Below are 57,671 nucleotides of genomic sequence, written 5' to 3' on the forward strand. Positions count from 1 at the left end.
CTCCCGATCGCCGTGGTCGACCTCGGCGATGCGGAGGTGACGGGAGTCGACGATGGTGCCCAAGGCATGGTCCTTTCGGGATGAGTCGGCCCGCCGGACGCCGTTGTCCGGCGGGCCGATCCAGTTGGTCGGTGAAGCGGCGGGTCTCAGCCGTTGAGGTGGGCGAGCTGCGGGGCGACCTTCGCGCCGAGGAGTTCGAAGCTGCGTCGGTAGGGTTCCGGGTTGTCGGTGTACTCGTGGACGAAGCTGACCAGGGTGCCGAAACCGCCGACGGCGTTGTACAGCTCCTCGATGCGGGCGGCGACCGTGTCCGGCGAACCGATGATGAAGAAGTTGTCGATCATCCAGTCGAGATCCAGATCGTCCTCGCTGATCTCGCCGCCGGTGAGCAGCGGCCCGAGGCCCAGACCCTTGAAGGTCGGGATGTTGTACTTGCCCCACAGGGTGCCCATGGCACCGTTGCGGACCAGGTCCAGAGCCTGTTCGTCGGTGTCGGCGACGAAGATGTCGCGGCAGACGCGCCAGTCGGCCTTGGACGGGTTGTATCCCGCTTCCTTCGCCGCGGTGGAGTAGGTCTCCCAGTGGTTGATCCAGGTCTTCTCGTGCACCTGCTGGCTCAGCAGGTAGGCGCCACGCGAACCGGCGAACTTGATGGTCGAGGAGTTCTCCGACATGCCGGTGATCATGATCGGGATCTGAGCCTGAGCCGGCTTGAGGTGCGGGCCGGCGATCTCCTCGTCGTAGGCGGGCATGTCGACCGAGAAGTACTCACCCTCGATCTTGAAGGCGCCCTCGCGCTTGAAGATCGCCTCGAGGATGTCGAGTGCCTCCACCATCATCTTCGAGTTGTTGGCACCACCCCCGGTGCCGAACAGCTGTGCGTCGGAAGCGTATGCGCCCGGAGCGATTCCGGCGATGTACCGGCCTCCGGTCATGTGGTCGAGCCACATCATCCGGTGCGCCAGCGCGATCGGGTTGTGGTACGGCAGCAGGTGTGCGGCTGCGCCCAGGGTGAGCCGCTCGGTCACCTGGGACGCGGCGGCGATCATGGCGTCGGGGGCGGGCGACGGCTCACCGCCGAGGGTGTAGTGCTCGGCGAAAAAGGCCTCGTCCCAACCGTATTCCTCGGCCCATTTCACGAGCTGGAGGTCCCAGTCGATGACCTCTTTGGCGGTGCGCTTGCCGTGGGCGTAGTCGTGCGAGTAAGGCGCGCTGAAGGTTCCGAATCTCATTGATCTCCTCTTTCTCGATGGACCGGCGGGCGCCGGGTGGGTAGGGCGGGATGGCCGGCCGGCGCGGTGCGCCGTCGGTTGAGTTCTGGTGGCTGGGGCCTGGGGGAAGGAAGGGGGCGTCGCCGTGACCGACGGCCGCCCTAGGCGGGCGTCGGCTCGGCGAGTCGGCGGAATCCGCTGCGATGGAAGATGATCGGCTCGCGCGGCGTGGACTCCTCCGCCTGCCCGAGTTCGAGGACCTCACCGAGCACGATCACGTGGTCGCCGCCGTCGAGAATGTCCGCGATCCGGCAGTCGAACCAGGTCACCGTCTCACCGAGGATCGGATTGCCGGTGGAAGTCGTTGTGTAGTCGAGGGATTCGAATCGGTCACCGCCGCTCGAGGCGAACTTGCGGGCCAGCTCCGAGTGCTGCTCCGACAGGATGTTGACCGCGAACGATCCGGTTTCGGCGATCACCGGCCAGGTCGTCGAGGTCCGGGCAGGAGCGATGGCGATCAGCGCCGGCTCGAGCGAGAGCGACATGAACGACTGGAGCGTCATGCCGTGCGGACGGCCGTCGTCGACACCGGTGACGATCGTGAGGCCGCTGGGGAACTGGCCGACGGCCTTCTTGAACGCGTCATGGTCGAACGCTTGGGTTGGCATGAACCACCCCTTCCGAGGTTCTGAACATTTGTTGAAACTTTGTTGGACGTAAACCTAAAGGCGGGCATCCTCGCTGTCAACGGGTAGTTCCCAAGTTTTCCGCGCTGTAACAAGCGAACTCGGTGTTACACGGGTGTTAACCGGGGGCTGGATTCTAGCCAGTTCCCGACCCGCACATGTCGTCAAAATTGAGACATAACTGAACGTTTGTTGTAGCTTTGCGGTGAGCAGAGAGCGGACACGCATCCGGTAAGACAATTCAGACCCCGGCCTTCAGCTCGGCGAGCAGGGCGTGTCAGCCCGACCACACCGAGCTGAAATCCGCCCCCAAGAACCGCCCCCGAAATCGGCCCTCCAGCAGGACGCCGGCGACATATCGCCCGTGCCGGACTTTCAGAGGGCTCATCTCAGGGGCGCATTTCGGTGGATGGCTACGGGGGGCGTCGTCGATCGGGATCAGGCTTTCGCACCCGCGGAACGGGTCTTCACCTGCGGGTATTCGCGCGACTCGTCGGTGCGGATGATCGCGAGCACGACCTCACGGAGCTCTGCGTCCGACAAGGACGCGTCACCGACGTTGCGCTGGACCGCCGATCCGTCCCAGACCGCTTCGAGGATGGTGGCCACTTGCGCCGAGCAGTACGTCTCGACACCCGATTTGGCACGCTTGGACCACTTTCGGATGAGCTGCCGGTAGGCCTTCTCGCGAACACCCTGCGCGTACATCTCCCACATGAGAACGACGGATTGGGTGTCCTCCGAGAGCTTTCGCGTCATGTCGACGACTGCGTCGGCGAGATCTTCGTCGTTCCGGACGAACGTGAATCCGCTCTCGTACTTCTCGGAGATGCGGTCCACGTAGTAGGCGAACGCGTCGAGGAGCAGTTCATCGAGATCGGCGTAGTGATAGTTCACGGTGCCCAGCGCGAGATTTGCCGCGCTGCACACCTTTCGGTGGGTCACACTCTTGACGCCGCTCTCGGTGATCACCTGCAGAGCTGCTTCCATGAGAGCGGCACGGGTCGCCTCGGACCGCGCATTCTTCGCTTTCATGAGCCCTTCCCCGACATCGACCGAACTGCGATTATCGCACTCCGGAGTCGCGCACTGCAGTGGCACCCTGGGCATCGATGGCGCCGGCCGGCGCGACACTCTCGACACCACTGCCTCGGCGGGTCCGCGGCAGCAGCCGACGGGCGATCGCCACCCCGCCGATGCACAGCACGCCGCCGATGATGCCGATGCCCGTCGGGAGTTCGTCGAGTATCGCCCAGGACATCACGATGACGATCGCGGGAACCACGAGCGTCGTCGCCGCCATCGCGCCCGCATCGGTGCGCGCAAGCGCGTAGGCCCAGGTCGAGAAGGCGATCGCGGTGGGACCGATGCCGAGATAGATCACCGCGGCGACCGCCGGCGCGTCCGCGTCGGCGAGTTCGGCGATCGCGGTCGGCGCGAACGGGAGCGTCGCGACCAGGCCGGCGAGCGCACCGAGCCAGGTCGCGGTCAGCGCGCCGACCGTGCGGAGCGCGGACTTCTGGATGAGCACACCCGTCGCGTAGAGGCCCGCGGCACCGAGGCCCAACACGATGCCGAGCCAATCGGCGTGTGCGTCGGCGGTGGCCGAACCACCGACCGCGATGAGCACGACCCCGGCGAAGGCGATCGCCATCCCGATCACCAGGTGTCGCGGAAATCCCTCTCCCAGAAAGGCTCCCGCCGCCAGCGCGACGAGGATCGGGGCGAGGTTCACCAGCAGGGACGCGGTACCGGCGTCCAGATGTTGCTCGGCCCAGTTCAACAGCACGGTGTAACCCGCGAACCAGGCGACACCGTAGGCGATCACGAGACCCAGTGCCCGTCCGCGGGGAAACCACGCGGGGACCGGACGGTCGTCGTCGACGGCAGTGCCCCGTCTCCGCAAACGCACCACCAGCATGATGGCCGTCAGCGGGACGACCGCCGCGAGCAATCGCACGAACGCCATCGACCCCGGCGAGAACGAATCCCCCAGCGCACGAATGCCGATGAACGCCGACGCCCACAACACCACGGTGACCACCGCAGCGAGCGCAGGCAGAGAGACGACGCGGATGCGTGGCGGGAGCAGGGGCACGGTCCCAGCGTCGCGTATCGCACCCTGAAGGACAAGCGATTTCATGGGCTTCGACAAGCTCAGCCAGCGGGGGGGCAGCTCAGCCAGCGGGGGGCAGCCCAGCCAGCAAGGGCAGCCCAGCCAGCGAGGGCAGCCCAGCCAGCGAGGGCAGCCCAGCCGGCGGGGGCAGCCCAGCCGGCGGGGGCAGCCCAGCCAGCGAGGGCAGCCCAGCCAGCAGGGGCGGCCCAGCCGGCGGAGCGGGGCTAGCCGAGCTTGCGCAGGCGCGGTTCCAGATCGCGCTGGAAGTTCTCCAGGAACCGACGCTGGTCGTGGCCCGGGGCGTGGAAGACGAGGTGGTTGAGCCCCGCGTCGGTGTAGAACTTGACCTTCTCCACGGCCTCGTCGGGGTCGGACGCAACGATCCAGCGCTTGGCGACCTGCTCGATGGGCAGTTCGTCGGCGAGACGTTCCATCTCGGTGGAGCTGTTGACGCTGTGCTTCTGCTCCGGCGTCAGTGACAGCGGCGCCCAGAAGCGCGTGTTCTCCAGTGCCAGTTCGGGATCGGGATCGTAGGAGATCTTGATCTCGATCATCTTGTCGATGGCGTCGAAGTCCCGTTCGGCCTTCTCCGCACCTTCCTTCACCGCCGGCAGCAGCTTCTCGGTGTAGAGCTCGGCGCCCTTGCCCGAGGTGCAGATGAAGCCGTCCCCGGCGCGACCCGCATACCGGGCGACGACCGGACCACCGGCGGCAACGTACACCGGGATCGGTTGTTCCGGAACGTCATACATGTACGCACCCTGCGTGTGGTAATACTCGCCGTCGAAGTTGACCTCGTCGCCGGTCCACAGTTCACGCATGAGAGTGATCGCCTCGCGCAGGCGGGCGAAGCGCTCCTTGAACTCGGGCCACTCGCCCTGGAAGCCGGTGGCGTATTCGTTGAGCGCCTCGCCGGTGCCGACACCGAGCATGATGCGGCCCGGGTACATGCAGCCCATCGACGCGAAGGCCTGGGCGATGACGGCCGGGTTGTAGCGGAAGGTCGGGGTCATGACCGATGTGCCGATCTGAACGCGCTTGGTGCGCTCGCCGACGGCCGCCATCCACGCGAGCGAGAAGGGAGCGTGGCCGCCGTTGTGCCGCCACGGCTGGAAGTGGTCGCTCACCGCGACCGAGTCCAGTCCGTGTTCCTCGGCCGCGACCGCGATCTCCACCAGCTCGCGCGGATCGAACTGCTCCGCCGATGCCTTGAAACCGAGCTTGAGTTCTGCCATGAGCCTCGCCCCTAACCGTCGGCCGTGCCGACCTGACATTCCCTGGTCGATCCGCTGATCGTGATCGCCGTCTGTGACCTCAGTTACCAACCTAGAGCATGGGTGGCGGGACGCCTCTCCAGCTCCCGGCGTGCACCTCCACCCGCATCCGGAAGGGACGAATGGACCTCAAGTTGACTTGAAGTCCTACCCTGGGCGACATGAGCATGGAGTCGGTCGCGTGGGACATGATGTACAAGTCGTCGACCTCGCCGGACGGTAAGCGGTTGCGGGGGGATCGGCGTACGACGCTGCGTCGGATCAGCGGGTTCGCCGGACCCCATCGCCGCCGGATAGCGCTGTTCCTCGTGCTGTCCGTGTTCACCGCGGTCCTGACGGTGGTCACGCCGCTCCTCGCCGGACGCGTCGTCAACCTCATCACCGACAGCGGGTCCGAGGCGATGATCGTCGGTCTCGCGGTGACGATCGCCCTGATCGCCGTCGCCGAGGCGGCGGCCGGAATCGGGGTGCGGTGGCTGTCGTCGAACATCGGCGAGGGCCTCATCCTCGACCTGCGACGCGCAGTCTTCGACCATGTCCAGCGGATGCCGGTCGCCTTCTTCACCCGCACCCGGACCGGCGCCCTGGTGAGCCGGCTCAACAACGACGTCATCGGCGCGCAACGCGCCTTCAGCGACACGCTCTCGGGCGTCGTGTCGAACATCGTGACGCTCACGCTGACGCTGGGCGTGATGATCTACATCAGCTGGCAGATCACGCTGCTCGCCCTCGTGCTGCTGCCGATCTTCGTGGTCCCGGCGCGCCGGATGGGACGCCGGATGGCCGCCCTGTCGCGTGAGGCCGCCGAGCACAACGCCCGGATGTCCACCCAGATGACGGAACGGTTCTCCGCACCCGGAGCCACCCTGGTCAAGCTGTTCGGACGTCCCGACCTGGAATCACGCGAGTTCGCCGACCGTGCGGATCGCGTGCGCGACATCGGTGTTCGACGCGCGATGCTGCAGGCCTACTTCTTCACCGCGTTGACGCTGGTCTCGGCGCTCGCGCTCGCCCTGGTCTACGGGCTCGGGGGATGGCTTGCGGTGAACGAACATCTGTCGGCGGGTGCGGTCGTCTCGCTCGCCCTGCTCCTCACCCGCATGTACGCCCCGCTCACCGCGCTGGCGAACGCACGGGTCGAGATCATGAGCGCGCTGGTCAGTTTCGAGCGCGTCTTCGAGGTCCTCGACCTGACACCGCTGATCACCGACGCCCCGGACGCACGCCCGGTCCCCGGCACCGAAAGCGGCCGGCCGGTCCCGGTGTCGGTGCGCTTCGACGACGTCTCCTTCGCCTACCCCGCCGCCGACAAGGTCTCGCTGGCATCACTGGAAGAGGTTGCACAGCTGGACAACCGGGCGGGTACGACGGTTCTGCACCACGTCGACCTCGATGTTCCCGCGGGCAGCATGGTGGCTCTTGTCGGCAGTTCGGGTGCGGGCAAGTCGACGATCGCGAGTCTCGCGACCCGGCTGTACGACGTCGACGAGGGCTCGGTGCAGCTCTCCGGCGTCGACATCCGCGACCTGCAGACCGCGTCGGTGCATCGCACCGTCGGCCTGGTCACCCAGGACGGCCACCTCTTCCACGACACCATCCGCGCCAACCTCGTCCTCGCTCGACCCGACACCTCCGACGAGGAGATCTGGGACGCGCTGCGCCGGGCGCGTCTCGACGAGCTGGTGGCGTCGTTGCCCGACGGACTCGACACCATCGTCGGCGAACGCGGATACCGCCTCTCCGGCGGTGAGCGCCAGCGGATGACGATCGCGCGGCTACTGCTCGCGCAGCCGTCGGTGGTGATCCTCGACGAGGCGACCGCACATCTGGATTCGACCTCGGAGGCGGCCGTTCAGGAAGCATTGGGCGAAGCCCTCGAAGGCCGGACCTCGATCGTGATCGCACACCGCTTGTCGACGATCCGCGCGGCGGACCAGATCGTGGTGCTCGAAGCAGGACGCGTCGTCGAACGTGGCGATCATCCGACGCTGCTGGCGCGCAACGGACGCTACGCCGAGCTCTACCGCACGCAGTTCGCCGACGACGGCGACGAGGGCGAGGACGACGGCGGGACGCTGAGCGCCTGACTCCGGCTTTCCCGGAGGGGGCTCACCAGAACCTTCGGATCAGGCAGCAGGGGGAGGGTTGTCGTCGAGGTCGTCGAAGTTGTCGATCAGCGGACGCCGGGGGCGCTTCGGGTCCTTGGCGCGCTCTGCGCGGCGGCGGCGGATCTGCAGCACGATCAGCACGATGTTGACCACGATGATGGCGATCCCGACGGCCACCCAGAACCAGCGGCCGTCGCGCCACCAGTCGACGGTCAACCAGCCCAGGCAGACGATGAGGATGGCCGCGCCGACGCTGGTCATCGTCGTCGACAGCGTCTGCGCGCCGCGGGAGAAGTCGGGGCCGGTACTCACGGGAACTCCTGGGTAGAACAGGTCGGGATGGCGATCAGGTCTGGATCACGACGACAACCGCGATCAGGATGGCCACCACCACTATCGCAGTGACGACGAACAGGATCTGGGCCGGGCCCGGCATCTGTCCACCCTGCTGGAGCACTCGCATCGTCCGCCGCCAGCGCCACGCACCGATCACGGCGAGGGAGCAACCCAGGGCGACGAGGACGAGACCGAGGACCAGTTCGAGCACCGGATCGTCGATGTCGGGGGCGAGGTAGACGATCGCCATACCTGCCGCCATGAACCCCATCGCGGTCCGCACCCACGCGAGGAGCGTGCGTTCGGCGGCGAGGGTGAAGCGCGCGTCGACCGCACCGGGCGGGGCGTCGGTGGGTGGCGCGGCGGTGGGGACGGCACCTGCTTCGGTGCCGGGGCGGCTTTCGTCAGCCGACCCGTTGGTCCTCTCGGTCGTCAGTGCTCTTGCCCTCTCGTATCGCCTGTTTCGCGAAGGCCGCGGTCACCTCGATCGCGTGGATGGTCTCCGGGTGATGCGAGGCCAGCACCGGGAACGCGTGCACCTGCCAAGCGTAGCTGTGCGCGAGGGCCTCGATCCCCGCCTGGTCGAGAATCTCGACCAGGTCGATGACGTCGGGCTCCAGCATCTCGCCCTGGGCGGTGACCATGACCGTCGGCGGGAACTCGTCCGGATCGAGATCGGAGATCCGGCGCACCCCCGTCAGCGGCACGGGACCGCGATCGAACTTGGGGGCCAGCTTGGCCATCTTCGACTTCGGCAGATAGGCGTCGGAGCGACTGGACCGGTCCGGGTTGGTACCCAGGTCCACGTCGAGCAGCGGAGAGAAGCCGATGAGCGCCGCCGGGGCCGGTAGTCCGCGCTCGGCGACGGCCTCGACGACCTTGGCCGCGAGGAACCCGCCCGCCGAATCACCGGCGACGATGACCCGCCGATAGTGGCGTTCGTTGATCAGTTCGGCGTACGCGTCGATCGTGTCGGCCACCGATGCGCCCACCCCCGCCTTCGGCAGCTGCCGGTACTCGAGTGAGAACACCGGGATCTCGCAGGCGCGCGCCAGCCGCGCGGCGATCGAACGGTGGGTACCGAGACCGCACACGACGAAGGCGCCGCCATGCAGGTACAGCATCGCCGTGTCGCTGTCCCGGCGCGACGGACCGGCGGGCATGATCAGCTCCGTGGAACGACCCGCGAGGGTCAACTGCTCGCGGACGACCCCGCGGGGTTTGGGTCCGACCGCCATCAGCCGGTCGATCAGGAACAGACCGGCGAGGCCCGCACTGTTGACCGGCCACAGGGTGAGCATCGGCTTCAGGAACAGGCGTGATCCGAGCCAGAGAGGATATGACAGGAGACTCGGCCGCCGGTGATGGACGATGGGCATGGAATTCCTCCTGGTCTGAGCCGAAGCTACACCCTCGGCACCCCTCCTGTATCCGGTAAACGCCGGGGAAAAACATTCACCGGGCCGAGCCCTGCTGGTCACCTGGGTCGGCTATATTCTCGAACTCGTGACTAGACGGTGGCTGTGACGCAGGTACAGATCTCTCCTCAGTTCCTGCTGTCCGCGCAGGCAGACGATCCGCGGACCCTGTGTGACGTCCTCACCGAGACCGCGCGGGCGAACCCCGACGCCGCCGCGATCGACGACGGCGACGTCACCCTCACCTACGGCCAGCTGCTGGCGCTGATCCGACGCACCGTCGCTCGTCTCGCCGAGGTGGGCGTCGGGCACGGCAGCCGCGTCGGCATCCGGATGCCGTCCGGTTCACGCGATCTGTACGTCGCCATCCTGGCCACGCTGTACGCCGGTGCCGCCTACGTGCCCGTGGACGCGGACGATCCCGATGAGCGCGCCGAACTCGTCTTCGGCGAGGCCGACGTGGATGCCATCGTCGACGCCGACGGCCCGCACGCGACGAAACCCGCCGGCACCGCGGTCGCACCGGCGCGTCCGACACCCGACGACGACGCGTGGATCATCTTCACCTCCGGTTCCACCGGCACCCCGAAGGGTGTCGCGGTCACCCACCGCAACGCGGCCGCCTTCGTCGATGCCGAGGCACACATGTTCCTCGCCGACGCGCCGATCGGACCCGGTGACCGTGTGCTCGCCGGGCTCTCGGTCGCTTTCGACGCGTCGTGCGAGGAGATGTGGCTGGCCTGGCGCAACGGCGCCTGCCTCGTTCCGGCACCACGATCGCTGGTGCGCAGCGGCATGGACCTGGGGCCCTGGCTGGTCGCGCGGGACGTCACCATTGTCTCGACCGTGCCGACACTGGCGTCGTTGTGGCCACCGGAGGCCCTGGAGGCGGTGCGACTGTTGATCTTCGGCGGCGAGGCCTGCCCGCCGGAACTCGCCGATCGCCTCGCCGTGCCCGGGCGGGAGGTGTGGAACACCTACGGCCCCACCGAGGCGACCGTGGTCGCGTGCGCCGCCCCGCTCGGCGGACCCGGTCCGGTGCGCATCGGATTGCCTCTGCGCGGATGGGATCTCGCGGTCGTCGACGCCGACGGCCGGCCGGTCGCCGAGGGCGAGGTCGGCGAACTGGTCATCGGCGGCGTCGGACTGGCCCGCTACCTCGACCCGGCCAAGGACGCCGAGAAGTATGCCCCGATGCCGACCCTGGGCTGGGAACGCGCCTACCGCAGTGGCGATCTCGTGCGACTCGAGTCCGCGGGCCTGATCTTCATGGGTCGGGCCGACGACCAGGTGAAGGTCGGCGGGCGACGCATCGAACTCGGCGAGATCGACAATGCCCTACAGCACCTGCCCGGTGTGAGTGGCGCCGCCGCCGCGGTCCGCAAGTCCGCGGCGGGCAACAGCCTGCTCGTCGGCTACCTGGTCTCCGCTGATCCCGACTTCGACGTCTCGGCCGCGCACGCCGAACTCACCCGCCACCTGCCCACCGCGATGGTCCCGACCCTCGCCCTCGTCGACGAATTGCCCACGCGCACTTCGGGAAAGGTTGATCGCGATGCGCTGCCCTGGCCCCTGCCGGGCAGCAGCAGACCAGTGGATGAGGATGTGGAACTCGGTGAGACCGAGTTGTGGCTGGCCCAGTTGTGGACCGATGTGCTCGGCATCCGGGTCAGCAGCCCCGATGTCGACTTCTTCGCCGAGGGCGGTGGTTCGCTCGCCGCCGCACAGCTGGTGACCGCGATCCGCGGACGCCACCCGGACATCTCGGTCGCCGACCTCTACGACCATCCCCGTCTCGGCTCGATGGCCGAGATGCTGGACGCGCGCAGACCGACGACGAACATCGTCGAACGTCATGTGAGACCGACACCGCGCGCCACGGGCGTCGCCCAGGTCGCGCTGACCGTTCCCCTGACCACCCTGACCGGTCTCCAGTGGGCGACCTGGCTCGGCGTCGTGAACAACCTGGCCGCCGTCGTCGCCGACCGGATGAACCGCTCGGTCCCGTGGCTGGTCGAGGTGAACTGGTGGGTTCTGCTCGTCGCGTTCCTGGTCTTCATCACGCCGCCCGGCCGGATGTTCATCGCGGCGTCGGGTTCCCGTCTGCTCCTCGCCGGCGTCACCCCGGGTGAGTACCCCCGCGGCGGCGGCGTGCACGTGCGGCTGTGGGTGGCCGAACGACTCCTGGACGCGAGCGGTGCGGCGAACCTCTCCGGCGCGCCGTGGATGATCTACCTCGCCCGCGCTCTCGGCGCACAGGTCGGGCGGGGCGTCGACCTGCACACGATCCCGCCGGTCACCGGACTGCTGACGGTCGGGGAAGGCGCCTCGGTCGAACCCGAGGTCGACCTCGCCGGTTGGTGGATAGACGGCGACGTCGTCCACATCGGGGAGATCGCGATCAAACGCGGGGCGACGATCGGCGCACGGTCGACGCTCATGCCGGGAGCCGTCGTCGGACGTGACGCCGTCGTCGCGCCGGGTTCCGCGGTGTTCGGTCGGGTGAAGGCGCGCCAGCACTGGGCCGGCTCACCCGCGATCAAGGTGGGCAAGGCCGCACACCCCTGGCCCGATCACCGGCCACCGCGCGCCAGTGGCTGGGTGCCGGCGTACGGCCTGTCCTCGCTGGTCCTGGCCGCGATCCCGCTGGTCTCGCTGGCCGCGGGACTCGCCGTCATCGGCAGCTGGGCCCTCTCTGCGGACCGGTTGCGCGACGCCGCGGTCCGTGCGCTCATCCTCCTGCCGGCCGCGACCCTCACCAGCCTCGTCGTCTTCGCCGCGATCACCGCAGGACTGGTACGCCTGGCATCGCTGGGGTTGAGCACCGGCTACCACCCGGTGCGATCCCGGGTCGGTTGGCAGGTCTGGCTCACCGAACGGCTCCTCGACGCCGCCCGCACCTATCTGTTCCCGCTCTACGCCAGCCTGCTGACACCGATCTGGTTCCGCGTGCTGGGCGCCAAGGTCGGCAAGAGCACCGAGATCTCGACGGCACTCGTGCTGCCGCGCTTCACCACCATCGGCGACGGCGCCTTCCTGGCCGACGACACGATGGTCGCGTCGTATGAGCTGGGCGGCGGCTGGCTGCACATCGACGAGGCGAAGATCGGCAAGCGCTCGTTCCTCGGGAATTCCGGGATGACCGGGCCGGGCCGCAAGGTGCCCAAGAACGGCCTGGTCGCGGTGCTGTCGGCGACGCCGGACCGCGCGAAGTCAGGGTCGAGCTGGCTGGGCAGCCCACCGGTCCGCCTGCGCCGCACCGCCGCCGAGATCGACACGTCGCGCACCTTCGACCCGCCGACAAAGCTGAAGGTCGCGCGTGCCGCCATCGAAACCCTGCGTCTCATCCCGGTGATGGTGTCGTTCGGGCTCGGTGTCGGCATGTTGTTCGCGCTGCAGTACGTCGCCGTTCACCTGCACTACGGCATGGCCGCGCTGGTGAGCGGACTGTTGCTGCTCGGGGTCGGCGCCATTGCCTGTGGCACCGCGGCCGCCGCCAAATGGCTCGTCGTCGGACGCATCACGGTGAGCGAGCACCCGCTGTGGAGTTCGTTCGTCTGGCGCAACGAGCTGTCGGACGCGTTCGTCGAGACCGTGGCCGCGCCGTGGTTCGCCAATGCCGCCACCGGGACACCGATTCTCAACCTGTGGCTTCGTCTGCTCGGCGCCCGGATCGGGCGTGGCGTGTGGTGTGAGACGTACTGGCTACCCGAGGCCGATCTGGTCAGCCTCGGCGACGGCGCGACCGTGCAGCGAGGCTGCGTCGTCCAGACGCATCTGTTCCACGACCGCGTGATGGCCATCGACCGCGTCACCCTCGACGCCGGCGCGACCCTCGGACCGCACTGCGTCGCCCTTCCGGCGTCGGGGCTGGGCGAATCGGCAACGGTCGGACCGGCTTCGCTGGTCATGCGCGGCGACGTCGTGCCCGCGCACACCCGTTGGCAGGGCAATCCCATCGCCCCGTGGCCGACGGCGAAGTAGGTTCCGACCAGCCCGACCAGCAGGGCGGTCCTGCCGGCCGAGCCGCGTCGAACGAGCGCAGCGAGGACGCCGCGTGTCGAGGTCAGACCGCAGGCTCGACCGGGGCCTCGACCTTCTTGGGGAGCGTCAGGAGCGTCGCGATGGACAGTGCGACCAGCATGATGCCACCGACCCAGGCCAGGACCTGGAGCGAGAAGACCGGCAGGATGATCATCACGATTCCGGCGATCACCGCGACGATGCCCGAGAGGATCAGGAACCAGGTCGGGCTGTGACCGGACTTCGTGACCGCCGCATAGAGGTCGGCGACACCCTGGAAGATCCAGCCGATGCCGATGAAGACCGCGAGCAGCCATATCGCGTCGCCGGGGCTGAAGAGCGCGATGATTCCGGCGAGCAGCACGATCACGCCGACCACGCCGAGCAGTACGCGCACTCCCGTACTCAGGAACGACGCCGCGAACGCCTGGTAGATGCGGAAGATCCCGGCGATGATCAGCGAGATCGCGAACAGGATCGCCACCACGACGATGGTGGGTCCCGGCCACACGATCACCACGACACCGAGAACGATGCCGACGATCGAGGTGACGATCAGCGCGGTGCGGACGGCGCCGATCAGTTCGTCGGGGAAATGTTTCGTGTACGCCGTCGCAAATGTCATGGTCGAAGGTTATCGGGAGACGGACCCCGGCACATGCTGATCGCGGGGCCCTGGCACAAACCTGACTGCGGCTACCGGTAATAAGTAGCGGATGACCATCATCGCCTTTTTCGAGGCTGTCGAGACCTCCTCGGCGTCGGAGCTGCGCTACCGGCCCACGCAGTTCGCCTCCAGCCTGTGGGCGCCGGGGACGTTGAGCGGGCCTGCGGTGTGTGCGCTCGCCGCGCGCGCGGTCGAGGTGGAGTACGGCGACGATCAGTTCCTGCCGGCCCGATGCACGATCGACCTGTTCAAGGCCGCCCGCGACGTCATCACCTCCACACGGACGCGGCTGACACGCTCCGGTGGACGTATCCGGGTCGTCGACGTCGAGATCGTGCAACACCCGGAGGACAGCGAGGAGGTCGTCGTGGCACGAGGGACGACCGTGTTCCTGCGGACCTCGGCCAACCCGCCGGGAGAGCGATGGCAACGGCCGCCGGAGGCGGTGACGTTCCGTCCGCCGAGATCGACGCCCGCGGACGACGACCTCATCCCGCGATGGGCGTCCGACGCGCCGGGCCGTGCACCCAGGGAATGGGAGTACGAGATGCCCGATCACCAGAACGCCTATCGCAAACGAGTCTGGACTCGCGCGGCCCCGATCGTGCCCGGCGAGGAGCCGACGCCGTTCCAGCGCGCCGTGATCAGCGCGGAGTCGGCGAGTGTCATCTCGAACTGGGGTACCACCGGCATCGGTTTCATCAACTGCGACCTCACCGTGGCGATCAGTCGTCTACCCCGTGGTGAACGCATCGGCGTCGAGGCCGACCTCCATGTCGAGGACGACGGCGTCTCGGTCAGCAACGCGGGACTGTACGACGCCGACGGGATGTTCGGGACGGCGCTGGTGACCGCGGTGAACAACGCTGCGGCACAGATCGACTTCACCACCGTCGACACCACCGCACGCTATCGTCCACTCTGACCGTTTTCAGCGTTTCGCCAGGATAACGACCTATTCTTCTGGCCCCCAGCACCTCTCAGGTCTTGATAAGGTCTCGCCCATGACACGACGCCTTCATCGGCTTCTCCTGGGTCTCGTCGTCTCGACGCTCGCAGTTGCTCTGACGACGACACTGACCGCCTCGCCCGCACAGGCCGGGAATGCCGCAGGTCCGGCGACGATCGTCAATCGCCTGACGGGCCCGTTCGCGATGAACGACACCATCGGACGCTTCAACATCGTCGGCACCGATCTGGGCGTCATGTGGGACAACGGTCGCGGCGAGATCCTCACCGCATTCGGTGACACCCAGTCGTTCAACGGCTGGTCCCTCCTGTACGGCGAGCTGTACTACTGGCGGTCCAACGTCCTGCTGCGCAGCGCGGACCGCAATCTGGCCGACGGCATGACCTTCACCTCGCACGCCGGCCGCCCCGGCCACGCGAAGCGACTGCTGAAGCCCAATGTCCGTCGCGAGGTCACCATCATCCCGACCGCGGGCGTCGCCGCCAATGGCAAGCAGTACATGACCGTCATGTCGGTCAAGCGGTGGGATCAGCCGGGGATCTGGACGACCAACTGGTCGGGCCTGGTCGTCTCGAACGACAACGGCGAGAACTGGCGGGCCCTGAACGCCTTCCGGCCGAACGGAGGCGGCAACAAGAAGTTCCAGATGGGCGCCTTCCTGAAGGTCGGCAAGACCATCTACTACTACGGCACCCCGGACGGCCGGTGGGGCGGCGTCTATCTCGCCCGCGTCGACGAGAAGGACATCGAGAACCTCGGCAAATGGGACTACTTCTCCTACGGCCGTTGGGTCCGCAACGACCCCGGCGCCGCGACCCCGGTGATGGGCGCCCCGACCGGCGAGCTGTCCGTGGCCTGGAACGATTACCTCGGCAAGTACATCTCGCTGGCGAGCCAGGACATCGGCGTCACCCTCCGCACCGCCGATAACCCATGGGGCCCTTGGACTTCCGGTGAGATCGTCGCACCGTCCGCCGACCCGTACACCGGCTACGCGCCGTACATCCACCCGTGGTCGAAGGGCAGCACGCTCTACTTCACGTACTCGATCTCGATCGGCTATCAGGTCTATCTGATGCGGTTGCCCCTGAAGAGATGACACTGAAGAGGTGACGCTGACGAGATGACGCTGCAGCGCTGAGGTCGGCATAACAGGGGTGTGGGGCGGTTCCGGATCTTCTCCGAACCGCCCCACACCGCGTTCTTCGGGTGGTTCAGCCCTGGCCCAGCATCGCCCGCATCTGGTCGATCTCGGCCTGTTGCGTCTTCTTCACGTTGGTGGCAAGGGCTTTCGTGGCCGGGTCGGTGCCGTTGGCCAGCACCTTGTCGGCCATCGCGATGGCGCCTTCGTGGTGGCGGATCATGCCCTCGAGCCAGAGTCGGTCGAACTCGGCGCCACTGGCGTTCCGGAGTGCCGCCATCTGCGCCGCAGACATCATCCCCGGCATGTCCCCGTGGCCCATCCCGCCACCTCCGGGCCCCATGTTCCCGGGCCCCATGTCCCCGTCGTCCATGTGTCCGTCGTCCATGTTTCCGTGACCCATGTCCCCGTCGTCCATGTGTGCCCCCATCGGGACGCCCCATGACCTCAGACGGGCTGTCATCTGGTCGATCTCGTTCTCCTGCGCGTCCTCGATCGTGTTCGCGAGGGTGATCAGTTCGCGATTCTGCGTCCGGCCCTCGACGAGTTCGGCCATCATCACCGCCTGGCGGTGATGCGCGATCATCTCGGTGGTGAACTCGACGTCGGCGTCGTTGTGGGCCGACGCGGGCGACTGGCCGGGCGCGGACGAGCCCGCCGGGGACGATGTCGCCGGGCGGTCGGCGGAGGTTGCGCCGGAGGGAGATTCGTCGGACGAACATCCGGCGAGAGTGAGTGCGACGGCGGCGCCCAGGGCGGTCCCGATCGCGGCGCGGCGTCGAACAGTTGCATTGCGGTGTACAGACATCGGTTTTCCTTGCTGCTGAGGGTTTTCGGGTATGACGACATGGCGGACCCACGGGTCCGCGGACGTCTCCTCAGCAGCGGATCACCTGCAACTGCAGGTGCGAGCGGATGGCCCACGGGGGCGGACGTCCGAGGACGACGCCGCGACGAGCCGGGCGATACCGCGCTGCCGCCGACAGGGACAGGAAGGCCCAGACGAGCAGGACGAGAGCGGCAGTCGGAAGATCGATGTCGGCGGCCCGGGTGAACACGCACCCGTGGTCGTGATCGCCGCAGTCCGCACCGGACATCGACGGGGCCTCACCCATCACCGCGGCATGCGTCATCCCGGGCGCCGACGACGCTGCCGCCGTCTGATGACCGGCGTGGGAGTGGGAGCCGGCACGGCCTTCCGTTCCGGCACTGCGTTCCGCCCCGGCCGGACCCGCGACCACGGTGTGCATGAGCATCACCGCGAGCGCGAGCGGAAGGATCAGCCCCCGATACCGTCGTACGGTCCGGGCCCTGTGCCGGGTCATCTGTCCCAGGCTAGCGGGGTCACGACGCGGGCGTCGACACCTTCTCGGCGTCCGGGTCCTCACGGTCGGATTCGGTCCCGGCGGATTCGGTCCCGGCAGCTTCGGCCTCGGCGGCCAACCGTTTCTGTCGCGGGATCAGATACTTGCGATCGACGATCTGGTACGCCGCGATCACCGCTGCGGCGAGTGCCCACCCGAGCACGATGTCGAAGACGTAGTGCTCGGCGGAATAGACGAGGGCGAACGCCATCGCGAACGCGTAGCCCATGAAGAGCGTCTTGCCGAGCGCCTTCACCCGTGGCCACATGAAGAGCGCCAGCAGCATGGTGAGACCGGCGTGCAGCGACGGGATGGCCGCGACGAGGTTGGACTTGCCCTGGCCGAGGGTGACCAGGTTCGACGCGGCGTGGATGTTCAGGAAGTTCCAGCCACGCGCCGAGATGCGTTCCACGTACGGTTCCGCGTCGGGATGGGCGTTGTCCAAGGGCCCGAGCAGGCCGCCCGGTTCCTTGGCCACGGGCTCGTACATGCAGATCGGGTCACGCGGATAGTCCTGGACCTCGGCCGCGGTGCATCGTGCGGCAGCCCACGGCGGGGCACCCGGGACGAGGGTGTATCCGATGAGGGCGAGGAATGTCGTCGCGACGAAACAGGCTGCGTATCGACGCCAGGCCGCACGGTCCTTGAGCCACAGCCACGCGGCCACCGCATACGGGATGATGAAGTACGACATGTAGACGACGCTGACGATGACCTCCCACCAGGGTGGGCTCGCCTGCTTGAGGTTCTCCTGCAGCCACGCCGTGGGCGTGATGCCGCCGAAGAGGAACGCGTCGAAGTCGATCGCGAGATTCCAGTGCGTCGGCATGCCGACGACCTGCGCGATGTTGCGCGTCCAGTCGTAGAGGATCAGGATCAGGGCGAACGGCGCCCAGTCGAGGATGATCGTGATGAACCTGCGGCGCCCGATGCTGGCCGCCGCCAGTCCGAGGCACATCAGGATGATCAGCCGCGTGCGGTCGAAGGCCAGGCCCTCGAGGGCGATGTGCACCCCCATCAGCACGAACCAGGCGGTGACGGCGATGCGTCGGACCATGGTCAGGTCGCGACGGTTCTCGGGTTCGGCCTCCATCTCCGCGGCGGCGGCCAGGTCTTCGAGAACCGGCGCCATCTCCGGCGGGTCGACCTGGGACGTCTCAGGGGCGGATTCGGGTCCGGAGGGCGGTTGGTCGGGCTTCGACAGCGTCCCATCCGCCGAGTTCGTGTCATCAGGCTTCTGGCCCTCACCGCGTTCCGTGGACCTGCCCGGCCGCGGGAAGCCCACCGACTCGTCAACACTCACCCGACACAATCCCGCCCGTCACGCCCCTCAGGGCACCCACGCTCGTAACCTGCCGTCAGTGTAATGGCCATGTTCCATTGGTGAGCCATCGCAGCACGGCGCGTATCGCCGGTCGTCACGACGGCCCGATCACCCACCCGGCGACTGGTTTCGGCTGAAATACACCCCGTCGGGGTGTCGTGGATCACACTGGAGTCCGGCAATCCCCACTCCAGAGGAGGTCTCGGTGCCCAATCGCTACCTGCGCTACGGCGACCAGCGCTACATCATCACCAAGGAGGCGGAGGCTCGGCTGAACCGCACCCTCGATGCGGTGTATTCCGACGGGACTCGCGGCCATGAGTGGCTGAATCTGTATCACGACAGTGCGGCCCCGTGCCGCCTGCTGATCGCGGCCGGGGTACCGATCACGATCGAGACGGAGCCGGCACCCGGCGAGTGACGAGTCGTCGAATGACCGACCGCGGTGGCCCGTCCCTCGGGACACGGGCACCGGCATTGCCGCCCGGATGCGGGCACTATCGTTGACGCATGCGCATCGGAGCACACCTTCGCGAGGACACCGACCCGTTGGTCACCGCCACCGAACTCGGCATCGACGTCTTCCAGATGTTCGTCACCGATCCGCAGAGCTGGAAGAAGCCGCAACCGAATCCGCACGCGGCGGCGATCCGCGAATCCGATGTCGACGTCGTCGTGCACTCCAGCTATCAGATCAACGTCGCGAGCCTCAACAACCGGCTGCGCATGCCGTCGCGCAAAGCCGTCGAACAGCAGGCCGACGCAGCCGCCGAACTCGGGGCCTTCGGTCTCGTCGTGCACGGTGGGCATCTCCGTGACGGTGAGGAGTCGGCAGAGGGATTCGCCAACTGGCGCAAGCTCTTCGACCGCCAGGTCGACAAGGGCGGCTTCGGGGTGCCGATCCTGATCGAGAACACCGCAGGCGGCGATCACGCGATGGCACGGACGCTGGAGTCGATCGATCGGCTGTGGGAAGCGGTCGGCGACTTCGAACAGGCCGGCTTCTGCCTCGACACCTGCCACGCCTGGGCCGGCGGTGAGGATCTCGTCGGACTGGTCGAGCGCGTCAAGGAGATCACCGGACGCATCGACCTGGTGCACCTCAACAACTCTCGCGACGAGTTCGACTCCGGTCGCGACCGTCACGCCAACCTCGCCTCGGGGCACATCGATCCAGAGGTGCTCGTCGCCGTGGCCGCGGCCGCCGACGCGCCGGTGATCCTGGAGACGCCGGCCGAGGGCATCCCCGCCGACCTCGAATACCTTCGTTCAGCGCTCTAGCCGGTCACGACAGATTCCAGCCCGGAGCCGGAGGTCTCACGGGATACGCGGCCACGTTCATGACGACCGTTCCGTCACAGGGTCCGCCGTCGATCGTGGTGCGCCATACGCCTCCGGCCCTGCCGCCGCCAAGCGCATGACCGATTGGACCGCACGTCCCCGTCACCTGCAGCCATTGCCGGAATTGTCGTGCGGCATCGCCGGCCCGGCGGTCGGTGTAGATCACATCGAGCAGCGATTGATCCCCCGGCGATATGGGTCTATATTGGCGGTTACCGGCGAGTAACTTAGCTCGAACCGAGACTGCTCCACCGTGCCCGGCCGGTACCCACTTCACCGAGTGGGATCGGACCGGGACCTGGAACAACCCGCCATCACGCATACGGCCGCACCAGAGAAGGAATTCATCATGGGCCATTACAAGAGCAACATGCGCGACCTGCAGTTCAACCTGTTCGAGCTGTTCGAGCTCGACAAGGTGCTGGAGTCGGGCGACTTCGGCGACCTCGACCACGAGACCGCCGTCGACATGCTCCGCGAGGTCAAGGCACTCGCCGAGGGCCCGATCGCCGAATCCTTCGCCGACGTGGACCGCAACCCGCCGGTCTTCGACCCCGAGACCCACAGCGTCACCATCCCCGAGGGCTTCAAGAAGTCCTACAACGCCCTCGTCGAAGGTGGCTGGGACAAGATCGGCATCGCCGAGGAGCTCGGCGGCCTGCCCGCCCCGCGTTCGCTGTACTGGGCGATCGGCGAGATGATCCTCGGCGCCAACCCCCCGGTGTTCATGTACGCCGCAGGTGCCGGCTTCGCCAACATCTTCTACAACAACGGCACCGACGAGCAGAAGAAGTGGGCCGCGATCTGCGCCGAGCGCGGCTGGGGCGCCACCATGGTGCTGACCGAGCCCGACGCCGGTTCGGACGTGGGCGCCGGCCGCACCAAGGCCACCCAGCAGGAGGACGGCTCCTGGCACATCGACGGTGTGAAGCGCTTCATCACCTCGGCCGACCAGGACATGACCGAGAACATCTTCCACCTCGTGCTCGCGCGCCCCGAGGGCGCCGGCCCCGGCACGAAGGGTCTGTCGCTGTTCTTCGTGCCGAAGTTCCACTTCGACTTCGAGACCGGTGAGCTCGGCGAGCGCAACGGCGTGTTCGTCACCAACGTCGAGCACAAGATGGGCATCAAGGCCTCGGCCACCTGTGAGGTCACCTTCGGGCAGCACGGCACCCCGGCCAAGGGCTGGCTCGTGGGCGAGGTCCACAAGGGTATCGCGCAGATGTTCGAGGTCATCGAGCACGCTCGGATGATGGTGGGCACCAAGGCAATCTCGACGCTGTCGACCGGCTACCTGAACGCTCTGGACTACGCCAAGGAGCGCATCCAGGGTGCCGACATGACCCAGATGACCGACAAGGCCGCTCCGCGCGTGTCGATCACCCACCACCCGGACGTGCGTCGTTCGCTGATGACCCAGAAGGCCTACGCCGAGGGTCTGCGCGCGGTCTACCTCTACACCGCATCGCACCAGGACGTCGCCGCCGCCAAGATCGTCTCCGGCGCCGACGCGGAGATGGCGCACCGCGTCAACGACCTGCTCCTGCCGATCGTCAAGGGCGTCGGTTCCGAGCGCGCCTACGCCACCCTCGGTCACGAGTCCCTGCAGACCCTCGGCGGTTCGGGCTTCCTGCAGGACTACCCGATCGAGCAGTACATCCGCGATTCGAAGATCGACTCGCTCTACGAGGGCACCACCGCCATCCAGGCGCAGGACTTCTTCTTCCGCAAGATCATCCGCGACAAGGGCCAGGCCCTCGCGCACGTCGCCGGCCAGATCCAGAGCTTCATCGACTCCGAGGCCGGCAACGGTCGGCTGAAGGCCGAGCGCGCTCTGCTGAAGACCGCCCTCGAGGACGTCCAGGCGATGGCCGCCTCCCTGACCGGCAGCTTGATGGCCGCACAGGAGAACTCGGCCGAGCTGTACAAGGTCGGCCTCGGTTCGGTCCGCTTCCTGATGTCCGTCGGCGACCTGATGATCGGCTGGCTGCTGCTGCGTCAGGCCCAGATCGCCCTCGCCGCGCTCGACAACGGCGCATCCGACAACGACAAGGCCTTCTACGAAGGCAAGGTCGCCGTGGCCAGCTTCTTCGCCAAGAACATGCTGCCGCTGCTCACCTCCGTCCGCGTCACCGTCGAGAACGTCGACAACGACATCATGGAGCTCGACGAAGCTGCCTTCTGATCTAGCAGCCGAACCTTCTAAGAACTCCCACATCTCGGTACCGAGATGTGGGAGTTCTTTCCTTAGTGCCAGGCTTGAACCCAACCGGGCCAGATAGCAACTAGCATGTAGCCCAAGGTTTGCTACACGACGCGACCCTCGCGCGTCCCGACAGATACAGCGCGGCACCGCGCTAGCGGACCACGACGAAACGTAGGAGTCGAGACTCATGTGGATATCCCGAATCCGGGTGACCGGCGGATTTCTGAGCGGGCTCGACGTCTCTCTCAGTCGCGGCCTGAATGTAGTCATTGGCCCGCGTGGATCAGGGAAAACGACTTTCCTAGAGCTCCTGCGGCATGCGGTGGGCGCACAGCACGCCGAACAGAGTCCCCAGCTCGCCCGCCAACGAAAGGCGTTCCTGGATGCGGTCCTCGGTGCGGGCGACGTCGTCGTTGATATTGAGTCCGACGATGGCGGTAGACATCTCGTTGTCGATGCGCAGGGCGCTGGCCAGCGGCCGGACCTCTCGAGTTCAGTACTGGTACTTGGTCAGAACGAGCTAGAAGAAATCGCTTCTGACGCTCCTAGTCGCCTGAAGCTTCTAGATCTGCGGGCAGCAGCGAACGTTTCTGTTCCAAGTCGCGATGACGCCGCCACTATGACCTCCGACATCTACGACATCAGAAGCGAACTGGAGGACCGGCGAGAGGAAGCCAAGAAGCGGGTTCGGCTACTCGCCGATCGCGAACTTCTCGCCTCGCAGGAGAAGTCGCTTCTCGGAGACAGTGCGGGTCGCCTGACCGACCAGAGAAGCGCCCTGCACCAAGCCGAAGATCGCGTACTGAGCACTGGCCGCACCCTCGAACGAATCAAAGAAGTACAGAAAGAACTAGGGGATATACTCCGACTTCACGCGGGACAGACAGAACGGTTGTCAACCGCAGCAGAAATGTCCGCTAAATTCCTTGATCGGGAGAGCGTCTCAATTGCCTTTACACAGGCAATAAGATCTGCGCGACAACTGGAAAACGATCTCAACATCGCCCAGGACGCACTGTCCTCGAGTCAGATCGTCACGCAGGACGAAAATGAGGCCGCCAGAGCAATGGCCGCGCCCATCAGAGAGCAACTCGAGCAAGCCGAGGCCGGGCTCGGCCAGATTACAGCACAACTGCGAAACATCGACGCCGAACTTAAGGCACTCGAGGACAATGATGAAGCACTCGACGCGTTGGAGATCCGACTCCGAGACCTCTTGCGCAAGCGCGCTGATGAACTAGATAAAGTCGAGCGAACCGAAGAAGAGTTTTATAGGGCACGCTTCGAAATCGCTTCGTTGACGACCAAGCAAATTGCCTCAAACGTCGTCGTGGTGGTGAACCATCTAGCCGACTCCGCCGAGTTCGCTGAGTTTCTTCAGCGCGAACTCAAAGGCACTAGCACTCGCGCTCGCGCTTCACTAATCGATTCAGTGTGTGAAAGCGTACTTCCAAGACAGCTTCTCGAAATGGTCGAGAATAACGATGTAGCAACATTTTCGGCAATCACAGGGATCAGCGTCGATCGCGCACAGAAACTGCTCGATAATCTGAATAAGAAACCGATTCTTAAAGGACTCACTCAAATCAACCTCTCAGACGAAGTGGACTTTCGCCTGCGAGACGGCGCGGTCGATAAGAGCGTCGATGAGCTCTCGACTGGCCAGAAATGCGCCGTTACACTGCCTATAGTTTTATCCGAGCGAGAACGGACCTTAATCCTCGACCAACCCGAAGACCATCTCGACAACGCGTTCCTCGTGGCAAACATTGTTACGGGACTTCGCACCCGTAGCAAACAGGGCGCCCAAACGATCGTAGCGACACACAATGCCAACATTCCCGTGTTAGGTTCAGCAGATAATGTCATTGTCTTAACAAGCGATGGAAAGAATGGAAGCGTAGAGGCTCAGGAGCAGTTCGACGACGAACAGATCGTTGATAGCATTACTCGACTAATGGAGGGTGGCCGCGACGCTTTTTCAAGACGCTCTGCCTTTTATAGCCAATACGGGACAGTCTGATGAGCGAGCACGAGGATCTAAGCCGCGTCTTACCAACCCTGACCTCGAACTCACCATCTGACCGAGCCAAGGCAGCTAGTTGGCTAGTCCAGCATCCACATGAGATCAGTGTCACGGAACTGATAAGGGCACTCCAATCTGAGAGCGTTCCGCAAGTACGACGGAATTTGCTGAAAGTACTGGAGACACGGCAGAAGCCTTCCTCTACTAATCGAGATGGAGCCGCCCGGCCGCTCGAAGCATCGCACTCGAACGTGGCGCGCCAACAGAGTGATGTGGATCTCGCAGCTCTGATTCGACACGAACTATCGCCCGCGGTTGGTTGGATCAGACTCGCGGCGGATGAGGAAATCACCAGCTTCGCCGATAGTAAAACCAATGACGCCGTCAAGAAACTACAGCGCAGAATTGACGGTCTCGTAGCCCTGATTAAGTCGAATGAAGACTTGAATCTGCGAAGAGTTCATATCTCCGGACTTCTATTTGATAACTGGCCCGACACACTGACGGCACCAGCAATCGAGCCCGCTGACGGATGCAAAGATATCGAGATCGAGACGGACGAGGGACTTTTTGGCCTACTTCTGTCAAATGTCTTTCAAAACGCGATCGATGCCTCCTTTTCAGTGTCCGAATCACCACAGGTGCAGATCAGGTGGGGCCACACTGAGCGCGACTACTGGATTAGAGTCACCAACCCATTCGGAGGCAACACGTTCCACCTTGATGACGTCTTGTCGGTCGGCAATTCTTCCAAACGGGCACACCAAGGGCAGGGTTTAGCACTGGTCGATGACATAGCTGCGACACTCGGCCTCACAATTTCACTTGAAGGAGTTGGAGGTATCGCTTCCTTCTCGATTACAGGAGAACGCCCCCATGATTAAGCCCATCGCGGTCCTGGTTGAGGATGATCCCGAACAGGCCGAAATTTCGCGAGCCGTGCTCGAATCCGCAGGGTTTGAGATTCAGTATTTCGAGGACCTCGCGACAGTCCTGAAATTCCTTGGCTCCGCCGCTGAGAACATCGATATGTTTGTTCTTGATCGTCGACTACCGCTCAACATAGGCGAGCCCGCATCCGATGAACTCGGTGACGAACTGCTAGCACGTGTACGGGAAGGCTACCCGGACGCACGTCTTCTTGTCTTTACAGGGTATGCAACCGTTAGGCACGTACAGGACGCTCTGAGTGGCGGAGGACAGTTGCCATCGCAGTCAGAGGTCGCTATAGATCGTATTACAGTCCTCGAGAAGGACCAGTCGTTGGAGTTCAAGCAACATGTTGCGGAATTTCGTCAACTAATACAACGTCTTGACGATATCGAGCTGACAACACCGGACGGCACTAAGCTCCCCCCGATCGACCAACGAGTACTGCGTCGCCTAGCGTTTGAATACCGTGCGGTCTCAGTGTCGGTCATTCCTCTGACAGGCGGACTCACGACCGCCGAGGTTTGGAAATGTGAACTGATGACTATGGAAGGCCACGTATCCACGGTCGTGGCGAAGAAAGTTGAAAGCACACGAACTCGAGGGGGACTTCCAGAGCTACTGCCGAGGGTAAGCACCACTGCTACGTTGGACAGCCTTTCAGGGCTGATGGCAGGAAGTAAGCTCAACCTTCTGCAAGTAGCCGGTGAGGATCCACGCGCTTTGATGGACCTGATTGGCTCGAACCCCGAGCACGCAGTCGAACTCGTTAGGCCTATTTGGAACTCGCTGTCCGCGGTCGCTGACCAGCGGCGGAGTTTGCCCATCGCCGACATTTGCGGACCACTCATTGAATGGAATGAGCTAGAAGGTCGACTTGTCGGACGTGAGGTTCAGGTCCCGCCAGGAAGCCTGACTGCCACGATAAGATTCGGTGTGCGCCACGGTGACCTGCACCCCGGAAACATCCTAGTCGACGAGAATCAAGCTGTCTTGATCGACTTTGACAGCACAACTTTCGGCGCTGGCGTCTTAGACCCTGTCACCATGCTGCTGTCGACGCTCGTCCACCCCTCATCTCCGATCCGCGGATGTAACTGGCCTGATGAGAACGAAATTTCTACCAAGTTCGGAACATCCGATTTTGGAGTTGGTCACCAATCTGAAGCGTGGTTCAAGGGCTTGTTCGGTTGGTTGACTGACTGTCGGACTAGTGATCGCGAATTCTGGGCAGTCGTATTGGCATACTCTTCGCGCCAACTCGAGTACCCCGATGTGGAGGCCGATTCACCTACTGTTGATCGACTGCTCGCTCTGTGCCGCCTAGCCGTTCAGAAGCTACTGGACACATAACACCCTTAAGGCTGGAGAAGGGACAGGCAATACCCCGTCGGCTTGGTTGCGTCCACATAGTACTTGCCCTGTCCCACCGGACAATTCGGCTCTCGGAACTCCTTGGTCTCGACCTTGAAGTTGGTCGCCTCGCCGGGCGGAACCGGCCCGCCACAGTCGATCTCGCGGGCCTGAGCAAGGGACGTCGTATCGGCGCCCGAGGATTCGGGCAAGTGGTAGCACTTGCCGGCCTGGAAGACCTGGGCGAGACACAGGACCTCCTTTTCGTTGCCGGCGAATCAGAACGTCGAGTAGCTTGAGCCCGCAACCGAATCGGGTGAACGACTTACTGGCGACGAGGTATGGAAGTCGGTGGTGTCACACGAGATCTTCTCGGCCTTCAGCGAGTCCGACCCCGAGGTCATCTCGAGACACTGCCCGACCTCGACGTCGTCGGCGTTGTGGACGATCGAACCGTCGGAGTTCCCGACCAGCGCCACCGCACCGGCGATCACCGCGCCCACGACGAGGAACGCAAGGACGCCGAGCGTGATCCAGAGCCCCTTGTGACTCTTCTTCGGCGGTGGCGGTCCCCAGGGTCCCTGCGGATACTGGCCTACCGGCGGTTGTCCCGGATACGGCGGTTGACCGGGATACCCGGGCTGCCCTGGGAATCCCGGTTGCCCGGGTGCACCCCGGTGCGGATGGCCCACGTTCAGCGGGTACGGCCCGGACTGTCCCGGTTGGCCCTGGTACCCGTAGCCGGGATACCCGGGTCCTGGCGGCGGAATGGTCACCCGGCGAGCCTAACCCGATGCCCGGCTCACCGACCTCGACAACTCCACACACCCACCCCTTTTCGGGAAACCCACCAACCGGCCGGGTGCCGGATTAGCGGAAAAAGGGTGGGTTTGCCGTTGCGGTCGCGTCTCAATCCGAGAAGGTCCGGGTGTGTCACCCGGGACCTGCCTAGCCTCGGAAGTGAGACCACCGACAGTCGGGGACAACTCGAGGGAGAGCCCATGAAGGCACTCGTCTTCCACGGTCCAGGCGAGAAGAGCTGGGACGACGTACCCGATCCGACGATCCTCCACCCCACCGACGTCATCGTGAAGATGGACACGACCACCATCTGCGGCACCGATCTACACATCCTCAAAGGTGACGTCCCCGCGGTCGAACAAGGCCGCATCCTCGGCCACGAAGGCGTCGGGACGATCACCGAGATCGGCTCTGCGGTAACCACTCTCGCAGTCGGCGACCAGGTGATCCTGTCGTGCATCTCCGCCTGCGGCAAATGTGACTTCTGCAAGCACGGCGTGCATTCGCACTGTCTCGGCGAGGAGGGGGCGTCGGGTATCGGCTGGATCTTCGGGCATCTCATCGACGGCACACAAGCCGAGTACGTACGTGTCCCCTACGCGGAGACATCGGTCTACAAGCTGCCGTCGGGGGTCACGCCGGAGCAGGGCGTCGTCCTCAGTGACATCCTGCCCACCGGTCATGAGATCGGTGTCCGCTACGGCAGCGTCAAACCCGGCGATGTGGTGGCCGTGGTCGGCGCCGGACCGGTGGGCCTCGCGACGATCGCGACCTCGGGACTGTACGGGCCGAGCCGGGTGATCGCCGTCGACGTCGATGCCAACCGCGTCGAACAGGCCAAGGCCTTCGGCGCGACCGACGGCGTGGTGTCATCGGATGCCGATTGGAAGGACCAGGTCCTCGCGATGACCGACGGTCTCGGCGTCGACGTCGCGATCGAGGCGGTCGGCATCCCGCAGACCTTCCAGATGTGTCTGGATGTCGTGCGCCCGGCGGGCCATGTCGCCAACGTCGGCGTGCACGGCGCGCCGGTCGAGTTCGCACTCCAGGACCTGTGGATCTCGAACATCAACGTCTCGATGGGTCTGGTGAACACCGACACCCTCGGCGTCCTGCTCAAGCTCGTCGCGCAGCGCCGGATCGACCCGGACCTGTTCATCAGCCACCGATTCGCCCTGGGCGACATCATCGAGGCCTACGACGTCTTCGGGCGGGCCGCGGAGACCAAGGCACTCAAGGTGGTCCTGCAGGCCTGAGCCATCTGCACACCCTCCGGGAACGGCCGAACCCACCACCCCGGAGGGCAGTGGGTTCGGCGACAGTGATGGGTTGTGCAGGCTACTTCGGAGGCATCCGGATACCGCCGTCGACGCGGATCACCTCGGCGTTCATGTAGCTGTTGGTGACCAGCTCGACGACCATCGAGGCCAGCTCGTCGGGAGCGCCCAGGCGGTGCGGGAACAGGACCGACTCGCCCAGCTTCGCCTTGAACGCCTCGGCGGCCTCGCCCTCGCCGTAGATCGGGGTGTCGATGAGGCCCGGGGCGATGGTGTTGACGCGGATGCCGACCGCGGCCAGGTCGCGGGCGACCGGCAGGGTCATGCCGACGACGCCACCCTTGGACGAGGAGTACGACGCCTGGCCGATCTGGCCGTCGAAGGCGGCGACGCTGGCCATGTTCACGATCGCGCCACGCTCACCATGGGCGTCGAGCGGCTCGTTGCGGCTCATCGCGGTGGCGGCCAGACGGATGCAGTCGAAGGTGCCGATCAGGTTGATCGCGATGACCTTCTTGTAGGCGTCCAGGTTGTGCGCCGACCCGAACTCACCGTCGCGGCCGATGGTGCGCTGGGCCCAGCCGATGCCGGCCGAGTTGACCAACGCGCGCAGCGGGCCGAGTTCGGTGGCCGCGTTGACGGCGGCCTCGATCTGCTCGGTCGAGGTCACGTCGACGGCGACGAACTGCCCGCCGATCTCCTTGGCGAGTTCCTCACCCTTGTCTGCGTTGAGGTCGGCGACGATGACCTTCGCACCCTTGGCCGCCAGCTGGCGAGCCGCAGCTGCGCCGATGCCCGACGCTCCACCCGTGACGATTGCACTAGCTCCATTGATATCCACGACTCGGAGCCTATCGAGCGTTCTATCGCTCGGTAAAGTCCTTCGGTGAAAGACGCCGATCGTCTTACACGCACTTCACGTTCGGCTCGGGCGCGTACCGGACGGTGCGGGTGTACCGGTTGATCTCGCGGCCGGTCTTCGCGTCACGGATGATGCGCGTGTTCGACGTGGTGAATCCCTTGCTGCCGCTGCTCGCGATGCAGTCGTCGCCCTTGGGGAGTCGGATCCGTTCCGGTTCGGTGGTGTCATAGCGTTCGCCGGTGATCGACTCGACCTCGAAAGCCTTGGTGCCCCACAGCCGTACCGTCACCGCGGACGGCGACCAGCTGGTCTCGATGAGCACACCGTGACGGGTGTTGTTGCGGAACTTCAGGTCGATGGCGCCCTCGAAGACGGTGGCCTCCCGGGCCTCCGGATACCGCGAGATGTAGTACGCGTGCTCGGTGTGGTCGACGTCCTCGAGACCGGCGAAGTAGGCGGCGTTGTAGAGGGTTGTCGCGAACTGGGAGATGCCGCCGCCGACGGCCGTCGCGGCGCGGCCGTTGTTGATGATCGTCGAGTCGACATAGCCCTGCGCCGTTCCGCGCGGACCGGTGTGGCCGTTGAGCGAGAACACCTTGCCGGGCAGGACCAGCGCGCCGTCGACCTCGGCGGCGACGAGGCGGATGTTCTCGCCGGAGGCACTCGAGAAGCCATCGGTGGTGTACTCGCTGATCAGTTCGCGCACACCGAGTTTGCGGGCGGCATCGGTGGTGAGCCGGGGATCGACGTCGTCATAGACCACCTCGGCGGTGCGGTTGCCGCCGCCTGCGGTCGCCGTCGTCGCGAGTTCCCGAAGCGTCTTGTCCCAGTTGATCTTCGAGCCGGTGACTGCGGGCACGACGGTCGGTCGGCCACTGGCGAGACTGAATGTCGCGCTGACGGCGGGACTCTGGGAGGGATCGAGATCGGGCGCGAGCGCTTCACGCGCCTTCTTCTCGTCGACGAGCGGCGTGAGCCCGCCCCGGCCGTCGGGACCGAAGGTCAGCATCGACGCGATGTCTCCCGCCGGGACCTCGACCGTGCGCTTCCGCCGGTCGATCAGCTTCACCGGGCCCGATGTGGCGCGTTCGGCCGGCCCGGCCACGGTGGCCGCGACGACCTGGGGGCCGACGGTCGGCGAGAACGGTTCCATCGGCATGTCGATCGGCGCCCCGTCGAGCCAGTGGTCGACGAGCACGGCGGCCGCGGCCTCCCGTGCGATGCGTTCACCCGGTGCCGGTTCGTCGCCCACCGGCGTGGTGCCCTCGTAGTGCACCCCGCCCTCGACCGCGGCCTTCTCCAGCGACCTGCGGTGGGCGTCGAGCGCCTTGTTCATGGTGGCAGGGTCGAGTTTCACGACCGGTTCGACGTCGAGATCGCGACCGAAGAGTGCCAGGAATCGCGCGAGCGGGTTGCGCGGCTGTTCGAGGAGGCGTGTGCGGGTCGTCTCGGCGTCGAACTCGAGGCCCAGTTCGGCCGGCGCGACCTCGGCCGAGCCCTCGGGGGTCCGGAGGACGACCGGCTGGGTGGAGCGCATGGTCAGCTCGTCGAGGACGGGCTCCAGCCCGGCGGTGTCGCGATTGCCCGCCGAGATCCCGCCGATGACGGCTCCACGGGCGGAGTGGTCGCGGGTGGCGACGAAGTCGATGGAGAGCGTGAGGGTGACGATGGCCACGACGGCGAGCACAGCGCGTATCGCGTGGCGTGCTCGCCCGGCGCTCGTGGTCACAACTCCATCCATCACGGCTGACTACCTGGGCCGGTCATGGTGGTGGCCGTTGAACGTACCCGAGAAAAGTAGGTGCTCCGGCCGAGCTGTCGGGTCGGGGGTCTGACAGCTCTGCCGGAGCTGTCTTCATGTTTACGCTACTTTTCGGCCGTTGACACGTCCGCGGCCGCGTTTGGTCCAAACATGTGACGAAGGACCCCATTTCGCACCGGAAAACGAGACGGATCGAGCGATTCGTCGCCTCCCCCGCTCCTTGAGTAGCCCCGGAGCTTGCGGAGGGGCGTATCGAAAGGACCGGCTGACGAGCGTCTTCGCCGAGTCCCTTCGATACGCTCGCAAGCTCGCTACTCAGGGAGCAGGGAGTGCCGGACGAGGGATCAACCCTCGATGATCGCGGTGACGCCCTGCCCGCCGGCGGCACAGATCGAGATCAGCGCGCGCCCGCCGCCGTTCTCCTTGATCTGCTTGGCCGCCTGGGCCACGATGCGGCCGCCGGTCGCGGCGAACGGGTGGCCCGCCGCGAGCGAGGAACCGTTGACGTTGAGCTTGGACCGGTCGATCGGCCCGAGTGCCGAGTCGAGGCCCAGACGCTCCTTGCAGTACTCCTCGGACTCCCACGCCTGCAGCGTCGCGAGCACGACCGACGCGAACGCCTCGTGGATCTCGTAGAAGTCGAAGTCCTGCAGGGTCAGACCGTTGCGGGCCAGCAGACGCGGCACGGCATAGGTCGGGGCCATGAGCAGGCCGTCGGGTCCGTTCACGTAGTCGACGGCCGCGGTCTCGCTGTCGACGAAGTACGCGAGCACCGGCAGGCCGCGCTCGGCCGCCCACTCGTCGCTGCCCAGGAGCACGGTCGACGCCCCGTCGGTGAGCGGCGTCGAGTTGCCCGCGGTCATCGTCGCGTCGCCGAGCGAGACACCGAAGACGGGCTTGAGCTTGGCGAGCTTCTCCGCGGTCGAGTCGCCACGCAGGTTCTGGTCGCGGGTCAGCCCCATGAACGGGGTGATCAGGTCGTCGAAGAAGCCGTCGTCGTAGGCGGCCGCCATGTTCTGGTGGCTGCGTGCGGCCAGCTCGTCCTGGTCGGCCCGCTTGATGCCGAACTCCTTGGCGGTGATGGCGGCGTGCTCGCCCATCGACATGCCGGTGCGCGGTTCACCGTTCTGGGGGATCTCGATCCCGAGCTTGGTGAGGAGCTTCGCGGCACCCAGGATCTGGTCCTTGGTGGAGCGGGCGCGGTTGACCTCGAGCAGCTGACGACGCAAACCCTCGCCGACGGCGATCGGGGCGTCGGAGGTGGTGTCCACACCGCCGCCGATCGCGGCGTCGTAGCGGCCACGTGCGATCCCGTCGGCGACGGTGGTGATCGCCTGCAGGCCGGTGCCACACGCCTGCTGGATGTCGAAGGCGGGGGTGTAGGGCGAGAGTGCCGAGCCCAGTACCGATTCGCGGATGAGGTTGAAGTCACGGGCGTGCTTGAGCACAGCGCCGCCGGCGACCATGCCGAGCCGCTCGCCCTGCAGGTTGAAGCGGCTCACCAGGCCGTCGAGCGCGGCGGTGAACATCTCCTGGTTGCTGACCTTGGCGTATGCCTTGTCCTGGCGGGCAAACGGGATGCGATTGCCGCCGAGGATCGCCACCGGACGCTCGGGGCGGGTCTTCGGTTGGGTGGTCTTGTTCGCGGGGGAATTGTTCTCTGCCACGTCGATCTCCAGGGTCGTGTGCGGTATCTATAGCGTATTCTTACTCAACAGTAAGTTCGTTGTCGAACGACAGTCAGAGGAGATCAACATGGCCGCCACCGGAAACACTGGCCTGTACTCGAGCTTCGTCCATTCCGCGCCCGGCGCTTTCATCGCCAAACAGGCCGGACTCCCCGTCCCGCCGCCGTTGCGTCGGTACAAGCCGTCCGAACCGGCGCTGCCCGGGCCCGTCCTGCTGGGAGGATCGGGACGCCTCGTCGAACCGCTGCGCGAGATGCTCTCGGGCGACGACTATGACCTCATCCAGAACGCCGTGACCGGCCGCAGCGCCGACAAGTACGGCGGGCTGGTCTTCGACGCCACCGGCATCACCTCCCCTGCCGAACTGCGCCAGTTGTTCGAGTTCTTCCAGCCGGCCATGCGCTCGACCGCCCCGTGCGCGCGCTTCCTGGTCATCGGCACCACGCCCGAGCTGGTGACCGACCCGTCCGAGCGCGTCGCACAGCGCGCTCTCGAGGGCTTCACCCGCTCGCTGGGCAAGGAGCTACTCAAGGGCTCCACCGTCCAGCTGGTGTACGTCTCGCCCGACGCCAAGACCGGTCTGACCGGCCTGGAGTCGACCGTACGCTTTGTGCTGTCCGCCAAGTCCGCTTTCGTCGACGCGCAGGTCATCCGCGTCGGTTCGGCCGACGCGACCGCCCCGAAGGACTGGGATCGCCCGCTCGAGGGCAAGGTCGCGGTGGTCACCGGCGCCGCCCGTGGCATCGGCGCCACGATCGCCGAGGTCCTCGCGCGCGACTGCGCACACGTCATCGCCGCCGACGTCCCGCAGGCCGGTGACGCGCTGTCGGAGACGGCCAACAAGGTAGGCGGCACGTCGTTCCCCATCGACGTGACCGATCCCGAGGCCGGCGCCAAGCTCGCCGAGCACGCCCTCGAGCGTCACGGCGGCATCGACATCATCGTCAACAACGCCGGTATCACCCGCGACAAGCTGCTCGCCAACATGGACGACGCCCGCTGGGACGCCGTCATCGCAGTGAACCTCATCGCCCCGCAGACCCTCGTCGAGGTGCTGCTGGAGAAGGGTGCGCTGCGTTCGGGTGGCGCCGTCATCGACGTGTCGTCGATCGCCGGTATCGCGGGTAACCGCGGCCAGACCAACTACGGCGCATCGAAGGCCGGGGTCATCGGCCTGGTCGACGCCTACGCGCCGATCCTCGGCGAGAAGGGCATCACCATCAACGCGGTCGCCCCGGGCTTCATCGAGACCAAGATGACCGCGGCGATCCCGCTCGCCACCCGTGAGGCCGGCCGCCTGATGAGCTCGCTGCAGCAGGGTGGGCAGACGGTCGACGTCGCCGAGACCGTGGCCTACTTCGCCAACCCGGCGAGCAGCGCCATCACCGGCAACGTGGTCCGCGTGTGCGGCCAGGGATTCCTGGGTGCGTGATGGCCAAGACGATCACTCTTCCCGGCGCGCCCGGAACCAGCGAGCTCTACGGCAAGGCCGTCACAGGCATGTTGCCGGGAATCGGCAAGCCCGCTCGCGTGCCGGCGGACGCGACCGTTCCCGACACCCACTACCGGCTCGACGACGTCCGCGTCGATCCCGCTGCGCTGCAGGCGTATTGCCACGCCACCGGGCAACGTTTCGGTATCACCCTGCCGGTGACGTACCCGTTCGTGCTGCAGTTCCCGGTGGTCATGAAGCTGCTGACGTCGGACGAATTCCCGTTTGGCGCAATCGGTTCGGTTCACATGACGAACACGATCGAGCGCAAGCGCCCGATCGAGGTCGGCGAACCGCTGTCGATCGAGACGCATGCGGAGAACCTGCGTGAGCACCGCAAGGGCATCCTCGTCGACCTCATCAGCGAGATCAGCGTCGGCTCCGAACTGGTGACGACCCAGACGGCGACGTTCCTCAAGCAGCAGCGGACCAGCCTTTCCGACGAGCCGCGTGGCCCCGAACCGAAGTCGAAGACCCCGCCGCCGCCGGATTCGATCCTGGCCGTGGATCTGGGGCGGATTCGCGAGTACGCCGCGGCGTCGGGCGACCGCAACCCGATCCACATGGCGAATCTGACGGCCAAGGCCTTCGGGTTCCCCAAGGCGATCGCGCACGGGATGTGGAGTGCCGCAGCGGCGGTCGCGAACGTCGAGTCGCAGCTGCCCGACGCGGTCACCTACGACGTGAAGTTCGGCAAGCCGATCCTGCTGCCCGCCAAGGTGAACCTCTACACCCGCCGGATCGACGGCGAGGGGAACTTCGACATCGCGATCCGCGACCGTCGGAAGGGATTCCCGCACCTCACCGCGACGACACGGAAGGGCTGATACCTCGCTCACCGTTTCCGTTCCCGCTCACCCCATTTGTGTGAGCGGGAACGGATCGTGTGAGCGACCCTTCGAGGCTCGTCGCTTGCGCTCCTCGCACCTCAGGGAGCGAGACGGGCGAGCACGTCAGGGGGCGAGGGGGCGAGCGGCTCAGATGTCGGTACCGACACCCTTCAGGCCGCGCCAGGCGATGCCGACGAGCATGTTGGTGGCCTTCTCGAGGTCGACATCGCCCTCGGTGATGCGGTCGGCGACCGCCTCGCAGGCGCCGACGATGGCGACGGCGGTGAGTTCGAAGTCGATGTCGCCGGCGGTCTCAACGGTGGTGCCGGCCTTGATGAGCGCGGCGACCATCTCGGTCACGCGCTGGCGGCTGTCGGAGACGATTCCGGAGAAACTCGCGGTCCCGATCGCCACGCGGTAAAGCACGCGCCACGATTCCCGGTTCTCGTGGACGAAGCGGAGGAACTCGCGGATGACGGTCACGGCCTGTTCGCGCTGGGAGAGCGACGGGTCGAAGCCCACGCTCATCGCGTCGATGAACAGCCCGGACTCGCGGGCGATGCACGCACTGAACAGCTCCTCCTTGGAGCCGTAGTACAGGTAGAGCATCGGCTTGGAGATCTGCGCCTCGGACGCGATGGCGTCCATCGAGGTCTCACGGAAACCGTTCTGCGCGAACACCTTGACGGCGGCGTCGAGCATCTGCTGCTCGCGCACTGCGCGCGGCAGGCGCTTGGTTCCGCCCGACATGGCCACCTCCATCCTCACTGTCGTGCCCCCGACGACGATACCCAACAACTTACCAATCGGTAAGTTTAACGTTCGCTCGGGTTGCTCAGGACAGATTACTCAGCAGGTGACGACGCCCTTGGACCGGAGGATGCGTGTCACCTTCGCGTCGAGGCGTGCGGGTGCGAGGCGTCCGCGCTTCACCGCGGCCTCCAGATTGTCCAGGACCGACGAGACCCGGTCGGTGGACAGCCACAGCGCGACGTCGCCGCCGGCGAGGATGAACTTCTCCACGGCCTGCTCGATCGGGTACCGTTGGCTGATCGCCGCCATGCCCGACAGGTCGTCGGAGAAGATCACGCCGTTGTACCGCGGACCGTCGTAGCCCACCCCCGTGCGCAGCATCTGGATGGCCGGCCGGCTGATGGACGACGGCAAGCCGTCTGTCAGCCCGGGCACGATGAGGTGCCCGACCATGACGCCCGCGGTCCCGGGGTCGCGCAGCAGATTGCGGAAGGGCACCAGATCGCTGTTCTGCAGTTCGGCGAGTGACGGCACCGTCACGACGCCGAGGTGCGAATCGCCCGAACCGTGGCCGTGTCCGGGAAAGTGCTTGTACACCGGCGTGATTCCGGCCTCGGCGAGTCCAGCGGCGTAGGCGGCCGCGTACTCGGTGACGACGGCCGGGTCGTTGCTGAAGGAGCGATCGCCGATGACCTCGTTGTCGGATTCGTCGCTGACGTCGGCAACGGGCGCGAAGTCGACGGTGACGCCGAGGTTCTTGAGTTTGCGACCGACGCCGGCGGCGATCTCCTTCACCTGCGCGGGCGTCTTCGTCTGCGCGAGTTCACGAGGCGAGGCGTGGTCGATGCCGAGCGACGACAGGCGCGACACCCGACCGCCCTCCTGGTCGACGGTGATCATCAACGGGATCGACGAGTTCTGCGAGATCCGTGATGCCGCACCACTCGTCAGGATCGCCTTGTCGGTCCAGCTCCCGACGAAGATCCCGCCGATCTCCTCGTCCTCGACGATCTGCTGCGCGTCATCGGCACCCGTGACACCCACGACGATGAGCTGGGCCAGTTTCTGCCGGAGCGTGAGCTTGGCGAGTTGCTCTGCGCCACAAGGGTTTGCGAGGGGGGTCGTCGTCGGAGGCGCGGACGACGGGGACGCCGACGGCGAGCCGGATGCGGACGGTGTGGGCGGCGGAGAATCCGGCGTCGACGAATCGCAGGCGACGAGACCGAGACCCAACGCCGCAACCGTCGCAGTCGTCAGCACGTTCCGAATCCACCGAGGTCGTCGAGTTGGGCCCATGGCACGAGTCTGGCATGTAACCTGAGCAAATGGACGTGGGGTCCATCTCGGCCGGGTCCGCGACCGCCCCCAGCGGTCGCGGTGGTGGCCGCGCCACTCAGACGCTGATGATCGCCTACGACGGCTCACCGAACGCCGATCGTGCCATCCGTTATGCCGGACACTTCCTGCGCGCCGAAGCCGCGGTCGTCGTGACCGCCTGGCAACCGGGCGGCATGACCTCCGCCCGCATGTCCACCCTCGCCGGCGGAATGCAGCCGTTCGTCGACACGCAGCTCGACGTCGGGGTCGACCGTGCCCTCGAAGACGAGGCCGAGCGGATCAACGAACGCGGCGTGGTCCTCGCCCGTGAATGCGGACTGACGTCGAGGGGCACGCTCGTCGAGGTCGAGTCGACGGTCTGGGGCGCACTCGTCGCCGCCGCGGAGGCGCTCGACGTCGATCTGCTCGTCACCGGAACCCGCGGCGCGTCGGGCCTCAAGGCGCTGCTGCGGTCCAGCGTCGCCGAACGCGTGCTCAAGCATTGCCATCGTCCGGTCTTCATCGTGCCGGCGAAATGTGAACAGGAGCCGCAGTTGACGCTGTAGGAGTTTCGATACGGCTCGTCGCAAGCTCCTCGCCTACTCAACCAGCAGGAAGATACGGCTCCCTAAGTCAAGCGGCGGCCAGGGTTGCTGGTTGAGCCGGTAGCGAGCGGAGCGAGCCACCGCGTCCATGCTGGTTGAGCCGGTAGCGAGCGGAGCGAGCCACCGCCTCCATGCTGGTTGAGCCGGTAGCGAGCGAAGCGAGCCACCGCGTCGAAACCTCGCGTCCCTGCTGATCGAACCGGTCGGCGCGGGGTCTGATGGCGGACGGGTTTCGACGCGACGCCTCGCTACGCTCGGTGTCGGCTCAACCGGCATGGGTTGCCTGGTCTGATGGCGGACGGGTTTCGACGCGACGCCTCGCTACGCTCGGTGTCGGCTCAACCGGCAGGCGGGCTCATCGCAAGCTCTTCGCCTACTCAACCGGCATGGGTGGCGGGATATGTCCTCAAGTGTGGGATGTATGTCCTGGACGACGGAGCCGACGTCGGGACACGATGAGGACATGACACGAACGGTGCTGGTTCTCGGCTTCCCCGGGGTGCAGGCACTCGACGTGACGGGACCGGCCGACGTGTTCACCACCGCATCGATCGCGCTGCGTGACCAGGGGTCGCCCGTCACCTACGACCTGCGACTGGTGTCGCAGCACGGAGAGCCCATCGACACCGGCGTCGGCCTGCAGTTCGTCTCGCACCCGCTGCCCGACCCCGCCGAACCGATCGACACTCTGGTGCTGCCGGGCGGCACGGGCGTCCACCGAGCCACCGAGGACACCGACCTCATCGACTGGGTCCGCGACGCGGCGGGTCGGGCACGGCGCGTCATCAGCGTCTGCAACGGCGCCTTCCTCGCCGCCGAGGCCGGGCTGCTCGACGGCCGACGTGCGACGACGCACTGGGCGGTGGGCGAGCTCCTCGCCGAGCGATATCCGGCCGTGCAGGTCGACGCCGACGCCCTGTTCGTCCGCAGCTCGGACCACGTGTGGACGTCGGCCGGTGTCACCGCGGGCATCGACCTCGCGCTCGCGGTCATCGAAGAGGACCACGGCACCGAACTCGCCCAGCTGGTCGCCCGCTGGCTCGTCCTCTACATGCGTCGGCCGGGTGGACAGAGCCAGTTCGCGCCGCCCGTTTGGATGCCGCGCGCACGACGCGACGTGATCCGGGCGGCGCAGCAGCGCATCGAGGCCGAACCCGGCCTGCCCCACCGGCTTTCCGACCTCGCGCAGGAAGCCGCGATGAGTCCGCGCCATTTCTCCCGCGTCTTCACCGCGGAGACCGGCGAGGCACCCAGCGATTATCTCGAACGGGTCCGCACCGATGCGGCTCGTCGGGCGTTGACCGAATCCGCCGACACCATGCCGGTGATCGCCGCGCGCTGCGGGTTCGGTTCCTCGGAGTCTCTGCGCCGCACGTTCATCCGACGTCTGGGCATCTCCCCCGACCACTACCGCAAGACCTTCCGCTGACACAGTCCTCGCACCGAACAGACAGGCAGACCCATGACCCAGATCGCGATCGTCCTCTATCCGCGGTTCACCGCCCTCGATTTCGTCGGACCGTACGAGGTGCTGCGCATGCTCCCCGACGCCGACGTCCGATTCGTCGCCCACGAACCCGGCCCGGTCGTCGCCGACTCCGGTGTCCTCGTCGTAGGCGCGACGCATTCATTCGACGAGACGCCGTCGCCCGATCTGATCCTCATCCCGGGTGGACCGGGATGCTTCGGTGCGGCGACGGACGAGAAGCTCCTGGAGTGGCTGCGCGACGTCAGCCCGGCCGCACAGTGGACGACGTCGGTCTGCACCGGCTCGGTGGTCCTCGCCGCGGCCGGCCTACTGGACGGTCTCCGTGCCACCACGCACTGGTCGTCGCTGACCGCGCTGTCCCTCTACGGCGTCACCGCGGTGTCCGACGAGCGCATCGTGCGCGCCGGCCCAGACGAACACATCGTGACCGCGGCCGGCGTCTCGGCCGGCATCGACCTGGCACTGTGGCTCGCCGACCAGATCGCCGGGACGAAGAAGGCCGAGGCCATCCAGCTCGCGATCGAGTACGACCCGCAACCGCATCTAAACTCCGGCCACCGGTCGAAGGCGTCGGCCGGGACGATCACGGCGTCGACGGTGATGCTCAGCCGCGACGTCGACAAGCCCGAGGTGCTGAAGTTGAGCACCCGGCTGCTGTGGGATCGGGCCCTGGCGAAGGTCCGTTCGCGTCGCTGACGACGAAAACCGGTGATGGAACTGCCGGACATGCCCGGGTGACACCCGGGTGAGACACCGCGCGGTGGTAGTTTCTTCGCCATGACCAACAACCGCCTTGTGGCCGGCGCCGTCGCCGGAGTGGCCGGCATCCTGGTGGGACTCGGCGCGGTGTTCCTCGGCGGGTTCATCACCTCGGAGAACAGCCCGTCGACGGACCTGAACAACATCAATCCGAACAGCGGATTCGTCCAGGGTTCGGTCGACTACGGATCGCGCGGCGGCGCGGGCGAGACCAACTGACGCCCGACCCCGATGCCGTGCACGGCGTCGGGACGACCTGACGGCAGCAGCAACTGAGTAGGACACCGACCACCGCTCCCACAGGTGTCCTGTCGGCGCGTGGGATCGGTGTGGCTGCCGCGATCGCGCTGATCGTCTGTCTGCTGCAGTCCCCGGGGCAGATCGCCGCCGACACGAAACTCGACCTGACGGCGAATCCACTCGGGTTCCTTGCGCGTGCCGCGCACCTGTGGACCCCGAACGCCCCGATGGGCCAGGTCCAGAACCAGGCCTACGGATACTTCTTCCCGCACGGCGCGTTCTTCGCCGCCGGCGACCTCCTGTCGGTCCCGCCCTGGATCGTCCAGCGGCTGTGGTGGGCGCTGCTCCTCACCATCGGCTTCGTCGGCATCGTGCGCGTGGCGGAGGCGATGCGGCTGGGCTCGCCGGCATCCCGCATCCTCGCGGGCGTCGTCTTCGTCCTGAGCCCGCGCGTGCTCACCACCCTCGGCTCGATCTCGTCGGAGACGCTGCCGATGATGCTGGCGCCCTGGGTACTGCTGCCCGTGATCCGGGCGCTCGACGCCCCCATCTCCGATTCCCGCCCGCTGTGGCGGGAAGCCGCACGCTCGGCGGCCGCCGTCGCACTGATGGGCGCGGTGAACGCGGTCGCGACGGCGGCCGCGCTCGGCGTCGCGGCCGTGTGGTGGCTGCTGCATCGTCCCCGCGACCGCCGGTGGTGGCGCTTCGGTGCGTGGACCGCGCTGGGCCTGGTCCTGGCGTGCGCGTGGTGGATGGTGCCGCTACTCATCCTGTCGCGGGTCAGCCCGCCCTTCCTGGACTACATCGAGTCCTCCCGGGTGACGACGCAGTGGACGTCGCTGACCGAGGTGTTGCGCGGCGCGAGTTCGTGGACACCGTTCGTCTCCACCGAGCGGGTCGCCGGGGCGGTGCTCGTCACCCAGCCGGCCGCCGTGCTGGCGACCGGTGCCATCGCCGCCGCGGGACTCGCGGGTCTGTGCATGCGGCACATGCCGTTCCGGGGACGTCTCGTGACGATCCTGGGCGTCGGCCTGGTGATCATGTGTGTCGGCTTCGCCGGTGGTCTCGGTTCGCCGATCGCCGAGCAGATCCGGGTGTTCCTCGACGGTTCCGGTGCCCCGCTGCGCAACATCCACAAGTTCGAACCGTTCATCCGCATCCCGCTGGTGCTGGGTGTCGCTCACCTGCTCGCGCGGGTCCCGCTGCCCGGCAGCGTGTCGGCACGAGAGACGCTCTCGGCCTTCGCCCATCCGCAGCGCTCCCGCCCGGTGGCCGCGGCCATCGTGCTCATGGTCGCGGTGATCGGTGCGGGTTCGCTCATCTGGACAGGCCAGCTCGCACCCGCCGGGACCTACACCGCGATCCCGAACCACTGGAAGCAGACCGCGGACTGGTTGTCCGAGCACAGCAGCCGGCCGGACGGTGCCCCGGCGCGCGCCCTCGTCGTCCCCGGTGCGCCGTTCGCCGACCAGCTGTGGGGTCTCACCCGCGACGAACCCCTCCAGCCACTGGCCGACGCCCCGTGGGCGGTGCGAGACGCCATCCCGCTGACGCCACCCGGCGCCATCCGTGCGCTCGACTCCGTGCAACGCGAGATCGCCGCCGGACGCGGATCACCCGGCCTCGCCGAGACCCTCGCGCAGCAGGGCGTGGGATTCGTGGTGCTCCGTGCGGACCTCACCCCCGAGACCTCCCGGTCGGCACGACCGCTCCTCGCGCAGCAGGCACTCGACACCTCGCCCGGGTTGACGCGGGTGGCACGGTTCGGGCCCCCGGTCGGACCGCCGACAGTCCGAGGAGTGATGCGCGACAACGGATTGCGGCCGACGATGCCCGCGATCCAGATCTATGCGGTCGAGGCGACCGGCTTCGACGGCACCGGCCCCCTTCTCGTGGACCAGCACGGGATGCCGCGGGTCGCGGGCGGTCCCGAGGCCATTGCGGCGCTCGCCGAAGTGCGTGCGCGTCAGGGACTTCCACCTCTCGGTCCGGTGTTGCTCGACGCCGATGCCCGACGCGCCGGGATCACCGACGGCCCACTCATCGTCACCGACACCCCGAGCGATCGGGAAACCGACTTCGGGCGGGTCGACGACCACAGTTCCGCCATCCGGTCGGCCGACGACCCGCGTCGGACCCAGAACTCGGCCGCGGACTACTCGGTCGACGATCAGCCGCTCGTCCGCGGGGAATGGTTGCTGGACAACCGGAGTGGCGAGGTCCAGGTGACGACGTCCGGTTCGGCGTCGGACGCGGTGCAACCGGGGCAGACCTCCCCCGCGAACTCCCCCGCCGCGGCCTTCGACGGCAACCCACAGACGGCGTGGGTCAGCGGCGGACTCGAAGGAGCCCTCGGACGGTGGATGCGAATCGGATTCACCATGCCCCAGACGGACCTGGCGCTGTCGTTGACCACCGCCCGGGCCCTCGGCCCGGACGTGACCAGCGTCCTGGTCACCACCGAGGCCGGAAGCACGGTGGCGTCGGGACTCGAACCGGGCAGACCGACGACCGTGACCGCCCCGAGCGGCTCGACCCGCTGGATACAGATCCGCGCGCTGAGCACCGAAGACGGCACCGCCGGGAACCAGTTCGCCCTCGGTGAGGTGGAGGTGTCGAACCTGCGGACCTCGACACCGCTGCAGATCAGGCATCGTGTCGTTCTGCCCGAACTCGCGGCAGGCACCGAGGTGGCCCAGTGGCTGCTGTACTCGGAGCTGAACGGGCGGGCGTGGTGCGTCTCCGACCCCGCCCGCGAGATGACCCGGTGCGCTCCGGGACTCGGGCTGTCGCCGGAGACATCGTCGGTGTTCAGCCGGGCTCTCTCCGTCCCCGAGGACACATCGGTCACCCCGTCGGTCATCCTCCGCCCACGACCCGGAGACGCGCTCGATCGGCTCCTCGCCACCCCGGGCGGCGTGAGCGCCACCGGACCGCGACCGGTCACCGATCCCCGTGGCGGTCCCGCCGCTGCCGTCGACGGCGACCCCGGAACCGCCTGGACCGCACCGCAGATCCCGGCCAGGGAAAGACCCCACGACCGCAACAACGACGACGAGGAGTCGGCGGACGAGGCGGAGCCGACCCTGACCGTCCACCTCCCCGCCGAACAACGCGTCGAATCGCTGAAAATCGTTGCGCCGCTCGATTACCCGGCCGCACCGACCGAGGTCGCCGTCGATCTCGGCACCGGCGAACAGATTCGCGAGGTCGACAAGGACGGTGTCCTTCGACTCGATCCCGCGGTCACCGACCGCATCGAGATCACAGTCCGCGAACAGCGCGACCTGATCGACGTCAACAGTCTCGGATTCGCCACGCCCGCGCCGCCGGGCATCGCCGAGGTCGAGGTGTCGCCGGCACCGCGGGCGCCCGCCGGCGACCGGGTCGTCGAGATCGGTTGCGGTGACGGTCTCGGCATCACCGCCGCCGGTCAGGTCGTCGGCGTCTCCGCGCGGACCACCACGAAAGCACTGCGTGCCGGTGAACCGGTGGTCGCCCGTGCATGCGGACCCGGCGAGCTGCGACTGCCCGCGGGCCAGCAGGAGGTGTCGGTCAATCCCGGACCGGCCTTCACCGTCGACGCGGTGTCGCTGAACGCCGGGACACCGGTGACCGGGGCGGCGACGACCACGCCGGACGTCACCGAGTGGACAGCGGCGAGCCGTGCGGTGCAGATCGAGTCCGGTCCCGAACGCCTGCTGGTGGTCCCCGAATCCACCAACCCGGGCTGGATCGCGCGGATCGACGGCCGGGAGTTGTCCCCGGTGGTCGCGAACGGGTGGCAGCAGGGCTGGGTCGTGCCGGCCGGGGTGTCGGGTGCGGTCGAGCTCACCTATCGGTTCGATTCGCTGTACCGCTGGTCGCTCGTCATCGGACTGGTGCTGATGGCCCTGCTGCTCGTCGCCGCGTGGTGGCCGTTTCCCTTGGTGTCACGATCCGGGCGGGACAACGTTGCCGAACCGCGGACGGTGCCCACCGGACGATTCACCCTCGTGGCCGCCGGTCTGGGGATTCTCGGCGCGTCGTGGCTGCTGTCCGGATGGTGGGGTCTGGCCGTGGGCCTCGCCGTCGGCGTGGTCGGTGCGGCCGTTCCGCCGAAGGTCGGTGTCACGACGACATTCGTCATGATGATGGCTGCGACCGTCGGCCTCACCGCCGGTCCGTGGCACGCCTCCGGCGGCTACCACGGCTGGGAGTGGTGGGTTCAGCTGCCGGCGTTGATTGCCGTGCTGATGACCGGCTGGCTGGTGTTCTGGTCGGCCTGCGACGCCGACGAGCCGGGCGAGGCCGAGTCGGACGACACCGAGTCACCGGCCGCACGGTTACGGCGTCGGGTCTCGCGGTTGCGCAGCCAGTGGCGAGCCGGCTCCTCGATGAAGGCGTAGGACGCCGCGGAGATCCCGACCGTGAGTCCCAGCGTGATCACCCAGACGAGAACGGTGTTGCCGTTGAACGGCACGATGCCGAACAGCGGGAAGACGACGGCCAGGATCGCGATGTGCCAGATGAAGATGCCGTAAGACCAGCGCCCCAGCGCGAGCATCACGCGTGAGGTGAGGAAGCGGAACGGCCCCGCGTTGCAGACCAGCGGGGCGAGAAGGGCGTAGCCGCAGAGTCCACCCAGGATCATCTTGGTGGCGAACTCGATGTTGGTGACGTCGCCGAGTCCGGTCGGACCGGCGAGACGGGTGCACGCGAGGCCGTAGGCGACGACGAGGAGCCCGAACATCAGCGAACGGTTCGCACTGAGCCGCATCGCCAGGGTCATCCACCGTCCGCGCGCCGCGCCGGTGTCGAGGACACCGGCGACCTCGGCGAGGATCAGGCCGGCGACGAACCACGGCAGATGACCGAACACCCAGTTCTTGGTCTCCACCCCGTCGGCGACCGGCAGCGAGGTGCCGACCCAGGCCCAGCCGAGGCTCAGCGCACCGAGCATCAGCAGCACCGGGATGCGCGCCCCGACGCGCCGACCACGCAACTGCAGGAGTGCGAGGCCGATGAGCGGGAGCAGAGCATAGAAGGCGATCTCGACCGACAGACTCCACATCTGCGTGAGACCCGCGGTCAGCGTCAGGGGCACGAAGACCTGCGTCAGCGTCAGGTTGGCCAGCCAGACGTCGAGGTCGGCTCCCTGGGCCTCCGGCAGCAGGAGCAACACCAGCGCGACGACCACCACATACGCCGGCCAGATGCGGACGACGCGGTGACGGAGATAGCGCCGGACCGGCGGATGCCCGGCGCCGCGGTGCGCGGCGTCGACCCACGGTCGCCACAGCAGGAAGCCGGAGAGACCGAAGAACAGCGCGACCGCGAGGTCGAGGCGACCGAGCACCGGTCCGAGGACCGGGATCTCGACGGCACTGGTCTGGAAGGCGACGTGGGTGGTCAGCACCCCGATCGCGGCGAGCGCTCGCATGCCCTCGAGTTGCGGGTAGAAGCGTCGCGAGTCGGTCGCCGGTCCGGGGGCGTCGGGATGGCGCGCCCCGGAACGGGCGTCGGTGCTCAAGGCGGCGGCGGAGTCGGACCTCGAGGCAGCGACGGAGTCGCGGGCGGAGTCGGTGCTGGTCATGCTGGTGACAGGGTAGCCCGGCGGCATCCACTACCCTCGCCACCATGTCTTCGGAGCCGTCCCCGGTGCCCCAGTCCGCGGTGTCAGAGTCCGCACCTCACCGCTGGTCGACCGCGGACCTGGCCGGGCCGACACTGATCTTCGTCGGCAGTTTTCTCATCGCGGTGACCATCGCGCTGCCGACGCTGCTCGTCGGCAACTTCCGCGAGATCCCGCTCAGCACCGACTTCACCACGGTCGCCACCGCCGCAGACGCGACGATCCTCGACCGCTGCTCGCTCGCCACGCCCGCAGCGCGGACCCTCGACGCCGATCTGGTCCGCCAGCAGCGGGTCGTCGCGGTACAGCCCTCCGACGAGCACCGCGTGACACTGCAGGCCGGCACCTCGGTCCAGACAGAAAGGCTGCGTATCGACGACCGCGAGGTCGAACCGGAGGCTCCCCGGCCCGGCAGCGAGGGCGACGCCGACTCATCGGAGGCCTGCAACGACGCCACGGTCAACGCGCTCAAGGACCGGGTGACGCTCGACCGGGAGACCGCCGTACCGCAACTGTCGGCGCGCGGGGCGTCGGAGATCCAGTACGACAGCAACCAGGCACCGGTGCTGGTGCCGGACCGCCGCGGTTTCACCTACCTGCTGCCCTTCGACACCAGCCTGACCGACCACGAGTTCTTCGACGTGATCACACGCACGACCGTGCCTCTGAGATACGACGGAGACACCGAGGTGGTCGGCAAGGATGTGGCCCGGTTCCGCGCCGAGGTCCCCGAGACCGACCTCGCGCGGACAGCGCTCGGCCGGCCGGTGGGCACCGATGTCACCATCACCCGGCCCGCGTCGTGGTTCGGCCTCGACGGTCCGCCGCGTGAGCTGACCGCCACCCTGCGGCACCGCAGTTCGTGGGATCTCGCCGTGGAACCGCGCACGGGGACGATCGTCGACGCGAAGATCACCGTCGACGAGTTCTACGCCTTCCCGGAGGGCACTCCCGGAGTGCCGGCGGACTTCCGGCTGCCCCATCTACAGGCCGCCTTCGCGTACGACGACACGACACAGTCCCAGATGTCGCGCCTGGCTTCGGATCTGGCGACGCCGATCACGATCTGGGGCCGGATTGTGCCGATCGTGACCGGCGTCCTGGGCGTTGTCGCGCTGGTCGCCGGCGGTTTCCTGATCAACCCCGCGTGGCTGCCGCCGAGATTCCGGCGGCCCGGTCGGGATTCCGGTGACGTGACCTAGATCAGGACGCCGCTTCGGCGGCGAGTCGGCCGAGCGTGTCCTCGAGCTGGGCCTCGGTGACGAGCGGGAACCCCACCTGTTCGAGGAGTTTCTTGTCGGTGACCTTCGACCAGTCGTAGGTGTGGCGGACCAGCGTCTCGTTGGGACCCTGGGACTCCAACTCCCACAACCACTCCCATCCGGGCGGCTCCGTACCGGCGGGGGTCGTCTTCCAGGCCAGCAGCTTGTCCTTGGCATATCCGGTGACGTGGTTGTCGGTCTTGTACTCCCCGCCCATGTGGTCGCCCTCCATGTTCATGGTGAACACGTCGCCGACCTTCTGGATCCGATCGGCGTGGTCGACGCCCCGGATGAACCCCGAACCGTCGAGCGCCTGGTGCCTCTCGGGGTTGGAGAGGACGTCGAACACCGCGTCGACCGGTGCCTCGATGACTCGTTGGACCGTGACCTGAGTACTTCCGTTGTCGCTCATCTGCCCACCCTGCCGAAACATGTGCATCTCGGCAACGTTCCTGCTGAGGCCGGCGATCAGCGGGCGAGAACCCATGTCCCGGCGGCCGCGACCGTCACCGCGACCGCCGCAGTGGCCGCGACCCCGACCACCGAGCCGGCGACGGTGAGGATGACCGTCACCTCGATCGCCACGACGATCCACGTCCCGAACGCGACACGGGTGCGATCACGGGCGATCGCCGACAACAGCACCACCTGGAGGACGGCGAGGGCGGCACCGATGTAGGCGAAGAGCCACAGCAGTGGGACGAGTTCGTCGTAGCCGTCGCCGAAGACGATCGGGACCATCGGCCCCGCGCCACCCGCCGCCAGCGTGAGCACCACGCCCACACCGGCGACCACCGTCACCGCCTGCCGAAGAGAGACCCGGGACCGGGCGGGATCGGCGAGGCGCGGATAGAAAACGACGCCGATGGCCTGCGGCAGCCAGAACGCGACCTTCGTCGCGATGGCGCCGAGCGCGTACACCCCGACCGACTCGGCATCGAGCACGCGCGGTGAGAGCAGCAGGTCCATCGACGACGCCACGATCAGCACCAGCTGGACCTGCGACGCGCGAACCACGCTGAGGACTCCGACCGTCCCCGACGTCGCCGCGGCATGCGCCCGCTCCCCGACCCTTCCGACGACCACCCAGACGACGACGGCCGACACCGCGGCACCGAGGGTTCCGGCGAGCAGTCCACCCGCCGGACCGGCACCGACGACGAAGGCCCCGATGATCGGCATCGAGCGCAGGATCCCGACGGCGGCCAGCACCCACGACAGCGTCCGGAACTCGCCGCGTCCCTGCAGGATGCCCTGACCGGTGGCGATCAGCGCCAGCAGCGGCGCCGCGCCGAGGGCGGCGAGCGTCGTGACGACACCGGTGCGCATCAGCAACGCGACGAGCGGTGTCGCGACGGCGACCAGGACCACCACGTACAGCGTCGTCTGGGCACCCACCCGGCGCAGACGGCGCTCGTCGCATCCCAGGACCACCTCGCGCGCGACCACGTTCTGCAGCGCCAGGGCGGGCACACCCAGCACGAGCATCGCCGACAGCAGGACCGCGAACTCGCCGTACTCGCTGACGTCCAGGTAACGGGCGCTCGCGGCCAGATGGACCACGTACATGCAGACGTTGGCGACCATCGATCCGACGGCCACCGATCCGACGGCGCCGACGGTGCCGGCGGCGGGCCGGCGCCGTCCGCTCGGTCGGATCTGCTGCATGGCACAAGTGTGCCGAGTTGGCACCGGGTCCCGTGCACAGGGTGCTTTGCACCGGTCGTCGGGCATAGGCAACGATGGGTAGGCTGCAGAATTCACCGACGAGAGATGCCGATGTACGACGACAACACCACCGACGACGCCGAATCGACCGATGTCGGTTCGCGTATCGATCCGGTGCTGGCCCGAAGCTGGCTCCTGGTCAACGGCGCGCACTACGCGAAGTTCGAGCGCGCCGCTCGCTCGCGCGCCGACATCGTCGTCCTCGACATCGAAGACGCGGTCGCTCCCAAGGACAAGGTCGAGGCGCGCAACAACGTCGTGCGGTGGATCGGTCCGAAGGACGGTTCCGGCCCCGGTGCCGGTGAGTGGGTCCGGATCAACGGATTCGGCACCCCGTGGTGGGCCGACGACCTCGCCGCCCTCGCGGAGACCGCGGTCGGCGGTGTGATGCTGGCGATGGTCGAGTCCGTCGACCACGTGACCGAGACCGCCAAACGCCTGCCCGGCCTGCCGATCGTCGCCCTCGTCGAGACGGCACGCGGACTCGAGCGGATCAGCGAGATCGCATCGGCCAAGGGCACCTTCCGCCTCGCCTTCGGCATCGGTGACTTCCGTCGGGACACCGGTTTCGGCGACAGTCCACAGACGCTGGCCTACGCCCGGTCCCGATTCACCATCGCCGCCAAGGCTGCTCACCTGCCCAGCGCGATCGACGGCCCGACGGTCGGGTCCAGCGCTCTGAAGCTGAGCGAGGCCACGGCGGTGAGCGCGGAGTTCGGCATGACCGGCAAGATCTGCCTCACCCGGTCACAGTGCGCCCCGGTCAACGAGGGCCTGTCCCCGTCACAGGACGAGATCACCTGGGCGAGGGAGTTCTTCGCGGAGTTCGAGCGCGACGGCGGCGAGATCCGCAACGGTTCGGACCTGCCACGCATCGCGCGTGCCACCAAGATCCTCGACCTCGCACGGGCCTACGGCATCACCGAGTCGGAATTCGACGACGACCCGGTGCACGCACCGGCGCCGTCGGACACCCACCACTTCTGAGCCGCACGGGTCGCGGTGTTCTCCGGACGGTTGCTCCCGGCGCTCTACGTGGTGAGTGTCGTTGCGGCCGTGGCAATCCTGGGACCCCTGCTACCGGCACTGCTCGGTATCGGACCGGGATACCTGCTCTTCCGGGATGCGGTGTCGACGCCGCGCACCCATGTCACCGACACCACGCTCGGCATCGGTGACCTGCCGCCGCGCGCGGTGCCGCAGGACTTCTTCGTCGCGATGGTGTCGTCGGTCGTCGACGGCGGTGTGGTGGTCGTCGCGATCTTGTTGGCCGCATTGGTCTTCGCCGGCGTCGGGTTCGGCCGGTTGGCTTTTCGTCTCGTTCCCGGCGCCGGGCGTCCCGGGGCCGTCGCCGCCGCGCTCGTGGCGATCTGGAATCCCTATGTGGCCGAACGACTCCTGCAAGGGCACTGGAGCCTGCTCGTCGGCTACGCCGCGCTGGGCTGGATTCTCGTCGCCGCATCCGATCTGCGGGAACGGCCAGATGCGGCACGGTTTCTCCGGCTCGGCGGATTGCTGGCGGCTGCCGGGTTGACGCCGACGGGTTCGGTGCTCGCCGGGATCGTGCTGGCCGTGGTACTCATCGGCCGTCCGGTCGGCCTGCGGCCCGGCCTCGTCGCCGTCGGCCTGTGGGTGCTGAGCACCCTGCCGTGGGTCGTGACGGCGGTGATCAGCGACGCCACCACCACATCCGCCGCGGCGGGCGTCGAGGCGTTCGGTCTCCGGTCCGAGCCGGGGCTGGGTCCGGTCGGGACCGTTCTCTCCCTGGGGGGCATCTGGAACGTCGACGCGGTACCCGCCAGCCGAACGATCTGGTGGGCGGCGGTCGCGACGTTCTGTTCGTTGCTCGTGGTCGCGACCGGCGTCGTCCACCTCTGGCAGCGTCGGCGGACGCTCGATCCGCTGGTGCGGGCGATCGGAACATCGGCCGTCGTCGTCGCGATCCTGCTGGTCCTCGGCACCTTCGGTCCGGGACAGTGGTTGCTGGAGTTCACGATCGAGCACGTCCCCGGCGCCGGTCTGTTGCGGGATACCCAGAAGTTCTCCGCTCTTCTCGTTCCCGGAGTCGCGCTTGCCGTGGCCGGGGCCGTGGCGGCCGCCCGTCGACGGGTCCCGTCGGGTTTCGCACTCGCCGCCTTCGTGCTGCTCGTCGTGGCTCCGCTTCCCGATCTCGCCTGGGGTGGCGGTGGTTCCGTGCGGCCGGTGGCCTACCCGGACGACTGGGCGGCGGTGGCTGCCATCGTGCCCGACGATCGGGGTTCGGTCGCCCTGTGGCCCACGGACACGGTGCGGCACTACCGTTTCGCCGGCGGCGTCTCGCTCGATCCCGCCGCGCGGATGTTGCGGGCTCCGGTGATCGAGTCCGGCGCGCTCACCGTCGACGGCGAGGTCGTCGACGCGCCGAGTGAGCATGCGGCCGCCGTGGCGTCGGTACTCGAAGCCGGTGGCTCACCCGCCGAACTCGCCGCGCTCGGCGTGGGATGGGTTCTCGTCGAAGATGATTCGACGCCCGAGCGGCTCGCCGCAGAAGCGCGCCTCGTCCACGACGGGGACGATCTCCGGCTGTACCGGGTCGATGATCCCGTCGAGCGGGGTGCCGGAGCGACCGATCGGGCTCTGGCGCTCGCCGCACACCTGTGGTGGGCGATGATGCTCCTGGCGGGAGTCGTGGGCGCGGTCGTCGCTAGCGTGCGAGAACGGCGTCGAACGTCTCGATGAACCCGTCGCAGGTCGCGGCCCAGGAGTAACGGCCCGCCCTGATCCTGGCGTTGCGCCCCAGTCGCTGGGTCTCGTCGGGGTTGTCGATGAGTTTTCTCGTGGCACTCACCAGTTCGTCGACGCCGTCGACGAGGAGGCCGGTGTTGCCGTCGTCGACGGAGTCGGTGAGACCGACCGAGCTGCGGTAGCCGATGGTCGGGACACCGTGCTGGGCCGCCTCGACGACCGCCAGTCCCCACCCCTCTTTGCGCGAGGGCATCAGGTGGACCTGCGCCTGTGAGAGCAGCTCGTGCTTGCGCTGCTCGCTGACGTGGCCGTGGAAGGTCACCGCGTCAACGACACCGAGTTCGGCTGCAGCGGATCGCAATTCATCGGACCACCAGCCACCGCCGATGACGTCGAGGTACACGTCGACCCCGGAACGACGCAGCTGTGCCAGCACGGTGAGAGCGTCCTCGACCTGCTTGTGCGGCACCAGCCGGGACAAGACGCACAGACGCACCGGGACCGAACCGCCGTCGGCTGCACCTCCGGTGAGCAGCGCGTCGGCCGGGACCGGGTCGATACCGTTGCGCACGACCGAGATCCGCTCCGCGTCGACGCCGAGGGCGACGAGTTCGGTCTTCGACGGCGTGGACACCGTGACATAGCGGTTCCGGCGATGAATCCTCGGCGACAGTCGCGACTCGATGAACCAGCCCACCTGCCCGAGCAACCGGCCGGCGACCGGCCACTGCTCGCGGTGGCAGTGGTGGACCAGTATCACCGTCGGCGCGGAGGCGACGAGGGTCGCGAAGAACGGCACCCCGTTCTGGGTGTCGACGACGACTTCGGGGTGACAGCCCCGGAGCGGCCCGAGGCCGAATCGGCCGGCAAGAATCGTTGCCAGCATGCGCGGGTACACGCTGATCCGCCCTCCGGCACGCACGAACCGCATGCCGTCGCGGTGCTCCTCACCGGCCGCCCCCGGGTAGGACGACGTCAGAAAGGTCACGCGCGCGCCGCGTCGGGCCAATTCGGCACCGACACGTTCCAGATATGTCTCACTGCCGCCGCCCTGAGGGTGGCGGGTGTCCCGCCAGCACAGCAGCAGGACGTCGGAAGGTACGCGCATCGCACGACAGCCTACCGACTGGTAGCACCAGGCCGTCATCACACCGGGAAGAGGCGAGTCCACGATCAGGGCTCCGCCCGTCACTGACAGACCTGCGTCGACGAGCGCGGCTGACCGTCGCCCACCGCCCGCGACTAGAGTTCTCCGACGATGACGACCACGACTTCCGGCCGGAACCGAATGGCCCGGCTGGCCACGCTGCGGCGTGCCGCCGGACTGCTGAACGACTTCCGCTTCGAGCAGTCCGACCCCGCCCGCTTCTACGGCGCACTGGCGACCGACACCGCGGACATGGTGGCGGCCTTCGTCCCCGACCTCGACGGAAAGGTCATCCTCGACGTCGGCGGGGGTCCCGGCTACTTCGCCGACGCCTTCCGGGCACGAGGCGCGCACTACATGTCGGTCGAACCGGACCCCACCGAGATGCACGCCGGCGGGCTCGAACACCGTGGGTCGGTCCGCGGATCGGGCCAGAACCTGCCCTTCGCCGACGACTGCGTCGACGTGTCCTTGTCGTCGAACGTCGTCGAACACACGTCGACGCCGTGGGAGATGGCCGACGACATGCTGCGCGTGACCCGGCCCGGTGGCGTCGTCATCGTCAGCTACACGCTGTGGTGGGGACCGTTCGGCGGCCACGAGATGGGACTCACCCACTACCTCGGCGGTCATCGTGCCGCGCGTCTCTACACGAGACGTCACGGCCACCCCCCGAAGAACCTCTTCGGTACGTCACTGTTCGCCGTCCACGCCACCGACGGCCTGCGCTGGGCGCGATCGGTGACCGATCGCGCCGATCTCCTCGCCGCCTTCCCCCGCTACATCCCGCGCTGGATGTGGTGGGTCATGCGCGTCCCCGGCCTGCGCGAGGTGCTCGGCACGAACCTCGTGCTGGTGCTGCGCAAGCGGTAGTGGTTTCGATACGGCTCGTCGCAAGCTCCTCGCCTACTCAACCAGCAGAAATACTCCTGCCGGCCGAGTAGCGCCGCCCGAGCGGAGCCGCCGGGTCGAGTAAGCGACGGAGGAGCGCATCGAGATCGAGGACGCCGCGTATCGAGGTCCGCCTACTCCCCCGACAGGTCCGCGGTGCAGTTCAGCGTGCCGCCCTGGCTGGTCGCGGTCGCGAGTTGTTCCCCGTCGACCAAGATGCTGCAGGTCACCGGGCCGCGGACGACGATGGCCGAGAGGGTCGCCTTCGTACCCTTCACGGTCACCCGCTGCGACCAGGGCGACCCGGTGGCCGCGATGACCGTCGGCGCGCCGCCGCCCTTGCTGAAGCTGAGCGCGACCACATCGCCGTTGCCGGTGAGCTGGTAGGTCACCATCGCCGGCCCCGGCTTCTTGCTCGGACTCGACGTCGTCTCCTCGGTCGTGGTCGTGGTGGTCGGGGACGAACTCGTCGTCGTCTGCTTGCTGGTGGTGGTCGTCGACGACGAGGACGCCGCCGCGGTCGAGGAGTCGTCTCCGCCGGACTTCGTGACCAGCACGACGACCAGACCGAGGATCACCAATGCTGCCAGGGCAACCAGCGCGAGACCGATGGTGCGGCCCTTCGACGACCCGTGCGGGGGTTCGCCGCCCTGCGGCGCGTCGTACGGCGACGCTCCATAGGGCGACGCCGCCGTGTACTGAGGATCCGCGTACTGGGGTTCCGTGTACTGGGGTTCCGTGTACTGGGGTTCCGTGTACTGGGGTCCCGGGTGGGGCTCGGTGTACGGCCCGGGATACGGCTGACCTTCCGGATGCTGGGTGTAGGCCTGCGACGGCGGCGCCGAGGGGTCGTAGTCGGGATCGAACTGTCGGGTCTCCGGCGGATTGTTCCGCGGATCGTTCGGATCGCCCTGGGGTGGTCGGGTCATGCCGACGATTCTGTCATCCGGATCCTGATATCGGCCTGTGACCACGCGGCCCGGGCAGAACCCGGGCCGCGTGACATCCGGATCAGGAGCAGAGCGTCACAGATCGGCGATGGCCTCGAGCGGCCCCGTCCGGGCCGCTCGGACCGCGGGCCACAGAGCCGCCAGCACACCGACCACCGCCGACGCGACCAGCGTGATCACGATCAGCGACCACGGGATCACCGGCGCACCCAGACCCCAGGCGGCGAGCGTCCGCACGAGCGCCACGCCGATGAGCGTTCCCAGAACCACACCGACCACGGCACCGAAGATCGAGATCAGCACGGACTCCAGATAGATCGAACGACGCACCTGGCCGCGCACCATGCCGATCGCGCGCAGCATGCCGATCTCGCGCTTACGTTCCACCACCGACAACGCAAGGGTGTTGATGATGCCGAGCACCGCGATCAGCAATGCCAGTCCGAGCATCGCGTAGAGCGTGCCCAGCATCTGGTCGATCTGGGCGGAGATCTGTCCCTTGAACTGGTCGCGGTCCTTGACCTGGACGGTCAGGTACCCGGCGGTCGCGTCCTCGAGGCCGGTGCGCAAGGTGTCCAGATCGGCACCCGCCTCGGCCTTCACGAAGACCGTGACGTCGAAACGCGCCGCCGGCGGGACCAGCCGGTCGTAGACCGCGGGCCCGACGACCCACGGCTGAAGGGCCTCGTTGTCGGCGTACACACCGGCGATCGGGACCTGGACCTGCTCGCCGATGGGCGAGGTGAAGTTCAGGACCTGACCGCGCTCCCAGCCCTTCGTCATGGCCGTGCGATGACTGATCAGCATCCCGTCATCCGGCAGCGCCGTCGACGCGCCGTCCTCCATGTCCATGACCGTCACGTCGCTGAGCGGACCACCGAGCGCCGAGAAACCCTGCACCGGCTGATCGTCGACCTTCGCCTGCACGACGCCGAACGAGACCACCTCGCCGACGCCCGGCACGTTCTTCACCGCGGGTGCCACCGTGGGTGGCAACGGTCCCTGGTTGGTCCCCGCGAGGATGTAGTCGGCGGTGATCCCGGAGTCGACCGCCTCGTCGACCGTGCCCTTGAACGACTGGCCGAGTGTGCCGATGATCGCCACCAGCATCAGCCCCAGGGTCAGCGCGAACGCGGTCGCGGCCGAACGTCGGGGATTGCGAACGGCATTGGTGCGCGCGAGTCGTCCGATCGTGCCGAACGGTGCGCCGACCGCGCGACCGAGCACCCCCACGAACGGACGCGCGACCGCGGGCCCGACCAGCACCGCGGCCAGCACCAGGCCGGCCGCGCCCGCACCGACCGTCAGAGCCGGTCCGGAGCCCTCGTCCATCGCGCCGACGACGATGGCCACGATCGAAGCCAGGCCGATGACCGCACCGATGACGGTGCGGTTGCGCAGCGACGCCGATCCCTCGGCCGCCGATGCGCGCATCGCCTCCACCGGCGGCACCCGTGCGGCGCGAGCCGCGGGCACCCAGGCGCTGACCATCGTGACGACGACGCCGACCAGGATGCCGGCGAGCACCGCGCCGGGCCCGATCGTCAGCTCACCCTCCGGCAGACCCGACGTCGCGCTGGTGAATGCCTTGAGCACGGCGGCCAGGCCGATGCCGATGGCCAGGCCCAGCACTCCGCCGATCACGCCGACGACGAACGCCTCGAAGAGGACCGACCGCGACACCTGACGCTGGCTCGCGCCGACCGCCCGCAGCAGCGCGAACTCGCGGTTACGCTGCGCGACGATCATCGAGAAGGTGTTGTAGATGATGAAGGTGCCGACGACCAGACCGATCGCCGCGAACGCCAACAGGATGTACTGGAAGATCTGCAGGAACTCGTTGACCTGCGCCTTCTGGTCCTCCCGCACCTGATCGCCGGTCCGCACGTCGTACAGGTCGGCGTCGGTGCCGAGGAGGGTCCGCACCCGCTCCTGCAGTTGCTCCGGCGAAACCCCGGCGACGGCCGACATGTCGACGAGCCCGACGTGCTTGCCGTCGCTGAACAGACGCGACGCGGTCGCGGCGTCGAACTGCGCGTTGACGTACCCGCCGGTCGAGGTGGGGAGATCGATCAGCCCGACGACGGTGACATCGAGTGGGACGGCGTTGCCCTGGCCGATCACGACCTTGGTCTTCGACCCGACCTTCAGCCCGGCTTCCTCGGCAGCCGAGGAGTTCAGCGCGATCTCGCCGGCGTTGGCGGGGCCGCGGCCGCCCGGCATGATCCGGGACTCATCGGGATCGAGCGCCTCGTTCTCCGGGATGTAGGTGGTGCCGACGCTCGGGGCACCGCCGGTCTGGATGGCCGTGCCGCCCGAATCGGCGACGGTGATCAACCCGTTGTTGTTGACGACGAGCTTGTCGATGCCGAGTTCGGCACGCTGGGCGCGCAGCTGGTCGACGACCGACAGCGGAACGCCGGGCGACTGCCGGTCGGCAGGCGTCACCTCGACCGCCACGCCCTGCGCAGCGCTGTCGAAGATGTCCGTGAAGGCCTTCGAGATGGAACTGGTGAACACGATCGATCCGACGACGAACGATGTGCCGAGGACGATCGAGAAGAGGGTCAGGAACAGACGGAGCTTGTGCGCCCGCAGGTTTCGCAGCGAAACCCGGCGCATCACCGATGAGGACGCCACGGCTCAGAGCGCTCTGGAGGTCTCGGCGGGAGCCGAGGTGGACGGGGCATCGGTGTGGTGGACACCGTCGAGGTTCTTCATGACCTCGAAGACGTCGTCGGCACTCGGGCGCGCGAGCTCCTGCACGATCTGACCGTCGGCGAGGAACACGACGCGGTCGGCGTACGACGCCGCGCGCGGGTCGTGGGTCACGATGACGACGGTCTGCCCGAACTCGTCGGTGGCGGCACGCAGGATCGAGAGAACCTCACCCGACGACCGGGAGTCGAGGTTGCCGGTGGGCTCGTCGCCGAAGATGATGGCCGGCTTGCCGATCAGTGCCCGGGCACATGCCACGCGCTGCTGC

Annotated in this window: 48 protein-coding genes and 1 pseudogene (1 of these 49 running past the window's edge); 22 read left to right on the forward strand and 27 right to left on the reverse strand. The window is 67.2% G+C overall.

All coding sequences use genetic code 11. The annotated features are described in order from the left end of the window. Nucleotides 1-146: 146 nt before the first annotated feature. From NWF34_RS13020 to fgd, 5 genes are all read right to left on the reverse strand, one after another. A complete protein-coding gene (locus NWF34_RS13020; protein WP_258325240.1) occupies nt 147-1,232 on the reverse strand; it encodes an LLM class flavin-dependent oxidoreductase in 1,086 nt (361 codons plus the stop codon). 140 nt (nt 1,233-1,372) lie between these two features. After that, the gene (locus tag NWF34_RS13025; protein ID WP_258325241.1) at nt 1,373-1,879 is read right to left on the reverse strand and encodes a flavin reductase family protein; all 507 of its coding nucleotides are present in this window, start codon (nt 1,877-1,879) and stop codon (nt 1,373-1,375) included. A 456-nt stretch (nt 1,880-2,335) separates the two neighbouring features. Beyond that, complete coding sequence (locus NWF34_RS13030; protein ID WP_191834571.1) at nt 2,336-2,932, reverse strand: TetR/AcrR family transcriptional regulator; 597 nt, start codon at nt 2,930-2,932, stop codon at nt 2,336-2,338. Nucleotides 2,933-2,963: 31 nt separating this feature from the next. Continuing rightward, entirely contained in the window at nt 2,964-3,995 is a 1,032-nt protein-coding gene (locus NWF34_RS13035; protein WP_191834572.1) for a DMT family transporter, read from the reverse strand. A 242-nt stretch (nt 3,996-4,237) separates the two neighbouring features. Continuing rightward, the gene (gene fgd / locus NWF34_RS13040) at nt 4,238-5,248 is read right to left on the reverse strand and encodes a glucose-6-phosphate dehydrogenase (coenzyme-F420) (protein ID WP_191834573.1); all 1,011 of its coding nucleotides are present in this window, start codon (nt 5,246-5,248) and stop codon (nt 4,238-4,240) included. 200 nt (nt 5,249-5,448) lie between these two features. Here fgd and NWF34_RS13045 point away from each other — a divergent pair, with 200 nt between their 5' ends. Beyond that, on the forward strand, nt 5,449-7,374 hold the full coding sequence (locus tag NWF34_RS13045; RefSeq protein ID WP_191834574.1) for an ABC transporter ATP-binding protein: 1,926 nt from the start codon (nt 5,449-5,451) through the stop codon (nt 7,372-7,374). Nucleotides 7,375-7,413: 39 nt separating this feature from the next. Here the strand turns inward: NWF34_RS13045 and NWF34_RS13050 are convergent, their stop codons facing one another. The 3 genes from NWF34_RS13050 to NWF34_RS13060 are packed head-to-tail and all read right to left on the reverse strand — an operon-like array spanning nt 7,414 to nt 9,110. Next, nucleotides 7,414-7,707: a hypothetical protein gene (locus NWF34_RS13050; protein ID WP_191834575.1), complete on the reverse strand. Its 294-nt coding sequence runs from the start codon at nt 7,705-7,707 to the stop codon at nt 7,414-7,416. Between the two features lie 34 nt (nt 7,708-7,741). Then, on the reverse strand, nt 7,742-8,167 hold the full coding sequence (locus tag NWF34_RS13055) for a YidH family protein (RefSeq protein ID WP_096274780.1): 426 nt from the start codon (nt 8,165-8,167) through the stop codon (nt 7,742-7,744). Next, nucleotides 8,136-9,110, reverse strand: coding sequence for an alpha/beta hydrolase (locus tag NWF34_RS13060; protein WP_191834576.1), 975 nt, complete (start codon nt 9,108-9,110; stop codon nt 8,136-8,138). The genes NWF34_RS13055 and NWF34_RS13060 overlap by 32 nt, the downstream gene beginning before the upstream one ends. 144 nt (nt 9,111-9,254) lie before the next feature. On the opposite strand from NWF34_RS13060, the gene NWF34_RS13065 reads away from it, so the two are divergent. Next, a complete protein-coding gene (locus NWF34_RS13065; protein ID WP_191834577.1) occupies nt 9,255-13,133 on the forward strand; it encodes a Pls/PosA family non-ribosomal peptide synthetase in 3,879 nt (1,292 codons plus the stop codon). An 82-nt stretch (nt 13,134-13,215) separates the two neighbouring features. Here the strand turns inward: NWF34_RS13065 and NWF34_RS13070 are convergent, their stop codons facing one another. After that, nucleotides 13,216-13,797 (reverse strand): HdeD family acid-resistance protein, encoded by a 582-nt coding sequence (locus tag NWF34_RS13070; RefSeq protein WP_191834578.1) that lies wholly within the window; start codon nt 13,795-13,797, stop codon nt 13,216-13,218. A 91-nt stretch (nt 13,798-13,888) separates the two neighbouring features. Between NWF34_RS13070 and NWF34_RS13075 the strand changes: the two genes are divergently transcribed. Beyond that, a complete protein-coding gene (locus NWF34_RS13075) occupies nt 13,889-14,764 on the forward strand; it encodes a thioesterase family protein (RefSeq protein WP_258325242.1) in 876 nt (291 codons plus the stop codon). Nucleotides 14,765-14,843: 79 nt separating this feature from the next. Continuing rightward, on the forward strand, nt 14,844-15,908 hold the full coding sequence (locus NWF34_RS13080) for a DUF4185 domain-containing protein (protein WP_191834580.1): 1,065 nt from the start codon (nt 14,844-14,846) through the stop codon (nt 15,906-15,908). 115 nt (nt 15,909-16,023) lie between these two features. Here the strand turns inward: NWF34_RS13080 and NWF34_RS13085 are convergent, their stop codons facing one another. From NWF34_RS13085 to NWF34_RS13095, 3 genes are all read right to left on the reverse strand, one after another. After that, the gene (locus NWF34_RS13085; RefSeq protein WP_258325243.1) at nt 16,024-16,758 is read right to left on the reverse strand and encodes a DUF305 domain-containing protein; all 735 of its coding nucleotides are present in this window, start codon (nt 16,756-16,758) and stop codon (nt 16,024-16,026) included. 70 nt (nt 16,759-16,828) lie between these two features. Beyond that, nucleotides 16,829-17,275 carry a hypothetical protein gene (locus tag NWF34_RS13090; protein ID WP_258325244.1) on the reverse strand — a complete coding sequence of 149 codons (447 nt, stop codon included), beginning with the start codon at nt 17,273-17,275 and terminating at the stop codon, nt 16,829-16,831. A gap of 19 nt (nt 17,276-17,294) precedes the next feature. Further along, nucleotides 17,295-18,599, reverse strand: coding sequence for a phosphatase PAP2 family protein (locus tag NWF34_RS13095; RefSeq protein ID WP_258325300.1), 1,305 nt, complete (start codon nt 18,597-18,599; stop codon nt 17,295-17,297). Nucleotides 18,600-18,843: 244 nt separating this feature from the next. Between NWF34_RS13095 and NWF34_RS13100 the strand changes: the two genes are divergently transcribed. From NWF34_RS13100 to NWF34_RS13110, 3 genes are all read left to right on the forward strand, one after another. Further along, nucleotides 18,844-19,059 (forward strand): hypothetical protein, encoded by a 216-nt coding sequence (locus NWF34_RS13100; RefSeq protein WP_005194730.1) that lies wholly within the window; start codon nt 18,844-18,846, stop codon nt 19,057-19,059. A gap of 89 nt (nt 19,060-19,148) precedes the next feature. After that, a complete protein-coding gene (locus tag NWF34_RS13105; protein WP_024497425.1) occupies nt 19,149-19,919 on the forward strand; it encodes a deoxyribonuclease IV in 771 nt (256 codons plus the stop codon). Nucleotides 19,920-20,328: 409 nt separating this feature from the next. Next, nucleotides 20,329-22,164, forward strand: a complete 1,836-nt coding sequence (locus NWF34_RS13110) for an acyl-CoA dehydrogenase (RefSeq protein ID WP_258325245.1) — start codon at nt 20,329-20,331, stop codon at nt 22,162-22,164. A 322-nt stretch (nt 22,165-22,486) separates the two neighbouring features. Here NWF34_RS13110 and NWF34_RS13115 read toward each other — a convergent pair whose 3' ends face one another. Next, nucleotides 22,487-22,630 (reverse strand): hypothetical protein, encoded by a 144-nt coding sequence (locus NWF34_RS13115; protein ID WP_258325246.1) that lies wholly within the window; start codon nt 22,628-22,630, stop codon nt 22,487-22,489. 174 nt (nt 22,631-22,804) lie between these two features. Between NWF34_RS13115 and NWF34_RS13120 the strand changes: the two genes are divergently transcribed. Genes NWF34_RS13120 through NWF34_RS13130 form a run of 3 tightly spaced genes read left to right on the forward strand, consistent with a single transcriptional unit; the run spans nt 22,805 to nt 26,494 of the window. After that, entirely contained in the window at nt 22,805-24,208 is a 1,404-nt protein-coding gene (locus NWF34_RS13120; RefSeq protein ID WP_258325247.1) for a hypothetical protein, read from the forward strand. Then, nucleotides 24,208-25,095, forward strand: coding sequence for a GHKL domain-containing protein (locus NWF34_RS13125; protein ID WP_258325248.1), 888 nt, complete (start codon nt 24,208-24,210; stop codon nt 25,093-25,095). Before NWF34_RS13120 ends, NWF34_RS13125 begins: the two co-directional genes overlap by 1 nt. Next, nucleotides 25,088-26,494: a phosphotransferase gene (locus NWF34_RS13130; RefSeq protein ID WP_258325249.1), complete on the forward strand. Its 1,407-nt coding sequence runs from the start codon at nt 25,088-25,090 to the stop codon at nt 26,492-26,494. Before NWF34_RS13125 ends, NWF34_RS13130 begins: the two co-directional genes overlap by 8 nt. Before the next feature lie 5 nt (nt 26,495-26,499). Here NWF34_RS13130 and NWF34_RS13135 read toward each other — a convergent pair whose 3' ends face one another. Both NWF34_RS13135 and NWF34_RS13140 read right to left on the reverse strand, forming a co-directional pair. After that, nucleotides 26,500-26,706 (reverse strand): hypothetical protein, encoded by a 207-nt coding sequence (locus NWF34_RS13135; protein WP_258325250.1) that lies wholly within the window; start codon nt 26,704-26,706, stop codon nt 26,500-26,502. 66 nt (nt 26,707-26,772) lie between these two features. After that, nucleotides 26,773-27,270 (reverse strand): hypothetical protein, encoded by a 498-nt coding sequence (locus NWF34_RS13140; RefSeq protein ID WP_258325251.1) that lies wholly within the window; start codon nt 27,268-27,270, stop codon nt 26,773-26,775. A gap of 225 nt (nt 27,271-27,495) precedes the next feature. Here NWF34_RS13140 and NWF34_RS13145 point away from each other — a divergent pair, with 225 nt between their 5' ends. Continuing rightward, a complete protein-coding gene (locus NWF34_RS13145; RefSeq protein ID WP_258325252.1) occupies nt 27,496-28,551 on the forward strand; it encodes a zinc-dependent alcohol dehydrogenase family protein in 1,056 nt (351 codons plus the stop codon). 82 nt (nt 28,552-28,633) lie between these two features. Here the strand turns inward: NWF34_RS13145 and NWF34_RS13150 are convergent, their stop codons facing one another. The 3 genes from NWF34_RS13150 to NWF34_RS13160 form a co-directional block, all read right to left on the reverse strand. Further along, a complete protein-coding gene (locus NWF34_RS13150) occupies nt 28,634-29,413 on the reverse strand; it encodes an SDR family NAD(P)-dependent oxidoreductase (protein ID WP_024497427.1) in 780 nt (259 codons plus the stop codon). A 64-nt stretch (nt 29,414-29,477) separates the two neighbouring features. Continuing rightward, nucleotides 29,478-31,175: a VanW family protein gene (locus NWF34_RS13155; RefSeq protein WP_258325253.1), complete on the reverse strand. Its 1,698-nt coding sequence runs from the start codon at nt 31,173-31,175 to the stop codon at nt 29,478-29,480. Nucleotides 31,176-31,540: 365 nt separating this feature from the next. After that, nucleotides 31,541-32,863: an acetyl-CoA C-acetyltransferase gene (locus NWF34_RS13160; RefSeq protein WP_024497429.1), complete on the reverse strand. Its 1,323-nt coding sequence runs from the start codon at nt 32,861-32,863 to the stop codon at nt 31,541-31,543. Between the two features lie 88 nt (nt 32,864-32,951). Here NWF34_RS13160 and NWF34_RS13165 point away from each other — a divergent pair, with 88 nt between their 5' ends. Both NWF34_RS13165 and NWF34_RS13170 read left to right on the forward strand, forming a co-directional pair. Further along, nucleotides 32,952-34,316 (forward strand): 3-oxoacyl-ACP reductase, encoded by a 1,365-nt coding sequence (locus tag NWF34_RS13165; RefSeq protein ID WP_258325254.1) that lies wholly within the window; start codon nt 32,952-32,954, stop codon nt 34,314-34,316. Then, nucleotides 34,316-35,203 carry a MaoC/PaaZ C-terminal domain-containing protein gene (locus tag NWF34_RS13170; RefSeq protein WP_258325255.1) on the forward strand — a complete coding sequence of 296 codons (888 nt, stop codon included), beginning with the start codon at nt 34,316-34,318 and terminating at the stop codon, nt 35,201-35,203. Before NWF34_RS13165 ends, NWF34_RS13170 begins: the two co-directional genes overlap by 1 nt. Nucleotides 35,204-35,353: 150 nt before the next feature. Here the strand turns inward: NWF34_RS13170 and NWF34_RS13175 are convergent, their stop codons facing one another. Both NWF34_RS13175 and NWF34_RS13180 read right to left on the reverse strand, forming a co-directional pair. After that, nucleotides 35,354-35,956, reverse strand: a complete 603-nt coding sequence (locus NWF34_RS13175) for a TetR/AcrR family transcriptional regulator (protein WP_258325256.1) — start codon at nt 35,954-35,956, stop codon at nt 35,354-35,356. A gap of 99 nt (nt 35,957-36,055) precedes the next feature. Then, nucleotides 36,056-37,255, reverse strand: coding sequence for a glycoside hydrolase family 3 N-terminal domain-containing protein (locus NWF34_RS13180; RefSeq protein WP_375295669.1), 1,200 nt, complete (start codon nt 37,253-37,255; stop codon nt 36,056-36,058). A 29-nt stretch (nt 37,256-37,284) separates the two neighbouring features. Here NWF34_RS13180 and NWF34_RS13185 point away from each other — a divergent pair, with 29 nt between their 5' ends. The 5 genes and pseudogenes from NWF34_RS13185 to NWF34_RS13205 form a co-directional block, all read left to right on the forward strand. Further along, the gene (locus NWF34_RS13185; RefSeq protein WP_159406283.1) at nt 37,285-37,842 is read left to right on the forward strand and encodes a universal stress protein; all 558 of its coding nucleotides are present in this window, start codon (nt 37,285-37,287) and stop codon (nt 37,840-37,842) included. 502 nt (nt 37,843-38,344) lie between these two features. Beyond that, on the forward strand, nt 38,345-39,310 hold the full coding sequence (locus tag NWF34_RS13190; RefSeq protein WP_258325258.1) for a GlxA family transcriptional regulator: 966 nt from the start codon (nt 38,345-38,347) through the stop codon (nt 39,308-39,310). Between the two features lie 33 nt (nt 39,311-39,343). After that, nucleotides 39,344-40,066 (forward strand): DJ-1/PfpI family protein, encoded by a 723-nt coding sequence (locus tag NWF34_RS13195; protein ID WP_258325259.1) that lies wholly within the window; start codon nt 39,344-39,346, stop codon nt 40,064-40,066. 81 nt (nt 40,067-40,147) lie between these two features. Then, nucleotides 40,148-40,348: a DUF2613 domain-containing protein gene (locus tag NWF34_RS13200; protein WP_006436777.1), complete on the forward strand. Its 201-nt coding sequence runs from the start codon at nt 40,148-40,150 to the stop codon at nt 40,346-40,348. A 110-nt stretch (nt 40,349-40,458) separates the two neighbouring features. Next, a pseudogene (locus NWF34_RS13205) lies at nt 40,459-42,459 on the forward strand (DUF3367 domain-containing protein); the annotation flags it as partial. 2,117 nt (nt 42,460-44,576) lie between these two features. Here NWF34_RS13205 and NWF34_RS13210 read toward each other — a convergent pair. Continuing rightward, nucleotides 44,577-45,944 carry an acyltransferase gene (locus tag NWF34_RS13210; RefSeq protein WP_258325260.1) on the reverse strand — a complete coding sequence of 456 codons (1,368 nt, stop codon included), beginning with the start codon at nt 45,942-45,944 and terminating at the stop codon, nt 44,577-44,579. 44 nt (nt 45,945-45,988) lie between these two features. Between NWF34_RS13210 and NWF34_RS13215 the strand changes: the two genes are divergently transcribed. After that, a complete protein-coding gene (locus tag NWF34_RS13215) occupies nt 45,989-47,185 on the forward strand; it encodes a DUF3068 domain-containing protein (RefSeq protein WP_258325261.1) in 1,197 nt (398 codons plus the stop codon). Nucleotide 47,186: 1 nt separating this feature from the next. Here NWF34_RS13215 and NWF34_RS13220 read toward each other — a convergent pair whose 3' ends face one another. Further along, nucleotides 47,187-47,657, reverse strand: a complete 471-nt coding sequence (locus NWF34_RS13220) for an SRPBCC family protein (RefSeq protein ID WP_258325262.1) — start codon at nt 47,655-47,657, stop codon at nt 47,187-47,189. 56 nt (nt 47,658-47,713) lie between these two features. Next, nucleotides 47,714-48,832: a polysaccharide biosynthesis protein gene (locus tag NWF34_RS13225; protein ID WP_258325301.1), complete on the reverse strand. Its 1,119-nt coding sequence runs from the start codon at nt 48,830-48,832 to the stop codon at nt 47,714-47,716. 192 nt (nt 48,833-49,024) lie between these two features. Here NWF34_RS13225 and NWF34_RS13230 point away from each other — a divergent pair, with 192 nt between their 5' ends. Next, nucleotides 49,025-49,960: a CoA ester lyase gene (locus NWF34_RS13230; RefSeq protein ID WP_006436783.1), complete on the forward strand. Its 936-nt coding sequence runs from the start codon at nt 49,025-49,027 to the stop codon at nt 49,958-49,960. Between the two features lie 15 nt (nt 49,961-49,975). Then, the gene (locus NWF34_RS13235; RefSeq protein ID WP_258325263.1) at nt 49,976-51,691 is read left to right on the forward strand and encodes a hypothetical protein; all 1,716 of its coding nucleotides are present in this window, start codon (nt 49,976-49,978) and stop codon (nt 51,689-51,691) included. Here NWF34_RS13235 and NWF34_RS13240 read toward each other — a convergent pair. Next, entirely contained in the window at nt 51,657-52,805 is a 1,149-nt protein-coding gene (locus NWF34_RS13240; protein ID WP_258325264.1) for a glycosyltransferase family 4 protein, read from the reverse strand. The two genes, NWF34_RS13235 and NWF34_RS13240, sit on opposite strands and share 35 nt — an antisense overlap. Nucleotides 52,806-52,955: 150 nt before the next feature. Between NWF34_RS13240 and NWF34_RS13245 the strand changes: the two genes are divergently transcribed. After that, a complete protein-coding gene (locus NWF34_RS13245; RefSeq protein ID WP_258325265.1) occupies nt 52,956-53,717 on the forward strand; it encodes a class I SAM-dependent methyltransferase in 762 nt (253 codons plus the stop codon). A gap of 152 nt (nt 53,718-53,869) precedes the next feature. On the opposite strand, the gene NWF34_RS13250 is transcribed toward NWF34_RS13245, so the two are convergent. The 3 genes from NWF34_RS13250 to NWF34_RS13260 form a co-directional block, all read right to left on the reverse strand. Continuing rightward, a complete protein-coding gene (locus NWF34_RS13250) occupies nt 53,870-54,664 on the reverse strand; it encodes a hypothetical protein (protein ID WP_258325266.1) in 795 nt (264 codons plus the stop codon). Nucleotides 54,665-54,760: 96 nt separating this feature from the next. Then, the gene (locus NWF34_RS13255) at nt 54,761-57,307 is read right to left on the reverse strand and encodes an ABC transporter permease (protein WP_258325302.1); all 2,547 of its coding nucleotides are present in this window, start codon (nt 57,305-57,307) and stop codon (nt 54,761-54,763) included. 21 nt (nt 57,308-57,328) lie between these two features. Continuing rightward, on the reverse strand, nt 57,329-57,671 hold the 3' end of the coding sequence (locus tag NWF34_RS13260) for an ABC transporter ATP-binding protein (protein ID WP_258325267.1). 485 nt of this gene lie beyond the right edge of the window; 343 of the gene's 828 nt are visible here — the last part of the coding sequence; its start codon lies off the right edge, out of view — the gene reads right to left on this strand; the stop codon is at nt 57,329-57,331.

The sequence above is a fragment of the Gordonia sp. GONU genome (genome assembly GCF_024733855.1).
Lineage (GTDB): Bacteria > Actinomycetota > Actinomycetes > Mycobacteriales > Mycobacteriaceae > Gordonia > Gordonia amicalis.

Coding starts and splice junctions, on each gene's coding strand:
- NWF34_RS13165 (WP_258325254.1), top strand. CDS start 32,952: ATGGCCGCCACCGGAAACACTGGCCTGTACTCGAGCTTCGTCCATTCC.
- NWF34_RS13030 (WP_191834571.1), bottom strand. CDS start 2,932: ATGAAAGCGAAGAATGCGCGGTCCGAGGCGACCCGTGCCGCTCTCATG.
- NWF34_RS13155 (WP_258325253.1), bottom strand. CDS start 31,175: ATGGATGGAGTTGTGACCACGAGCGCCGGGCGAGCACGCCACGCGATA.
- NWF34_RS13115 (WP_258325246.1), bottom strand. CDS start 22,630: ATGTCTACCGCCATCGTCGGACTCAATATCAACGACGACGTCGCCCGC.
- NWF34_RS13125 (WP_258325248.1), top strand. CDS start 24,208: ATGAGCGAGCACGAGGATCTAAGCCGCGTCTTACCAACCCTGACCTCG.
- NWF34_RS13185 (WP_159406283.1), top strand. CDS start 37,285: ATGGACGTGGGGTCCATCTCGGCCGGGTCCGCGACCGCCCCCAGCGGT.
- NWF34_RS13130 (WP_258325249.1), top strand. CDS start 25,088: ATGATTAAGCCCATCGCGGTCCTGGTTGAGGATGATCCCGAACAGGCC.
- NWF34_RS13200 (WP_006436777.1), top strand. CDS start 40,148: ATGACCAACAACCGCCTTGTGGCCGGCGCCGTCGCCGGAGTGGCCGGC.
- NWF34_RS13215 (WP_258325261.1), top strand. CDS start 45,989: ATGTCTTCGGAGCCGTCCCCGGTGCCCCAGTCCGCGGTGTCAGAGTCC.
- NWF34_RS13080 (WP_191834580.1), top strand. CDS start 14,844: ATGACACGACGCCTTCATCGGCTTCTCCTGGGTCTCGTCGTCTCGACG.
- NWF34_RS13255 (WP_258325302.1), bottom strand. CDS start 57,307: ATGCGCCGGGTTTCGCTGCGAAACCTGCGGGCGCACAAGCTCCGTCTG.
- NWF34_RS13210 (WP_258325260.1), bottom strand. CDS start 45,944: ATGACCAGCACCGACTCCGCCCGCGACTCCGTCGCTGCCTCGAGGTCC.
- NWF34_RS13075 (WP_258325242.1), top strand. CDS start 13,889: ATGACCATCATCGCCTTTTTCGAGGCTGTCGAGACCTCCTCGGCGTCG.
- NWF34_RS13240 (WP_258325264.1), bottom strand. CDS start 52,805: ATGCGCGTACCTTCCGACGTCCTGCTGCTGTGCTGGCGGGACACCCGC.
- NWF34_RS13020 (WP_258325240.1), bottom strand. CDS start 1,232: ATGAGATTCGGAACCTTCAGCGCGCCTTACTCGCACGACTACGCCCAC.
- NWF34_RS13230 (WP_006436783.1), top strand. CDS start 49,025: ATGTACGACGACAACACCACCGACGACGCCGAATCGACCGATGTCGGT.
- NWF34_RS13060 (WP_191834576.1), bottom strand. CDS start 9,110: ATGCCCATCGTCCATCACCGGCGGCCGAGTCTCCTGTCATATCCTCTC.
- NWF34_RS13070 (WP_191834578.1), bottom strand. CDS start 13,797: ATGACATTTGCGACGGCGTACACGAAACATTTCCCCGACGAACTGATC.
- NWF34_RS13045 (WP_191834574.1), top strand. CDS start 5,449: ATGAGCATGGAGTCGGTCGCGTGGGACATGATGTACAAGTCGTCGACC.
- NWF34_RS13170 (WP_258325255.1), top strand. CDS start 34,316: ATGGCCAAGACGATCACTCTTCCCGGCGCGCCCGGAACCAGCGAGCTC.
- NWF34_RS13110 (WP_258325245.1), top strand. CDS start 20,329: ATGGGCCATTACAAGAGCAACATGCGCGACCTGCAGTTCAACCTGTTC.
- NWF34_RS13195 (WP_258325259.1), top strand. CDS start 39,344: ATGACCCAGATCGCGATCGTCCTCTATCCGCGGTTCACCGCCCTCGAT.
- NWF34_RS13220 (WP_258325262.1), bottom strand. CDS start 47,657: ATGAGCGACAACGGAAGTACTCAGGTCACGGTCCAACGAGTCATCGAG.
- NWF34_RS13250 (WP_258325266.1), bottom strand. CDS start 54,664: ATGACCCGACCACCCCAGGGCGATCCGAACGATCCGCGGAACAATCCG.
- NWF34_RS13120 (WP_258325247.1), top strand. CDS start 22,805: ATGACCTCCGACATCTACGACATCAGAAGCGAACTGGAGGACCGGCGA.
- NWF34_RS13025 (WP_258325241.1), bottom strand. CDS start 1,879: ATGCCAACCCAAGCGTTCGACCATGACGCGTTCAAGAAGGCCGTCGGC.
- NWF34_RS13180 (WP_375295669.1), bottom strand. CDS start 37,255: ATGGGCCCAACTCGACGACCTCGGTGGATTCGGAACGTGCTGACGACT.
- NWF34_RS13105 (WP_024497425.1), top strand. CDS start 19,149: ATGCGCATCGGAGCACACCTTCGCGAGGACACCGACCCGTTGGTCACC.
- NWF34_RS13245 (WP_258325265.1), top strand. CDS start 52,956: ATGACGACCACGACTTCCGGCCGGAACCGAATGGCCCGGCTGGCCACG.
- NWF34_RS13225 (WP_258325301.1), bottom strand. CDS start 48,832: ATGGTCGCCAACGTCTGCATGTACGTGGTCCATCTGGCCGCGAGCGCC.
- NWF34_RS13175 (WP_258325256.1), bottom strand. CDS start 35,956: ATGTCGGGCGGAACCAAGCGCCTGCCGCGCGCAGTGCGCGAGCAGCAG.
- NWF34_RS13085 (WP_258325243.1), bottom strand. CDS start 16,758: ATGTCTGTACACCGCAATGCAACTGTTCGACGCCGCGCCGCGATCGGG.
- NWF34_RS13190 (WP_258325258.1), top strand. CDS start 38,345: ATGACACGAACGGTGCTGGTTCTCGGCTTCCCCGGGGTGCAGGCACTC.
- NWF34_RS13145 (WP_258325252.1), top strand. CDS start 27,496: ATGAAGGCACTCGTCTTCCACGGTCCAGGCGAGAAGAGCTGGGACGAC.
- NWF34_RS13090 (WP_258325244.1), bottom strand. CDS start 17,275: ATGACCCGGCACAGGGCCCGGACCGTACGACGGTATCGGGGGCTGATC.
- fgd (WP_191834573.1), bottom strand. CDS start 5,248: ATGGCAGAACTCAAGCTCGGTTTCAAGGCATCGGCGGAGCAGTTCGAT.